Raw genomic sequence first — 56,097 nt, 5'->3', positions numbered from 1 at the left:
GCATGCAAGGCGTTCGCCCAGGACGCGGGCAACAAATACTCGAACACGACACGTTCCAATCAAACGAGATACAGTCATCGAAAGCGGATGACGGCGCTCAGGCACCGACAGCGATTATGGTCAATGAAGGGTTAAGAACCCGTTGATGGCAGTAGCCCATGCCCCAACCCTGCCCCGGGCTCCTGCCACGCAGCGCCCGGACTGGGCCCGAGCGGAGGCCGCCGGCGCGCGCAATGGCGCCGGCAACGCGGGGGCGCCGCCCTTGGCCGGAGAGGTTCCGCGGCCAGGCAGCACCTGTCGCCCCTAAGCAATCACCACGACCCGGGCTCCCACGGGAACCCGCTCGTAAAGGTCCTCGACGTGGTCGTTGACCATCCGGATGCAGCCATTCGAAACGGCCTTGCCGATGGTCCAGGGCTCGGTGGTGCCATGGATCCGGTAGAGCGTATCGCGCCCGTCGCGAAACAGGTAGAGGGCCCTGGAGCCGAGCGGGTTCTTCGGTCCGCCCGGAACGCCCCCGGCATAGCGGGCATATTTCTTCGGGTTGCGCCGGATCATGTTGTCGGTCGGGCGCCAGCTTGGCCACTTTGCCTTGCGGCCGACAGTCGCCGAACCGGAAAAGGCCAGCCCGGCGCGGCCGACGCCGACCCCATAGCGGCGTGCAAAGCCATCGTCTTCGATGAGGTAAAGGTAGCGGTCCTGCGGCACCACCACGATGGTGCCGGCGTCTTCCGGATAGGGAGAGCTCACCAGCTGCGGCAGGAACCGCGCGTCGATCTCGATCGCACGCTTCTTTCCCTCGGCAAGGGCAAGCGTTGGCGAGGCAAGCAGCGCGAGGGCGGCAAGGCTGAAGCTTCGCCGGTCAAGGCGCACCGCTAAGGGATCGATGTCGGAGGGGAAGAGACGTCTCATGGAAATCATCCTTGCTGCGGGAAGGACGCCTCTGGCGGCCATCTGTCGCCCGCGATCAAAAGGGGAAATACGGTGAAGCGGGACAGGCCCACCGGTCACCATGCGGCCGGCTCCGGAAAGCACGTCGTCCGCAATCGGCCGGCAAGGCGCTGTTGTATCAAGCCACGCGGGGAGGAGGCAGGATCAGCAGGACGGGACCCGGCACCCGCGGGTCGGAAGCCCGATCGGGCCGGAAGCGATAGACGGGAGCGGTTCCTGGCCAGTGCCATTCGACGAGCCAGCTGCAGGCTTCATGACAGCTGTCCGCCGGGGTCGGGTGATCGGGCAGGCCGTCCTCGAGATCTACCGTCGTCAGGCTCACCGCAAGTTGCAGCGGCTCGAACGACGGATGGCTGCGGACGGCGGCCGACGCGGTTGTGCTGATGCAGACGACCAGCGACATCAGCAGGATGACGATCAATCTCATAACTGCGCGGTGCGGCATGCCCGTAACGCCCGAATAGCTCCGACCTCGAAGGATAATGTCGCGGCATTATGCTTAACAAGCCGTTAGCAGGGGCAATTTCCATGCAGTTTCCAGCCTTTGCAGGATTCTCGAAAATGCGCGCTTTCGCGCACTTGCAGCTCAAGTAGCTAGAGGTTTTATGATCCGGCTCCCTTGATTTGGAGGCAACATGGACAGACGGCAATTTCTGGGATCGACCGTAGCAGGACTGGGCTTGCTGGCGGCAAGCCGCGTGATGGCACAGGGCACCGGCACGGCGGCGGTACCCGACCTCATGCAACCCGGCCCCTTGCCGGAGCGGATCCTCGGGCGCGACGATGCGCCCGTCACCGTCATTGAATATGCCTCGATGACCTGCGGTCACTGCGCCAACTTCCATCTCACAGTCTGGCCCGCCTTCAAGGCGGAGTTCGTCGATACCGGCAAGGTCCGGTTCATCCTGCGCGAGTTCCCCTTCGACCCGCGATCGACCGCCGCCTTCATGCTCGCCCGCTGCGTGGGCGACGACAAATGGTATCCGACGGTCGATCTGCTCTTCCGCAACCAACCGCGCTGGGCGCGGGCGGAGGACGGGAAAGCGGGCTTCCTCTCGGTGCTTTCGATGACGGGCCTGAAGGAAACCGACCTTGAGGCCTGTCTTGGCGACCAGGCGCTGCTCGACAAGGTGAACGCCGTTGCCGCGCGGGGCCAGGAACTCGGCGTGGATTCGACACCGACCTTCTTCATAAATGGCCAGAAATTTACCGGCGTCATGCCGATCGAGCAGATGCGCTCCATCATCGAGCCCCTCGTTGCGGGAGCAGGCAAATGACCATCAGACATATCAGGAATGCCCTTCTCGCAGGGCTCATTCTGGCTGCTGCCCCAGCCTTCGCCGAGGAACGGGCGGACCAGGTTGCGGCTCGCGTCGGAGATACGGAAATTCTGGAATCCGATGTCGCGTTCGCAACCTCGTTCCTCGGCGATCCCAACCCCGAGGCGACACCGGAGGCCAGGAAATCGGCTGTCGTCGATGCGCTGATCGACCTCAAGGTGGTTTCGGATGCCGCGCTGCGCGAGGGCATGGAGAACGACGAGACGTTCAAGCGCCAGATGGCGTTTCTCCGCCAGCAGGCCTTGAGGCAGGCCTATCTGACCAAGGCCGCCGCGGCCGCCGTGACGGAAGACGCGGTGCGCAAGGCCTATGACGAGCGTGTCGCCGCGATGCCGGTGGTCGAGGAGGTGCGCGTGCGGCACATCCTGACCAAGGATCAGGCCAGCGCGGACACGGCAATCCGGGAGATTGCCGGGGGAACGCCGTTCGAAGAGGTGGCAGGACGCGCCTCGCTGGACGACGCATCCAAAAGCAAGGGCGGGGACCTCGGTTTTCTGACGGCCGAGCAGCTTCCGCCGGAACTGGGGACCGCCATTGCGGCGATGAAGGCCGGCGAGACGTCCGCCAAACCCGTCGCAACGCCCTTCGGCCTTCACGTCCTGAAGCTGGAAGAGCGGCGCAAGCGCGAACCGCCTGCTTTCGAAACCGTGTCGGCGGAGCTGCGGCGCGGCATGGAGGCCCAGGCCGTGGGCAAGATCATCGCCGACCTGAAGGCCAGCGCGCGCATCGAGAAGCTCGTTCCCGACGTCGCCATGCCCCAAGCATCCGACGATGGGCACGACCATGGTGCCAACTGAGGCGGCGAACCGGACGACCGATGCTGCGCGCCAGCATAGGGTTCGGCGCCGGAACCGGATCATGCTGCTCATCCTGTCCAGTTTTGTCCTGGTCGTGACGGCTTACAGCGCGCTCCATATCCGCGGTGAAATCGAGATGTCGACGCCGGCAGGCGCTGCGAAACCATGATGCAAACGTCAACGGAACGGAAAGACATGAAAGATCGGGCTTCCACGCTATCCAGACGGGTTCTCCTCCTGGGTATGCTGTCATCGACCCTCACGGCCTGTTCCACCCTCTCTCCCGCCGGCATCACGAGCATCACGCCCAGCACCGCCCGGCGCCCCATGGGGCTGCCGAGCGAAGAGGAACTGGCGACACGCTATGCCGGCCTGGAGGATGGCGGCTACACGTTGCCCGCCGTTCCCTATCAACAGATCGACCCGAAATTCTATCGCCAGCGGGTAATGAACATAACGGGCGAGCCTGCAGGCACCGTCGTGGTCGATACCGGCTCGAAGTTTCTCTATGTCGTGGAGCCCGGCGGCACGGCCATGCGATACGGGGTGGGGCTCGGCCGGGCCGGCTTTGCCTGGGAAGGCGAAGGTGTCGTCCAGTGGCGCCAGAAGTGGCCACACTGGAAACCACCGGCCGAAATGATCGCGCGCCAGCCCGAGCTGGCAAAGTTCTCCGTCGAAAACGGCGGGCAACCGCCCGGACCGAACAACGCGCTCGGCGCCCGCGCCCTCTACATCTTCCAGAATGGCGAAGACACGCTCTACCGCCTGCACGGCACCCGCGAGTGGAGCTCCATCGGCAAGTCCGTCTCCTCCGGCTGCGTACGGCTGATCAACCAGGATGTCATCGACCTCTATACCCGGGTGCCCTCGAAGGCGCGCATCGTCGTGCGCTGAAGCCCGGTGACAGGGCAGAGCGCATACCCTTGCGAGCCCACCTCATTTATGCGAATGATTTGCAATAGCATTCGCAACTATTGGATCGGATCATGGATACCCGTCGGGAAGGTTGGCTGCATGCGGGCGGGGAGGTCTCCCTGTCCGACGTTCATCGCTCTATCCCGGTCAGAAAGGATGCATCGACGCTCCGGCGTGCGCTTGCGTTTTTCGGACCAGGGTATCTCGTCGCCGTCGGCTACATGGATCCGGGCAACTGGGCGACCTCGCTCGCCGGCGGATCGCGCTTCGGCTACACGCTGCTTGTCGTGGCCCTTGTGTCCAATATCATGGCGATCGTGCTGCAATCGCTGTGCGCGCGACTGGCGATCGCCTCGGGACGCGACCTGGCGCAGGCATGCCGCGACGCCTTTTCCCGCCCCGTGGCGATCGGCCTCTGGCTTCTGGCGGAAATCGCCATCATCGCCACCGATATTGCCGAGGTCATCGGCACGGCGATCGGCCTCAACCTGATCTTCGGCATCCCGCTGGAACTCGGCGTCGTCATCACCGCGCTGGACGTGTTCCTGATCCTCTACCTGCAGCGCCTCGGCTTCCGCTGGCTCGAAGCCTTCGTCATCGTCCTGCTCGGCGTCATCGCCGTGTGCTTCGCCATCCAGATCGGCCTTGCGGATCCCGACTGGGGCGAGGTCATCCGCGGCTTCGCGCCGACGACCGAGATCGTCACCAATCCCGACATGCTCTACCTCGCGCTGGGCATTCTGGGAGCGACCGTCATGCCGCACAATCTCTATCTGCATTCCGGGATCGTCCAGACGCGCGCCTATGGCGAGACGCTTGCCGAGCGGCGCGAGGCGCTGAAGTTCGCGACGATCGATTCCACCGTGGCGCTGATGTTTGCGCTCCTGGTGAATGCCTCCATCCTGATTCTTGCCGCCGCAGCCTTTCACGCGACAGGCCGGACGGACATCGCCGAACTCGGCGAGGCGCACAATCTTCTGGCACCGCTTCTCGGCATCGCCCTCGCCCCCACGCTCTTCGGCGTGGCACTTCTGTGCTGCGGCATCAACTCGACGGTGACCGCGACACTGGCGGGGCAGGTGGTCATGGAAGGGTTCCTGCGCATGCGCCTGGCCCCCTGGTTACGACGGTTGATCACGCGGGGGATCGCCATCATTCCGGCCGCCGGCGTGACCATTGCCTATGGCGACAGCGGGACGGCGCAGCTTCTCATCCTCACGCAGGTCGTCCTCAGCCTCCAGCTTTCCTTCGCCGTGTTTCCGCTCGTGATGTTCACCGCCGATCGCCGGAAAATGGGAGCGCTCGTCGCACCACGCTGGTTGACGGCGCTCGCGCTCCTGATCGCGGTTGTCATCGCCGGGTTGAACGTCAAAATGCTGGCCGATTTCGTCCTTTAGGGTGACGGCGACCATGCCTTGCGATGGGACTCACTTGACCTGACCCTTGATTTCGGTGCGCAGGTCGATGGCCTTGTAGAATGCCGGATTGATGCGAAGCGCCTGCTCCAGATCCGATAGCGCCTGGGCGAGATCGTTCTTCTTCACGAAGATTGCGGCGCGGCCGTAATAGGTCTCCTCGTCCGCCTGTTTCATCGTGATAGCCGTGTCGAAGTCGGTGATCGCCTCGTCATATCGGCCAAGATCGAAAAGCACGATGCCGCGATTGTGCCGGGCGTTTCTATGCTTCGGATCCAGTTTCAGCGCCGACTCGAGGTCGGCAAAGGCTTCCTTCAGCTTGCCGTCACGGCGATAAGCCTCTGCGCGGTTGTTGTAGGCGTCGGCATTGTCGGGATTGAGGGAAAGGGCTGCGTCGAGATCCGCATAGGCCCGTTCGAATTCGCCGAGGCGATGGAGGACGAAGCCGCGTGCCGACAGCGCCTTGTCGTCCTTCGGATTGACCGCCAGTACTTTGTCGAAACTCGCCACGGCCAGCTTAGCCTCGCCGGTCTCCGCCTGGGCGACACCGAGATTGCGCAGGGAATCGATACGAGTTGGATCGAGTTCGAGGGCGCGCTTGAAATCGGCGAGCGCCGATGCGTAATCCCGCTTCCGCAGATAGGCGACCCCGCGCATGTCGTAATAGGCCGGCTGCTTGTCATCGAAACGGATGGCCTCGCCGAGATCCGCAATGCCGGCATCGATCTCCCCCATCTCGATACGGGTAGAGCCACGGCTCTGGAAACTCTCGGCCCGCTTCGGTTCGATCAGGAGTGCCCGGTCGTAATCGGCGATGGCGCGCACAAAATCGCCCTTCATCGCATGGGCGGAACCACGGGAATTGTAGGAATTGGCCGTCGGCTTGCGCAGGATCGCCTCGTTGAAATCGGCAATAGCCTTGTCGAGCGCGCCGGTCCGCACATGGGCAACGCCGCGGTTCTGGTAAGTGTCCGCTCGGTTGGGGTCGATCCGCAACGCTTCATCGAAATCGGCGATCGCCTTCGGAAAGTCACCGAGAAACAGATAGGCCATGCCGCGATTGTGACGCGCAGTCTCGCTGGCGGGGAGCAGCGACACGACCGCGTCAAAATCGGCGACCGCCCGATCGGGCTGGCCCATCCTGAGATGCAGCTGGCCGCGCTCATTGAAGGCAACGGCGTTCTTTGGGTCGAGACGAATGGAGCGGTCGAGGTCCTCCAGCGACTGGCCGGAGGCCGTCGCACCGGCGTTCTGTTGCGCCTGCACGACCGTTGGCGAAAGAGCGATACAGATGGCGATCGCACCGACGAGAGCTTTCATGCCGACACCTCCGTTTACGGCAAGTCACGCGGATCACCAGCCGCCCCACCTGACGATCCGAACGGAAGGTAGGGCAGGGCATGCCGTTTCGCCATAGCAGGCGGGCAACGGTGCAGCAGTAAAATCCGGCAGGGACATTTGCGGTACAGGGATACATGGACGCAGAAAGAACGCCGCCTGTTTACAGGCGGCGCTAGGGTTCCGGACTGTACCAAAGGTGCCCTTCGACCCTCCGCAGTATCGGCCCCGGCCATCATGGGTTCCCCCTGTCCGGCTGGGGCGTTCGACCTCACATTTCGAAGTCGCCGCCATCCTCATCCTCGGCGGGCTCCTCCGCGGCAGCGGGTTGGGCTGCCTGTGCCTCATCGCCACCGAACATGCCCATGATGGCATTGCCGAGCAGGACGCCGCCGGCGACGCCCATGGCCGTCTGCGCGGCGCCGGCAAGAAAGCCGCCGCCGGCACGGCCCTGCATCGGCATTGCACCGGCATTCTGACCCCAGGGGGATTGCTGCGGCGCGGCGGGGCGTATGGCGGCCGGCTGCGGCCGCGCATTTCCGCCGAAGAGGCCAGACAGGAGCCCACCGCGCTGCGCCGGGCTGTTGACAGCCTGATATTCAAGCTCCTCGATCCGCCGCTGCGCGGCTTCCAGCGCCTGCTCCTGCACGACGATCGTCTGGGCCATGAAGTAGGGCGCGCCGGGCTGCTGGCCCACCCTGTCCTGAATGAAGCGATCGGCGTCGGCGTCGCGGGGGCCGGCCTGGCGTTCGACAGCGGCAAGTTTGCTGAACAGGCCTTCGATAGCCTGCTGGTCGTTGCGGTCCATTATGTGATCCTTTCGATGCGCATCTGTACTTGGTGGACAGAATGATGCCTGCCCGTCATGTCGCCATCGGCCGGAAGGCTTCAAACCTGCCCGGCACAAGGCTCCATGTGCGCGGTATACGAACGGACCCTGCCGGCGCTTCCGGACTTCACGAAAAGTTCAAGGGGTCAGGACGTGCCGGCGTCAAACCGGCACGCCTTTGGCAACCGGCCTTAGTGGCTCGCGCCGGATCCCCCGGCAGCGACGATCGCGAAGGGTTGTCCTTCGACGGCAATGGTGCGGGTCTCCTTCAGCGTCTCGGAATCGACAAGCCGCACAAGGCTCTTGCGTGGATCAGTGATGGCAATGTGGTCCCCGGCGACCGCAAGACGCGGTCGCGGATCACGCCAATGCCCATCCTTGCTGTAGGGCTCGGTGACGGTTTCGGACTTGGTGATCACGCCATCCACGACGTCAAGAAGGTGGAGCCTGCCGTCCTCGGTCAGGATGTAGCCGTTCCGCGGCTTGGCCGGATCAAGGGTGAAATCGACCCGCCGAAGCGGCAGCTCGACTAGACGGTAGGGCTGCTTGGCATCGGCGTCGATGAGGACAACCTTGTCGTCGCCGTAGTTGCCCAGGAAGAACTGCATGGACGTGCCGCCGAGCAGGGTCGAGACCTTGCCTTCCGGCAGCGTGTCGCCATAGGTGAGCATATCGAGTTTCGGGCCATCCATGCCACCCGGGCGGGCAACGAGCACGCCTTCCGCGCAGCCGAAAGCCACCAGGCGTGCCGAGGTCGCCTCACCGTGCAATCCCGTGCAGGTCGCGACGTCGCCCACCTGCTTGCCATCCCCGTCCAGCACGCGAAGGCCAAGGCGGGGCGGCAACTCCCCCTCCTTCACCGACGCTTCCATGTTCGGCACGGAAACGAGCAGGTGATTGCCCATCGGCACCGCAACACCATGGTGCGCTGCTGTCGTGTCGTAGGGCTTCAGGTCCGCCTTGCCCTCCAGCAGCGCACTTTCCCTGACGAAATCGAACTTGCCGCCGCGGTCGTAGAAGATCGCGAGATCGTCGCCATGCGCCACCACATGGCCGGGCTTCTCGCCGCTGATCGTCGTCGAAAGGAGTTTGGGCTCCTTGATCTCGATGTCCCGGTGTTCGCCATGGTCAGAAAGCGCAATGCCGGTGTCGATAACCTGAACCATGTTCTGATCGCCCTGTACGGCAAACACGGTGCGCCCTGTCGCACTTAGCGAAAGCGCCGCATAACCCTTGAGGTCAAAGCGGCCGATTTCCTTGTCGGAGCCCAGATCGATGGCGCGAACCACGGGCTGGGTATGATCGGCGACAAACAGCCGCCAGGTCTCGCGCTGCTCCTCATCCGCATGGGCGGCGTAGGGAAGGGCGAGGGTCGCAAGGATGGTGGTGGCGAGAAAGGCGCCGGAACTGGAGCGGGACATAGGGTCTCCTTTTAATGTAATAACGTAACGTAGTTTTGTTATAGCGTAACATCGCCTGTGTCCAGCGTTCCGTGGCTCTTCCTGTTGGAGAACGGCAGGGAAGCCCTTGCCTGTCCGATGGCTGCCTGAAAGCACTGGCAAGCGCTACGTGGTCGCCAGATGATCCAGCAGCTTTCGGGCGACGGGATCGAGCGGTCGGGACTGATGAACGCACAACAGCAGGCGACGCGTTGCCCAGGGTGCGCTCAGCCGGACGCAGCGGATCGGCAGGGTGCGCCGGTAGCGCCGGGCCGCAACGTCCGGAAGAATGCCGACCCCGGCGCCAGCGGCCACAAGGCGGCAGATCCCCTCGAAGGTTCGCAGACGGATGCGCATGCGGAGCTTCTGCCCGATCCGAAGGGCCTGCTGATCGATATGGTCCTGCAGTGCACCGGCAAAGCCGATATGGGTCTCGCCGAGCATGTCCGGAAAGGCGATCTGTTTGTGCGTTGCCAGCGGGTGGTCCTGCGGCAGCACCGCGACGAGGCGGTCCACGGCGAAAGGAAATGTCGAAAGCGGACCGGCATCGACGGCATCGGAGACGATGCCGATCTCGGCCAGCCCCCGTGCCACCGCAACCACGGTGTCCCGACTTGGCCGTTCGGAAAGGTCGATATCCACCCGGGGATGGGCCGCAAGCCACGGGGCGAGGCGTTCTGGCAGGAACTCCATCATCGCGGCCGTGTTGGCGAGAACCCGGATCGTCGCCCTCAGCCCGCGCGCATGCTCGGACATGTCCGCATGCATGGTGCCGACCTGGTGCAGCACGAGACGGGCGTGGTGCGCCAGCGTTTCCCCGGCACGGGTCGGCGTCACGCCGCGGCGGCCGCGTTCAAGAAGCAGCACCCCGCCCGAGGCTTCCATATCCCGCAGCCGCTCGCTTGCCGCCGCGACCGAAAGGTTTGCGGCAAGGGCGCCGTGCGTGATGCTGCCGGCCTCCACGATGGCCAGGAAGAGGCGAAGATCGGCTAGGTCAAAGCGCATGTCCGAAGCGTAACACGGATTGTACCTTCGGAAAAACCGGAGGCTGGCGCTGGACCTTCCGGCTTGCGCACCGGGCATGCCCGGACCTAGCTCTCCACATGGACAAGACCGAAATCATCATCGTCGCCGCAACCTTCTTCCTTGCCGGCATCGTCAAGGGCGTCACCGGCATGGGCCTGCCAACCGTCGCGATGGGCGTGCTTGGCGCCCTCATCTCGCCGTTGAGCGCCGCAGCCCTGCTGCTCGTCCCGTCCTTCGTCACCAATCTCTGGCAATTGCTCGCCGGCCCCGGTTTCACGGCCGTCCTTCGCTCCTTGTGGCCGATGATGGCGATGCTTGTCATCGGAACGTTCCTCGGCGCCGGCCTGCTTGCCGGCGGCGACACCAACCGGTCCACCGCAGTGCTCGGCCTCACCCTCGTGGCCTATGTCCTCTATTCCCTTTGCGCCGGGCCAAAACACGTGCCGCGGTCGTGGCAGGCCGTCGCCTCGCCGCTCGTCGGCCTTGCAACCGGCATCGTGACGGGCGCGACCGGCGTGTTCGTCATTCCGGCGGTGCCTTACCTCCAGTCCCTGGGCCTCGGCAGAGACGCGCTGATCCAGGCGCTCGGCCTTTCCTTCACCGTCTCGACGATTGCCCTTGCCCTCGCGCTCGGTCTGCACGGCGCGCTGCCAGCCGGTAGCCTGCTGCCTTCACTCCTCGCCGTCGCGCCCGCCCTGGCCGGCATGGGGATAGGACAGGGAATCCGGCGGCACATCCACCCGGCAACCTTCCGCCGGGGTTTCCTTGTCTGCCTGCTTTTGCTGGGTTGCGAGATGGCACTCCGGCCATTCCGGTGACGAAGCCTCTTTCTACCGCGCTTGTGGCGGCACGATGTGGCGACGGTTGATGCTTGCCGGGCGCCCCTTGATGGACAGGGTGGTGTCGCGCTTTTCGCGCTCGGCAACAACCTTGCCCTTCGAGACGACGCAGAGTCGCTCGGCACGCAGGCGCACTGCCTCGATGGGATTGCCCGCATCGAGCACGACAAGGCTTGCCGATTTGCCGACGGCGAGGCCGAGGTGATCGAGGCCCATGATCTCGGCATTGACCCGCGTCACCATGTCGAAGCAGGCGCGCATGTCCGCGGGCGACGACATCTGGGCGACGTGCAGTCCCATGAAGGCGACATCCAGCATGTCGGCAGTGCCGAGCGAATACCAGGGGTCGAGCACGCAGTCCTGGCCCCAGCCGACACGGATGCCGGCCTTCAACATCTCCGGCACGCGCGTCATGCCGCGACGCTTCGGGTAGGTGTCATGCCGGCCCTGCAACATGATGTTGATGAGCGGGTTGGGAATCGCCGACACACCCGCCTCGGCGATCAGCGGCAGCAGCTTCGAGACGTAGTAATTGTCCATCGAGTGCATCGAGGTGAGATGCGAGCCGGCCACCCGGCCCTGCAGGCCGAGGCGCTGGGTCTCGTAGGCGAGCTGCTCGATGTGGCGGGAGAGCGGATCGTCGGTCTCGTCACAATGCAGGTCGACCATCAGGCCGCGCTCGGCCGCGATCGCGCAGAGGTCGGTGACCGACCGCGTACCGTCCGCCATGGTGCGCTCGAAATGCGGGATTCCGCCGACGACATCGACGCCCATGTCGAGGGCGCGGATGGTGTTTTCACGCGCGTTGGGCGCGCGGTAGAGACCGTCCTGCGGGAAGGCGACGAGCTGGAGGTCGATATAGGGCGCTATCTCACGCTTGACCTCGAGCAGGGCTTCCACGGCCAGCAGACGGTCGTCGCAGGTATCGACATGGGTGCGGATGGCGAGCAGGCCCATGGACACCGCCCAGTCGCAATAGGCAAGCGCACGCTCCTTGACGGCCTCGTGGGTCAGCAGCGGCTTGAGCTCCCCCCAGAGCGCAATGCCTTCGAGCAGCGTGCCCGAGGCGTTGATGCGCGGCAGCCCGTAGGAGAGCGTCGCATCCATATGGAAATGCGGATCGACAAAGGGTTGGCTGACGAGATTGCCCGACGCATCAACGACACGGCCGGCTTCGGCGTCGATACGTGGCTCGATTGCGGCGATCACCTCGCCCTTGATGCCGATATCGGCGACGGTTCCGTCGGGCAGCGTGCCACCCTTGACGATCAGGTCGAAGCTCATCTTTCGCCTTTCTGGTATGGGATCATCAAAGCCTTGGGATAGGTGGCGCGCCGCGCCACCAGGATCAGCGCCAGGATCGACAGTGCATAGGGCATCATCAGGAAGACCTGGTAGGGCACGATGCCGCCCGATATCTGCTGCAGGCGGATCTGATAGGCGTCGAAGGCGGCAAACAGGATGGCGCCGACCAGCGCCTTGCCCGGCCGCCAGGAGCCGAAGACGACAAGCGCGATGCAGATCCAGCCGCGGCCGTTGATCATCTCGAAGAAGAACGAGTTGAACGCCGACATGGTCAGGAAGGCGCCGCCGACCGCCATCAGCGCGCTGCCGGCGACGACGGCCCCCATGCGGATGCCGGTGACCGAAATACCCTGCGCCTCCACGGCCGACGGGTTTTCTCCAGCCGCGCGCACGGCAAGGCCGACAGGCGTGCGATAGAGAACCCAGGTGACGAGCACGACCGCAAGGAAGGCGAGATAGGTCAGCGGTGTCTGCGTGAACAGCGCCTCGCCGAGCACGGGGATGTTCGACAGGCCGGGGATCGCCAGCGGCTGGAACGGCTCGATCTTCGGCGGCGAGGTCACCTCCGGCAATACGAGGCGATAGGTGAAATAGGTCAAGCTGGTCGCCAGCAGCGTGACGCCGATGCCGACGACATGCTGCGACAGACCGAGCGGCACGGTGAGCGTGGCATGCAGCAGACCGAACAGCGCGCCGGCAAGGGCCGCCACAAGCACGCCGGCCCACAGGTCGCCGCCGCTGTAGACCGTGAACCAGCCGGCGAAAGCGCCGACAGTCATGATGCCTTCGATACCGAGATTGAGCACGCCGGCGCGTTCGCAGATCAGTTCGCCCATGGTCGCGAAGATCAGCGGCGATGCGATGCGCACGACGGCGACCCAGAAGGAGGCGGTGAAGAGGATTTCAAGCGCGTCCATCATCACCTCCACCTGATCCTGTAGCGCGTCAGAAGGATCGCCACCACCATCGTCAAAAGCGAGGTGGCCACCATGACGTCGGCGATGTAGCTCGGCACCTTGGCGGCGCGGCTCATCGCATCGGCACCGACGAAGATGCCGGCGACGAAGATGGCCGAAGCGACGACGCCGAGCGGATTGAGCATCGCCAGCATGGCGACGACGATGCCGGTATAGCCGTAGCCAGCCGACAGATCGAGCGTCAGGTTGCCCTTGAGCCCGGACACTTCGGAAAAGCCCGCAAGTGCAGCCAGCCCGCCGGAGAGCAAGGCCGTCTTCATCAGCACAAGGTTGACCGGAATGCCGACGAAACGCGCGCCTTCGGGATTGTGGCCGACGGCGCGCATCTCGTAGCCGAGCTTGGTCTTCGTCGTGATGACCCACACCACGACGGCCGCGATGATTGCGATGACGAAGCCGAGATGCAGACGCTTGCCCTGGATGAGGCGCGGCAGCTGCGCCTCCGCGATGACCTTCTGGGACTGTGGCCAGCCCAGCCCCATCGGGTCTTTCAGCACGCCTTCCAGCAGCATCGACACGAAGAGCAGGACGATGAAGTTCAAAAGCAGCGTGGTGACCACCTCGTCGACGCCGAAGCGCGTCTTCAGCACGGCCGGGCCGAGCAGCAGCAGCGCACCGGCCGCCATCGCCGCCGCCATGAGCACCGGAATCAGGATGACCGACGGCAGGGGCAGGGCGCCGGTTCCCAGCACCACGGTGACCACGCCGCCAATATAGAGCTGCGCTTCAGCGCCGATGTTCCAGAGCTTGGCGCGGAAGGCGACGGCGACGGCAAGGCCTGTGAAGATCAGCGGCGTCGCGCGCGTCAGGGTTTCCAGCAGCGCAAATTGCGAGCCGGCTGCGCCCCGCGCGACCAGGTAGAAAACCGAGAGCGGCGACGCGCCGGCCGCCAGAACCAGAAGAGAGACCAGCAGCAGCGTGGCGAGGATGGCGGCCAGCGGGAACAGCAGGGTGACCGCCAGCGTCGGCGCGGGTTTCGGCTCAAGCCGCATCGCTGCGCTCCCCGCTGTGGCCGGCCATCAGCTCCCCGAGCTCGCGAATGCTGCGCTCGCCGCGGGCGGAGGGTGTCGACAGGCGCCCCTTGGACATGACGATGATGCGATCGGACAAGGCCAGGATTTCCTCGAGATCTTCCGAAATCAGCAGGACGGCCGCGCCGCGTTCCCGCGCCGCGAGCAGCATGCTGTGGACATAGGCGACGGCGCCGACATCAAGGCCGCGCGTCGGCTGGCTGGCCAGGATGACAGCGGGTTCCGGATCGAGCGCTCGGCCCAGGATGAGCTTCTGCATGTTGCCACCCGACAACAGGCGTATGCGCGCCTCAGGCGAGGGACACTTCACATCGTAGTCGGCGATGATCTTCTCGGCGAAGCGACGGGCGGCCTTCCAGTCGAGAAACCCCATGCGGCTGAAGCGCGCACTGCCGTAGCGCTCGGCGATCACATTCTCGGTGACGCTCATGTCGCCGATGGTGCCGACCGCATGGCGGTCTTCCGGGATACGCGCCACGCCATGGTCGAGCGCGACGCGCGGCGACCAGCCGGCCACGTCCTGCCCGGCGACGGAAATGCGGCCGCCGGTCGCGCGCTGGGTGCCGGCGATGAGCGCTGCAAGGGCCGCCTGGCCATTGCCGGAAACGCCGGCAAGGCCGGTGATCTCGCCGGCCCTCAGGGTAAGCGATATGTCGTCGAGCGCAGCCCCGTTGTAGGGCGTGGTGGAGACGCGTTCGAGCGCCAGCAGCGGCGCCCCGACATTGGCCGGGCTGACCTCCGTCGGCTTCACCTCCTGGCCGACCATGAGGGCCGCCAGCGCCTTGCGATCGGTCGATGCCGTTTCGCGTTCGCCGACAAGCTGGCCTGCGCGCAGCACCAGCACACGATCGCTGACGGCCATCACTTCATGCAGCTTGTGGGAGATGAAGATGATCGACAAGCCCCTGGCGACGAGCAGCTTCAAGGTTCGAAACAGCGCATCGGTTTCGGCCGGGGTCAAGACGGCGGTCGGCTCGTCGAGGATCAGGATACGGGCGTCGCGATAGAGCGCCTTGAGGATTTCGACACGCTGGCGCTCGCCAACCGAAAGCGTGGAGACGGTGGCTGCAGGATCGACGGCAAGGCCGAAATCGGCGGAGAGCTGCGCAATGCGTGTCCGCGCCAGCGCTCTGTCGAGCCGCGCCCGCCAGAGGCTTTGCGTGCCCAGCGCGATGTTCTCCTGCACCGTCATGTTGTCGGCAAGGGTGAAATGCTGGTGCACCATTCCGATGCCGGCATCCAGCGCAGCGCGCGGATCACCCGGCGGCAGCGGCCCGCCAAAGGCCTCGACGGTTCCAGCGTCGGCGACATAGTGGCCGAAGAGAATGTTCATCAGCGTCGTCTTGCCGGCACCGTTCTCGCCGAGCAGCGCGATGACCTCGCCACGCTTCAGATCGAAGGAAATGCCGTCATTGGCCCGGAGGGAACCGAAACGCTTGCTGATGCCGGAAAGACGGAGGACGGGTGTATCGGACACGTTGGTAACCGGGCGCGGGTTTTAAGGGCTGTTCTGCTCACAGGGAGGCGTGATGGCGGCAAGGGAAAACATCCTCTGCCGCCAGCCATGTCGCCCCGCGATCGTCAGAACGCGGAACGCTAGCTCGATTTCGGCTCTGCGTCGTTGATCTCGACCGTGAACGAACCGTCCTTGATCGCCTTTTCCTTCTCGGCGATCTTCGCCTTCACGTCGTCGGGAACCTTGGCATCGAAGGTGCCGAGCGGCGCGAGCGAACAGCCGCCGTTCTTCATGAAGGAGTAGACGCCGTAGTCGTCCGCCTTGAAGGCGCCGGCCTTCACTTCCGCGATCGCCTTGTCCAGCGTCGGTTCGAAATGCCACAGCGCGGAGGCGACCACGGTTTCCGGATAGTCCGCCTGGGTATCGATGACATTGCCGATGGCCAGGACCTCCTTTTCCTTGGCCGCGTCGGACACGCCGAAACGCTCCGCATAGAGCAGGTCCGCTCCGCCATCGATCTGGGCGAAGGCGGTCTCCTTGGCCTTGGGTGGATCGAACCACGAGCCGATGAACGCGATCTGGAACTTGGTATCCGGGGCCACCTCTTTCACGCCCGCCATGAAGGCGTTCATCAGGCGGTTGACCTCGGGGATCGGATAGCCGCCGACCATGCCGATGTTCTTCGACTTGGTCATCGCGCCGGCAACAAGACCGGAGAGGTAGGAAGCGTCCTGGATGTAGTTGTCGAAAACCGAGAAGTTCGGCACGGCGGCATCGGGCTTGAAGCTGGAGCCCATCAGGAAGGCGACGTCCGGATAATCCTTGGCGACGGCACGGGCGGCGTCCTCCACGCCGAAGACCTCTCCCAGGATCAGCTTGTGGCCGGCTTCGCAATATTCGCGCATGACGCGCTCATAATCGTTGTTGGCGGTATTCTCCGAATAGACATATTCGATGTCCCCGCGCTCCTTGGCGGCATTGGCCGCCTTGTGGATGCGGCTGACCCACTGCTGCTCGACCGGAACGGTATAGATGGCCGCGACCTTGAGCGGATCGGCGGCGAACACGCGGCCCGGCAGGCCTGCGGCCGCAACCGCCGCGGACGCACCGGCGACCTTGATCAGGGTTCGTCTGGAAATGCCGAAATTGAATGGATTGCGATGCATTCGATTCCCCTTTGGCTTATCGCGCAATTCATTGAAAAGCGTCTTTTTTTACCACTTGGTCAACATAGGTGAAATCTCTCGCTGCGGCAATTGGGCGCAGCTGAAAGTTCACGGCATGCGGCCTGGCGCACCCGTCACTGCCCCGGCACGACACCGGGTTTCGCTTCAGCGAGCTTGCCGCCTTGTCCGAACGGCACCACCAGCCCGGAGCGTTGCTCGCCGGACTGCCGAACATGCGGTAATGCTGATGATGGTGTGCTTACTTGCCGACGAAGGTCGGCCTGCGCTTCTCGACGAAGGCGGCCATGCCTTCCTTCTGGTCCGCCGTTGCGAACAGCGCATGGAAAAGCCGCCGCTCGAAGGCGATCCCGTCACGCAGGCCCGTTTCGAGCGCACGGTCCACCGCCTCGCGGGCGGCCATCGCCGCCGCCTTTCCATAGGTGGCGATCGTCTCGGCCGCGGCGAGCGTCTCCTCCATCAGCCTGTCAGACGCGATCACCCGGGAAACGAGGCCCGCCCGTTCCGCCTCCACCGCGTCCATCATCCGGCCGGTGAGGATGAGATCCATCGCCTTCGCCTTGCCGACGAGCCTCGTCAGCCGCTGTGTTCCGCCCATGCCGGGGATCACGCCAAGCTTGATCTCCGGCTGGCCGAACACGGCCGTATCGGCGGCAAAAATCATATCGCACATCATGGCCAGCTCGCAGCCACCGCCGAGCGCATAACCGGAGACCGCAGCAATTTTCGGCGTGCGCAGCGCAGCGAACCGTTCCCAGGCGGCAAAAAAGTCCTCGCTGTACATCTCGGCGAAGGACTTGTCGGCCATCTCCTTGATATCGGCACCCGCGGCAAAGGCCTTTTCCGAGCCGCGGATAACGAAACAGCCGACGCCGGGGTCGCGATCGAGCGCGGCAAGATCATCGGCAAGTGCAAGCATGATTTCGGAATTCAGCGCGTTGCGAGCCGCCGGCCGGTTCAGCGTTGCGATGACGACGCGGCCCTGCCGTTCGACGATAACAGGTTGCTCCACCCCAGCCACTCCCTCGATGATCGATGCCATGTCCGCTACCTTGTCTCCGTCTCGTCCCGCAACATGTTGATGATGGCGGAAAAATCCTTGCCGCCGAACCCTTCGTCGGCAAATCTCTGATAGAGCGCCGCCGCCGTGGCGCCGAGTGGTGTCATCGCGCCGGCATCTGTTGCTGCTGCCTGCGAGAGCTTCAGATCCTTCAGCATCAGCGCCGCGGCAAAGCCAGGTTCGTAGTCACGATTGGCCGGCGAGCCGGGGACGGGCCCGGGCACCGGGCAATAGGTCGTCAGCGACCAGCATTGGCCCGAGGAGACGGAGGCAACGTCGAACAGCGCCTGGTGCGTGAGACCCAGCTGCTCGCCGAGCACGAAGGCCTCGCCCACGGCGATCATGCTGATGCCGAGGATCATGTTGTTGCAGATTTTTGCCGCCTGGCCGGCGGAGGCGCCGCCGCAGTGGATGATCTTCTTGCCCATCGCCTCGAACACCGTTTTTGCGCCGGCAAAGACCGCCGCATCCCCGCCCACCATGAAGGTGAGCGTGCCGGCCGTGGCCCCGCCGGTGCCGCCGGAAACGGGTGCATCGAGCGCCGGGCAACCATGTGTCTCGGCGAGCGCGTGGGCCTTGCGGGCGCTGTCCATGTCGATGGTCGAGCAGTCGATGAGCAACGTGCCCGAGGGCACGATGGCAACCAGCTCCTGCCAGACGGAAAGCACATGCGCACCCGCCGGCAGCATGGTGATCACGATGCCGGCGCCGGAAACGGCCTCCGCGACCGAGGCGACGGTCGATATCCCATTTTCCCGGGCGAGCTCCAGCGAGGCGGCCGTCAGGTCGAAACCGCGCACATTGTGGCCGGCTTTCACGAGGTTTGCGGCCATCGGGCCGCCCATATGGCCAAGACCGATGAAGGCGATAGGGCTCATAGGCGTTCTCCTTTCCCTGCATCCACAACGAAGAGCGGCTTTGCCGACGGTTCGAAGAAGGCGGCGACATGCTCGGCAGTGACGTCATCCAATCGCGCCGGGCGCCACTGCGGATTGCGGTCCTTGTCAATGACGGCGGCCCGGACACCCTCGTAGAAATCATGACTGCGCAGAACGGCCGCCGTGGCGGCGAACTCCCGTTCGAGGCAGGCTTCAAGCGACGGCGCCTGCCTCGCGAGGCGGAGCAGGCGGAGCGTCACCTTCAGGCTGAGCGGTGATTTCGTCCGCAAAACGCCGAGCGTCTTTTCCGCAAAAGCCGATCCGTCCTGCGCCAGCGCCTTCAGGATGTCCTCAATCGTATCGAAGGTAAAAAGCCGATCGATCAGGGGTTGCTGCGCGGCGACGCTTGCGGGCGGCGGCGTTTGCGAGAAGGTGGCAATCGTTGCCGGCACATCGGGCTGGCGGGAGAGCGCTTCGGCCAGCTCCGGCAGGCGCTCTGAAGGAACGTAGCTGTCGGCGAGGCCGAAGGCGATGGCGTCGGCGGCGGCCAGCGGTTCGCCGGTCAATCCGGCATAGGTGCCGAGTTCGTTCTTCCCGCGTGTGAGGAACCACGACGCGCCAACGTCCGGGAAGAAGCCGATGCCCGTTTCGGGCATGGCGAAGCGGGTGCGCTCGGTGACGATGCGGTGGCTGGCATAGACGGAAACGCCGACCCCGCCGCCCATGACGATGCCGTCCATGAAGGCGACGAAGGGTTTTTGCAGCCGGTTCAGGCGGGCGTTCAGGCGATATTCCTCGCGCCAGAAATCGCCGGGCTCCGGGGAGCCGGTCTTGCCGCCCTCGTAGATCATGCGGATATCGCCGCCCGCGCACAGCCCGCGCTCGCCCTCGCCGGTGAGAAGCACGGCGGTGACGTCGGGATCGACCTCGAAGGCGTCCAGCGCCCTGTCGATGTCGCGGATCATCGGGAGAGTCAGGCTGTTGAGCGCCTTCGGCCGGTTGAGCCGGATGCGGCCGAGCGCGCCGGTGCGATCGACGAGGGTTTGCGGTTCAGATGTGGAGGGCATGGCCGAGGGCTTTCAATGCGGCTTCCTGCAAGCCTTCGCTGCGGGTCGGGTGGGCGTGGATCGTGCCGGCGACGTCCTCCAGCCGCGCGCCCATTTCGAGTGCCAGCGAGAAGGCGCTGGAAAGCTCCGAGACACCAGCGCCGACCGCCTGAAGACCGAGCAGCAGGTTGGTGTCCGCCCGCGCCACGGCGCGGACGAAACCGTCTTCCGATTGGGTGGTCATGGCGCGGCCGTTGGCGTTGAACGGGAAGAGGCCGACACGGATGTCGTAGCCCTGCGCGCGGGCCTCGTCGGGCGAAAGGCCGGCGGTGACGATTTCCGGATCGGTGAAGCAGACGGCAGGGATGGCGCGTTTGTCCCAGGCGCGCTTGCGGCCGGCGACGATCTCGGCGACCATCTCGCCCTGCGCCATGGCGCGGTGCGCCAGCATCGGCTCGCCGGTAACATCGCCGATCGCGTAGACGCCGCGCATCGAGGTGCGGCAGCGCTCATCGATGCGGATGAACCGGCGGGCGCGGTCGAGATCGAGGTCTTCGAGGCCCCAGCCCTCCGTGCGCGGTCGGCGGCCTACGGTGACCAGAACCTTGTCCGCTGCAATCTGTTTTTCCGCGCCGGATGCGGTTTCGATCACCAGCGCCTCGCCGGAAAAACCTTTCGCCTTGACGCCGGTCAGCACGCTGACGCCGAGATCGGCGAGGCGTTTTGCGACCGGCTTGACGAGTTCGGCGTCATACTGCGGCAGGATCTGCGGCATGGCCTCGACCACCGTCACCTCCGCGCCCAGCTTGGCGAAGGCCGTGCCGAGTTCGAGACCGATATAACCGCCGCCGACCACGGCGAGTTTTTGCGGCACGCTTTGCAGCGACAGCGCCTCGGTGGAGGAGAGGATCGCGCCGCCGAAGGGCAGCGCGGGCAGTTCGACCGGTTCGGAGCCGGTGGCGATGACCACCGTCTCGGCGCGGATGAGCTGGGTGCCGGTCTCCGTCTCCACCTCGACGGTCTTGCCGTCGCGGAACCGCGCCTCGCCATGCACGATCTTCACCTTGGCCTTGCGCAAGAGGCCGAGCACGCCGCTATTCAGCCGGCCGACGATGCCGTCTTTCCAGCGGACGGTCTGGGCAAGGTCCAGCTTCGGCGCTTCGACCGTGATACCGAGCGCGTTGGGGGCCGTCATATGGCGCACCTTGTCGAATTCCTCCGCCGCATGGATCAGCGCCTTGGAGGGGATGCAGCCGACATTGAGGCAGGTGCCGCCGGCCTTGGCCTTTTCGACGATGACCGTATCGAGGCCGAGCTGGCCGGCGCGGATGGCGCAGATATAGCCGCCGGGGCCTGCGCCGATGACAAGAAGCTTGCAGACGATCTCTTTCATGTCATCAGCCTTCGATGAAGATCAGTGCGGGGGTTTCGAGCAAAGCCTTGATGCGCTGGACGAACACCGCCGCATCCCAGCCGTCGACGATGCGGTGGTCGAAGCTCGACGACAGGTTCATCATCTTGCGCGGAATGAACTGCACGCCGTCCCAGACCGGCCGGGTCAGGATCTTGTTGACCCCGACGATCGCCACTTCCGGGTGGTTGATGATCGGCGTCGTGACGATGCCGCCGAGCGCGCCGAGCGAGGTGATGGTGATGGTGGAGCCGGAGAGTTCCTCGCGCGCGGCCGTGCCGTTGCGGGCGGCGTCGGCGAGGCGCGTCAATTCGGCGGCGCTGTCCCAGATCGTCCGCGCCTCGGCATGGCGCACGACCGGCACCGTCAGGCCGGCCGGCGTCTGCGTGGCGATGCCGATATGGACGGCGCTGTGGCGGGTGATGATGCCGGCATCGTCGTCGAAGGTAGCGTTGACGCCCGGCTGTTCGCCCAGCGTCTTGACCAGCGCCCGCATCAGGAAGGGCAGGATGGTCAGTTTTTGCTGGTCGGGCTTGCGGCCGGCGTTCATCGTCGCGCGCAGGTCTTCGAGGTCGGTGACATCCACCTCCTCGACATAGGTGATGTGGGGGATGCGGGCGCTGGCAAGCCGCATCTTTTCCGCGATGCGGCGGCGAAGGCCGGTGACCTTGATTTCCTCCGTCGCAGTCTTGCGGGCAAGGCCGGCCGGCGCGGCGACGGGCTGTGCGCCGCGCGCAACAAACTGGTCGAGGTCGTCATGGGTGATGCGGCCGGCCGGGCCGGTGGCCGATACCTGCCGCAGATCGACGCCGGCCTCCTGTGCGCGCAGCCGCACGGCGGGCGAGGCGAGCGGCCTTGTCTCCACCGTCGAGGTCTTCCCCTTCTCCCCGGCGGGGAGAAGGTGGCCCCCCCGGGTCTTGCCGGAGGCGAGCCCCAGGACAGGCTCCGGGCCGGATGAGGGGGGCGGCTGGCTCGGTGCGGGGGAAGATACCCCCTCATCCGCCCTTCGGGCACCTTCTCCCCGCTGGGGAGAAGGGAGAGGCTGCCGCGCCTCTTCCGTTACGCTCTCATTCTCGCTTTCACCACCGCTCTCGCCCTCCCCAGCCACAGCGATGCGCAGCAGCGGCGCTTTCACGGCCACCGTGTCGCCGATCTCTGCGCCGAGCCACAGCACCGTGCCATTGACCGGCGAGGGAATCTCCACCGTCGCCTTGTCGGTCATCACGGCGGCGAGCACCATGTCCTCGCGCACCGGATCGCCCGGCTTGACGTGCCATTCGACCAGCTCGGCCTCCGCCACGCCCTCGCCCACATCGGGCATCTTGATGACGAACTCGCCCATCCTCAGCCCTCCATCACTTCTTTGAGCGCCCGGCCGACGCGGGCAGGCCCCGGAAAATAGTCCCATTCCTGCGCATGCGGATAGGGCGTGTCCCAGCCCGTCACGCGCACCACCGGCGCTTCGAGGCTGTAGAAGCAATACTCTTGAACCAGCGACACGACCTCCGCGCCGAAGCCCGACGTGAGCGTCGCCTCGTGCACGACGACGCAGCGGCCGGTCTTCTTCACCGATTGCACGATGGTGTCGAGATCGAGCGGCAGCAGGCTGCGCAGGTCGATCACCTCGGCGTCGATCCCCGTCTCCTCGGCCGCGGCGAGCGCCACATGCACCATCGTGCCATAGGCGACGACGGTGACCGCGCCGCCCGGCCGGCGGATCTCCGCCTTGCCGATGGGGATGGTGTAGTGCCCCTCCGGCACCTCGCCGAGATCGTGCTTCGACCAGGGCGTGACCGGCTTTTCATGATGGCCGTCGAAGGGGCCGTTGTAGAGGCGTTTCGGTTCGAGGAACATCACCGGGTCCGGGTCCTCGATGGCGGCGATCAAGAGGCCCTTGGCGTCGTAGGGATTGGAGGGCACGACCACCTTCAGCCCGCAGACATGGGTGAAAAGCGCTTCCGGGCTCTGGCTGTGCGTCTGGCCGCCAAAAATGCCGCCGCCGGTCGGCATGCGCACCACGATGGGGCAGGTGAAATCGCCGTTGGAGCGATAGCGGATGCGCGCCGCCTCCTGCGTGATCTGATCATAGGCCGGATACATATAGTCGGCGAACTGGATCTCGACACAGGGTTTCAGCCCGTAGGCCGCCATGCCGATGGCCGTGCCGAGGATGCCGGATTCGTTGATCGGCGCGTCGAAGCAGCGTGTCTTGCCGTATTTCGCCTGCAAGCCCTGCGTCGCGCGAAAAACGCCGCCGAAATAGCCGACGTCCTCGCCGAAGACGACCACATCGTCGTCGCGTCCCATCGAGACGTCCATGGCGCTGCGCACGGCCTCGATCATCGTCATTCTTGCCATGTCAGTATCCTGCCTTCTGCCGCTGGCGGCGGATATGGGCGGGCATTTCCGCATAGACGCCCTCGAAAATATCGCGCACCGAGGGTTTTCCCCCGGCATGCAGCGTGCCGTGGCTTTCGGCCTGTTTCTGCGCCTGGATCACCTCGTCGAGGATTTCCGCCTCGGCCTGCGTGTGGCGCTCCTCCGACCAGACGCCGCGCACGATGAGGTGCTTCTTCAGCCGGAGGACGGGATCGCCGAGCGGCCACGCCTCGGATTCCGTCTTCGGGCGATAGGCGCTCGGATCGTCCGAGGTGGAATGCGCGCCGACGCGGTAGGTGACGTATTCGATCAGCGTGGGCCCAAGATTGCGCCGCGCCCGCTCGGCCGCCCACTTCGCGACGGCGTAGACGGCGAGATAATCGTTGCCGTCGACGCGCAGCGCCGGGATGCCAAAGCCGAGACCGCGGGCCGCAAACGTGCCGGAGCCGCCGCGGGCGATGCCCTGGAAGGTCGAGATGGCCCACTGGTTGTTGACGATGTTGAGGATGACCGGGGCCTTGTAGGTGGAGGCGAAGACGAGGGCGGAGTGGAAATCGGATTCGGCCGTCGAGCCGTCGCCGATCCACGCCGCCGCGATCTTGGTGTCCTTCTTGATCGCCGAGGCCATGGCCCAGCCGACGGCCTGCACATATTGCGTGGCGAGGTTGCCGGAGATGGTGAAGAAGCCGTGCGCCTTCGAGGAATACATGATCGGCAATTGCCGGCCGCGCAACGGGTCCGCCTCGTTCGAGTAGATCTGGTTCATCATCTCGACCATCGGATAGTCGTCGGCGATGAGCAGCCCCGCCTGCCGGTAGGTCGGGAAATTCATGTCGCCCTTCTCCAGCGCCTTGCGGAAGGCGGAAGCGACCGCCTCCTCGCCGAGATGCTGCATGTAGAAGGAGGTTTTCCCCTGCCGCTGCGCCATCACCATGCGGGCGTCGAAGGCGCGCAGCTTCATCATGTTGCGCAGGCCCGTCAGCAGCTCCTCGTCGGAGAGCAGCCCGGCCCAGGGGCCGACCGCCTCACCCTCGCGATTGAGCACGCGGATGATGGAATAGGCGAGATCGCGGATATCCTCCGGCGCGACATCGACCGCCGGCCGGGGCACCGAGCCCGCCTTGGCGATCTTGACGCTGGAGAAATCCGGCTGGCCGCCCGGCCGGACCGCCGGCTCGGGGACGTGCAGGCTCAGATGCGGAACCTCGGTCATGCCCTGTCGTACCTCCCTTGTCGGCTGTCGCCGTTATAGATTGCGCGCGATGACGATGCGCTGGACGTCGCTCGTTCCCTCGTAGATCTGGCAGATGCGCACGTCGCGATAGATGCGCTCAACCGGGTAATCCGCCATGTAGCCGTAGCCGCCATGGATCTGGATCGCATCGGAGCAGACCTTTTCCGCCATTTCCGACGCGAACAGCTTTGCCATCGAGGCTTCGGTGAGGCAGGGCAGCCCCTCCTCCTTCAGCGCTGCGGCATGCAGCACCATCTGGCGCGCCACCTCGATCCGCGTCGCCATGTCGGCGAGCCGGAAGGCGACGGCCTGATGCTCGATGATCGGCGCACCGAAGGCCGTACGCTCGCGGGCGTAATCGCGCGCGGCCTCGAAGGCCGCCCGCGCCATGCCGACGGACTGCGATGCGATGCCGATGCGCCCGCCTTCGAGGTTCGACAGCGCGATGCGATACCCCTCCCCCTCCCCGCCGAGCCGGTTTTCGGCGGGAATGCGCATGCCGCTGAAGGCGATCTGGCAGGTGTCGGAAGAATGCAGGCCGAGCTTCTCCTCCACGCGCACGACCTCGTAGCCGGGCGTATCGGTCGGCACGAGGAAGGCGGAAATGCCCTTCTTGCCGGCATCGGGATCGGTGACGGCGAAGACGATGATGAGGTTGCCGTTCTTGCCCGAGGTGATGAACTGTTTCGCGCCGTCGATGACGTAGTGATCGCCGTCGCGGCGGGCGCGCGTCTTGAGGTTCGAGGCGTCGGAGCCGGCCTGCGGCTCGGTCAACGCAAAGCCGCCGATCCATTCGCCAGAGGCGAGCTTCGGCAGGAAGCGCTCTTTCTGCGCCTCCGTGCCGTATTTCAGGATCGGCACGCAGCCGACGGAACTGTGCACGCTCATGATGGTCGAGCAGGGGCCATCACCGGCGGCGATTTCTTCCAGCGCCACGGCATAGGCGACCGCGCCCGTCTCCGAGCCGCCATAGGCTTCCGGCACCAGCATGCCGAGGAAGCCGAGTTCGCCCATTTCCGCCAACGCCTCGCGCGGAAAACGGCTCTGCCTGTCGCGCTCCGCCGCGCCCGGAGCCAGCCGCTCGCGGGCAAAATCCCGCGCCATGTCGCGAATCTGGGCCTGCTGTTCCGTCAGGATCATGTCCGGTCTCCCCCCAAACCGTTCAGTGCCGTTCGATCGCCACCGCCGTCGCCTCGCCGCCGCCGATGCAGAGCGTCGCCATGCCGCGCTTCAGATCGTAGCGTTGCAGCGCGGCGAGCAGCGTGACGAGCACGCGCGCGCCGGATGCGCCGATCGGGTGGCCGAGCGCACACGCGCCGCCGTGCACGTTCACCTTCTCGTGCGGCAGGTCGAGATCGCGCATCGCCGCCATGGCGACGACGGCGAAAGCCTCGTTGATCTCGAACAGGTCGACATCGGCAAAATTCCAGCCGGTGCGCTCGCCGAGCTTTTTGAGCGCGCCAATCGGCGCGGTCGCGAAAAGATTGGGCGCTTGCGCATGCGTGGCATGGCCGACGATGGTGGCGAGCGGCGCAAATCCCTCGCGCTCGGCCTGCGAACGCCGCATCAGCACCAGCGCCGCCGCGCCGTCGGAAATCGAGGAGGCGTTGGCCGCCGTCACCGTGCCGCCTTCGCGGAAAGCCGGTTTCAGCGTCGGGATTTTTTCCAGTTTCGCCTTGCCGGGCTGCTCGTCACGGCTGACGACCGTTTCCGACCGTCCGGCCTTGACGGTGACCGGAACGATCTCGCCATCGAAAGCGCCGCTCTCGATGGCGTCGCGGGCGCGGCTGAGCGAGGTCACGGCATAATCGTCCTGCGCGGGGCGGGTGAACTGGTAGGCTTCGGCGCAGTCCTCCGCAAACGTGCCCATCAGGCGGCCCTTGTCATAGGCGTCCTCCAGCCCGTCGAGGAACATATGGTCGATGACGCGGCCATGGCCGAGCCGGTAGCCGCCGCGCGCCCGGTCGAGCAGATAGGGCGCATTCGTCATGCTCTCCATGCCGCCGGCGACGGCGACCGAGGCGCTGCCGGCCGCGATGAGATCGTGCGCCAGCATGACGGCCTTCATGCCCGAGCCGCACATCTTGTTGACGGTGGTGGCCCCGGCGGCGAAGGGCAGGCCCGCGCCGATGGCCGCCTGCCGGGCCGGCGCTTGCCCCTGACCGGCCGGCAGCACACAGCCGAACACCGTCTCCTCGACAGTCTCCGGGCTGACGCCGCTGCGCTCCAGCGCCGCGCGGATCGCGGCCGCGCCGAGTTCCGGCGCGGTGGCGTCCCGGAGATCGCCCTGAAAACCGCCCATCGGCGTGCGGGCCGAACCGACGATGACGATGGGATCCTGCAACATCATATCGAAACCTCCCGAATCCGATCTCAGCGCGGAGCCATGCGCAACGCGCCGTCAAGGCGGATGACCTCGCCATTCAGCATGACGTTCTCACAGATGTGGCGCACCAATGCGGCAAATTCCACCGGCTTGCCGAGGCGCGTCGGGAAGGGCACGCTGCGCCCCAGCGAATCCTGCACCTCCTGCGGCATGCCCGCCATCATCGGCGTTTCGAAAATGCCCGGCGCGATGGACACCACCCGGATGCCGGAGCGGGCAAGCTCCCGCGCAATCGGCAAGGTCATCGCCGCAACGCCGCCCTTGGAGGCCGCATAGGCCGCCTGGCCGACCTGCCCGTCGAAGGCGGCGACCGAGGCCGTGTTGACGATGACGCCGCGCTCGCCGTCCGCCCCCGGCTCCTGCCGGGCGATGGCGGCGGCGGCGAGCCGGATCATGTTGAAGGTGCCGATGAGATTGATGCCGACGGTGCGGGCAAAGCTATCGAGCCGGTGCGGCCCGTCGCGGCCGATCACCTTTTCGCCGGGCGCGACGCCCGCGCAATTGACCAGCCCATGCAGATGGCCGAACCGTTCGAGCGCAAGATCGACGGCGGCCTGGCCATCCCTCTCCTGCGTCACGTCCGTCTGGATGAAGGCAGCACTGCCTCCAAGTTCGCCGACGATGGCCGAACCGGCCTCCGCATTGACATCGGCGATCACGACATTGGCGCCCTCGCCCGCCAGCATGCGGGCCACGGCAGCACCGAGGCCCGAACCGCCTCCGGTGACGACAAAGGTCTTTGCGCGGATCAACATGGCTGCTCTCCCTCAGCACAGTTCTTGTCCGTTGGGCCAGCGTGAAGTGTCGTGAACCGCGAATGGGTCGCACGCCCTCGACGGGCCTGCCCATCCGTCTTGCATCACTCTACGATGGCGCGGTATTGCATGCGATGACCAAAGCGTCTCGATTTTTCGGCCAGTTTTACCATATCCTGCAGGGCATGACGATGACGGAAACCGGACGGCGGATGATATCACCCTTCTTTGTGGAAGAGGCGATCGATTGTCTGAAACGACAGGGAAAAGCACCTGAAAAGGTGCTTGCCTCCGTCGGCCTACCCGCCCGGATCACAGCGCCGATCTCCGCGGAAAGCTACGGTGCCCTCTGGCTGGCAATCGCGGCCGAGATGGACGACGAGTTCTTCGGCATGGGCGGCCGGCCGATGCCCAGCGGCAGCTTCACCCTGCTCTGCCACTGCATCCTGCACGCCAAGACCCTTGACCAGGCGCTGCGGCGCGCGCTGCGTTTTCTGAACGCAATGCTGGAGGATCCGCAAGGCCATCTCGACATTTCCGACGGGCTTGCCCAGATCGTGCTCAAGGACGCCATCGGCCCGCGCACCGCCTTCGCCTACCGGACCTACTGGATCCTGCTGCATGGCATCACCTGCTGGCTCGTCGGTCGGCGCATTCCGCTGCGCATGGTCGACTTCCGCTGCGCCGAGCCGGAGCACGGCGCGGACTACCGGCTGTTCTTCGGCGCTCCCGCGCGTTTTTCGCAGCCGGTCAGCCGTCTCGCCTTCGATGCCTCCGTGCTGAAACTGCCGATTGCCCGTAGCGAGCAGGCATTGAAACAGTTCCTGCGCAACGCGCCCGCCAACATCCTTGTCCGTTATCGCTACGATGCCGGCCTTGCGGCGAGCGTACGCAAGCGCCTGCGGCAGGTGCCACCCACCGCCTGGAGCGCCTTCGACGATCTCGCCGCGCAATTGCGCATGTCCCCCTCGACCCTCCGGCATCGCCTTCATGCGGAAGGCCAGAACTACGCGACGATCCGCGATGAAATCCGCCGGGACCTCGCCATCGAGATGCTGCAGACGACGGCGCTCGGCGTCGGGGAGATCGCCACCCGGCTCGGCTTCTCCGAACCCAGCGCCTTCCACCGCGCCTTCCGCAAGTGGACGGCGACGAGCCCGGCCGGTTTTCGCCGGGAGACGCTGGCATAGGCGCTGTCCGTCCGGGCATGCGTGCGAGAGGCGCAGGGCGATCCCGTCACCAAGCGCAGCCCGGCCTCGTCCTTTAGCTTGCGCCTTCCTGCCCTGTGCCGAGATGCAGACCAACAATGGCGATCACGATAATCGCCACATAGGCTATGCGCTGGGCGCCCAGCGGTTCGCCGAACACGACGGCACCGACGAGAACCGAGCCGACCGCTCCGATGCCCGTCCAGACCGCATAGGCCATACCGAGGGGCAGGACGGACAGAGCTCTGGCGAGCGAAAACACGAAAGCCGCCAGAAGGAGGATGGAAAGAAAGCCCCAGCCCCAATGGGTCATGCCGTTCGATTTCTTGGTCGCCAGCGCCCAGAGCACGTCCAGCACGCCGGACAGAACCAGCAAGGTCCACCCCGCCGCGGCACTCATGCATCCGCCCCCGCGAAGCGCTCTGCAAGGGCCGCCAGTTGCACCTGCGCCTTTCCTGCCGCAGCGAGCACGCCCTCCGGCTTGCCAGCCGTCGGGCCGACGGGAACGATGTCCGCGTCACCCAGACCGATGAACGCCAGCGCCTGCCGCAGATAGGGCGTCGCAAGATCGGGCCGGCCCCAGGACGGGCCCTCGGAGAAATCGCCGGAGCTTGCGAGAATCGCGACAACGGGGCGCGGCCGCAGAAGCGGCGTGTAGCCGGTTTGCGGATCAAAGCGGAAGCTGAGGCCCGGCTGGGTCACGAGGTCGATATAGTGCTTGAGCCGGTAGGGGATTGAGAGGTTCCACATCGGCGTGGAAATGAGGACCGCATCCGCTGCATCGAGCCTTTGCACCAGATCCTCGATCGCCGCCCAGCTCTCGGCCTCCTGCGGCGTGAAGGAGCGGCCCGCTAGACGCGCATACTTCGCAGCAAGCAGAGGCCCGTCGAAGGCCGGCAGGTCGGCCTGCCAGACGTCGATCTCTCGGACCTGAAGGCCCGGGCGATGCGTTTCAAGCGCCTTTATGAAACCCGCCGCCGCCTTGCCGGAATGGGAGAGGTCCGCACGGGGTGACGCCTTGATATGCAGCAGTTCGGTCATGTCGATCTCCTTTGCTGGATCGACATATAAATTTGCGTCTGCGCGAATTCTTCTGCATGAATTACGAAACCAGTTCGCTTTGGCGCGAAAATGCTCTCGACCGACGACCTTCTTCTGATCGCGGCCCTCGCACGCAGCGGAAAGCCCGCCGCGGCGTCCACCAGTCTCAATGTGCATCTTGCAACGGTCTATCGCCGGCTGAAGGAACTGGAGCAGGAGGCCGGCGCACCGCTGTTCCAGCGCCTCGGCGGGCAATATATCCCGACCCCGCTCGGCAGCGAGCTGGTCCGCGCCGCGACGGTCGTCGCGGCAAGCCTTGCCGAGGCCCGACGGCAGCTTGCGGGCGGCGAACAGCGTCTTGAGGGCCGCATCACCCTCACGACGCCCGATTCCCTGGTGCCTCTGGTCACCGCGCTGCTCCCGCTGGTCCGCCGGAAACATGCCGGCATCCGCTTCGACCTTGTGGTCTCCAACGCCTTTGCCGACATGGCGCGCTACGAGGCGGAAGTCGCAATCCGCCCCACACGGTCCCCGCCGGAGACATTGGTCGGCCAGCGGGCGGGCGCGTTCCGCTACGCAATCTACGCGAAAACCGGCAGCGCGACGGATCTGCCGTGGATCGCACTCGACGACAGTCTTTCGGCCATTCCCGCCGCCCGCTGGCTGGCCGTCCATGTAGCGGAAGAGGAGACCGTACTGCGAGTGAACAGCATGTGGGCCGCCGCCCAGGCCGCGGCAGCCGGCCTCGGACAGGCACTGCTGCCGGACTATCTGCACCGGTCGTTCGATCTTGAACGGCGGGGCGGCTTCATCGACACATTGGAATCGGAAGTCTGGCTCCTCGTCCATCCGGACCTGCGCCGCACACCACGAATCCAGGCCTTCATGGATCTGGCCGCCGGAAAACTCCGGGCGCAGTTGAAGGCAGGGTAAGAGCGTCAGCCGCGGCTCGATGGTGACATGCGGTACGTCCGGGCGCTCATCGTGCGGATCGAGGATGGGGCGGCCGGAGCGCACGCCGATGCGCCTCGGCCTTCGGGATCGCCTCGGGCAAGGGCCAGTCGATGAAGATCATATTCAGCTAGGAAAGAGCCATGAGCACGCAACTCTTCGACCTCACGGGCAAACGCGCCCTCGTCACCGGATCCTCGCAGGGCATCGGCCTTGCGCTGGCCAAGGGCCTTGCCGATGCCGGCGCCGACATCGTCCTCAACGGCCGCGACACCGCCAAGTTGCGGGCGGCAGCGGAAGTGCTCGGGGCCAGGTATACGCTCGCCTTTGACGCCACCGACCACGCGGCCGTGCGTGAGGCCATAGACGCCTTCGAAGCAGAAGTCGGCGCTGTCGACATCCTCGTCAACAATGCCGGCATGCAGCACCGCTCGCCGCTGGAGGACTTTCCCGCCGACGCCTTCGAACAGCTCCTGAAGACCAACATCTCCACCGTCTTCAATGTCGGTCAGGCCGTCGCCCGCCACATGATCGGCCGCGGCAAAGGCAAGATCATCAACATCGCGAGCGTCCAGACCGCACTCGCCCGCCCCGGCATCGCCCCCTACACCGCCACCAAGGGTGCGGTCGGCAATCTCACCAAGGGCATGGCGACGGACTGGGCGAAACATGGCCTGCAATGCAACGCCATCGCCCCCGGCTATTTCGACACGCCGCTCAACGCAACCCTCGTCGCCGATCCCGCCTTTTCCGCCTGGCTGGAAAAGCGTACGCCGGCGGGCCGCTGGGGCAAGGTGGAGGAGCTTGTCGGCGCGTGCATCTTCCTTGCCTCCGATGCTTCCTCCTTCGTGAACGGACACACGCTCTATGTCGACGGCGGCATCACGGCCTCCCTGTGAGGAAAACAGGCGCACCGTCCTGATGAGCGTCTCCGGCTGCGGCACGTCCGCCGTCCGCGCGGCACATCGCTCCGTTACCTTCGTGCACTTTTACGGCAGCAAGGAGCTGACTACCGCCGGCATGACCGGGCGGGCGGGGCATTTCATGCCGCTGCCGCCAGCGACTACGTGATCCCCAGCCTCAACTCCCCAGCATTGTACGCTGCGCCATCTTCCGCGATGCCGACACGGGCCCTTCTCGTCGCTCGGTTCCCCGGCCTCCCCTTCGTTGAGTACGACGCCCCTCAGGCCCTGCCAAAGACGGCTTTCAGCTCCGCGACATTCTCCGGCGACAACATGCGCCGGGGGGCACCGCGCAGGAGAACCAAGAGCTTGGCGGTTTCCTCCAGCTCCTCGGCGGCATAGACGGCGGAGACGATGTCCGTTCCGGTGACAACCGGCCCATGATTGGCGAGCAGCACGGCAGCATAACGCCCGCCGAGATCGCAGATCATCTCCCCCATCCGCGCGTCACCCGGCTTCACATAGGGCAGCAGCTTCACCGCGCCGACGCGCATGACGACATAGGGGGTGAGCGGCGGGATGCAGTCGTCGGGGTCCGTATCGGCAAGACAGGACAGCGCGGTGGCGAAGGTCGAATGGAGATGCACCACCGCGCCCGTCCCTTCCCGCGTTTCGTAGAACGCCCTGTGCAGGAACACTTCCTTCGACGGCTTATCACCGGAAACGTGGTTGCCGTCGCGATCGAGCTTCGAAAGCCGTGCCGGATCCAGGAATCCCAGACAGGAATTGGTCGGTGTCATCAGGATCCCATCCTCGACGGCAGCACTGATGTTGCCCGCCGATCCGACCGAGTAACCACGATCGAACAGTGATTTCGACAGGCGGACGATTTCTTCGCGCACCCTGTTTTCAGCTTTCATCGTCCGGCAAGCCTTTCCAGTGCCTTGTTGAAGAAGTCGGGCGCACCAAAATTGCCGGACTTCAGCGCCAGCGCTACGGGCCGCTCCCCGCCGGAGACGAGCACAGGCACGCCCGGGTCGATCTCTGCGCCGATCGTCAGCGCGCCGAGATCCAGCGCCGAGACGACCGCACCGGAAGTTTCCCCCCCGGCGACCACCAGCCGGCGAATGCCCGCCGAAACCAAGCTCCGCGCCGTCTCGGCAAAGAGCGCATCGATCGCAGCAGCGACCCGATCACGCCCGAAGCGGGCCTGCATCATCGTCACCGCCTCGGGTGTACCCGAAGAGTAAACCAGCGGCGCCTGGCCGGCATGGACGAGAAGGAAGGAGGTGAGGTCCGCCGTCGTGACCGTGCCGTCCAGAACGCCGGCGACATCCACGGCCAGCGTCGGATGGTTGCGGCTATGCACCGCAACCTGTTCGCGCGTTGCGCCGGAGCAGCTGCCGGCAAGGATCGCCTCCGGCCCCGCAATACCGACCGTGTCGGCCCCTGTACCGCGTGCAAGGCCTTTCTCGATGAAATTCGCGGCAAGACCAATCGCAATGCCCGAGCCACCGGTGATCAACCGGTGTTCGGCGGCAGCGCGGCCGATGGCGACAAGATCGTCATCGGTGATCGCATCGACGATGACGAGGGTGCGGTCGTCCCTCCCATGCGCCTCCAACGTCGCAGCGATCGCCGCGGGGCCGGTCCGCACCGCGGCGATATCGACATGTCCGACGTCCTTTGTCGTCTGGAGCCTCAGCCACCGACGGATATCCGCATCCGTCATGGGGTTGAGCGGATGGTTCTGGAGGCCGGATTCATGCAGGAGCTGGTCCCTGACGAAGAGATGCCCTTGATAGACGGTCCGTCCTGCCCCCGGAAAGGCCGGGCAGGCGATTACGCCCTTGACGCCCAGCGCATCGGCAAGCGCCTCGGCGACTGGGCCGATGTTGCCTCCCGGCGTGGAATCGAAGGTCGAGCAGTATTTGAAAACGATCTGCCGGCAGCCCTGGGCGAGCAGCCAGGAAAGGGCGGCAAGCGACTGCTCGACCGCCGCCGCGGCTGCGATCGACCGGCTTTTCAGCGCGATCACACCCGCCTCGACGGCAGGGTCGGCCTTTTCTTCGGGGATGCCGAGATACTGCACCGTGCGCAGGCCGCCCTCCCCCGGCAGTCCCTTGGCGAGGGTGTTGGCGATATCGCTCGCCCCCGTGAAATCATCGGCAATGACGCCCAGCAGCATGAATGATCCTTCCGCGAAATATCAAGCCGCGCCGAGAAGGCGCTTCAACTTGTCGATGGCGGCATCCGGGCTGGACAGGATCGGGATGTCCGTCACCGCCCGAACCGCCGGCACGGCCCGCGCCGTGGAGAAATGCGCAAGAACGATGCTCTCGAACCCCTCCAGCCCGGCAGCGGCCGACGCGACAAGCCGGTTGTGGGTTTCAACGTCGCCGGCCCGCACCGCTTCGATAGCGCCGTCCACAAGGAAACTCTCCAGCATCGCTCCGGGGGCCATCCGCGCGGCCTCCTCCCGGAATTCCGCCTCCATGCCCGCACGGGCCGGCGGGAAGGTGTAGAGCATGGCGGTTCTGCCACCGTGCCGGATCGCCGCCTCGAACATCGCCTCGTTCGGCTTGAGTACAGGAATGTCCACCGTTGTCGCCGCCTGCTCGATCGCCCGCCCGAAAGCCGAGCAGGTGAAGAGCACCGCATCGCTACCGATCTGCCGGGCATAAGCGGTCAGTGCAGCGATCCGCGCCATCAGTACATCCGTGATCTCCTCCTGCCGCGCCCGGTCGGGGGAAAGGCTGTCCTCCAGCAGGTTGACGACATCGGCCTCGGGCCAGGCGGACGAAAAGGCCAGCCTGATCGGATCCATGGCGATCGGCGTCGCGTGGATGAGGGTGATCCGGGGCGGTTTCGACATGACTTTCCCTTCGACTGCAGCGGCCACCGGCCTGATGCTCCGCTACCGCTGGCCCGCCGAAAACACCCAGACACTTTCCGGGGGGACACGCGCCCAGACCCTGCCCGAGGACAGCTGGCGGGCACCGTGCGCCTTGGCGACAAAATCGCCCCGGCGCAGGCGGTACTCCCAGCGGTCTCCGAGATAGATGCTGTCATCAAGCGTCATCTCCAGACTGCCCGCCTCGGGTTGGTCGCTGACACGGATCTGTTCGACGCGGATGACAGCACGGGCATCTTCCGCAGCCGCAAGGCCGCCCGCCTCGCGCACCGTGCCGTCGAGGCTCCAGTCGTCTCCGCCGATAATGGCCGCCTTGCCGTCGATGGTCTTCACCTTCGCCTTGACGATATTGTTCGCGCCGAGGAAATCGGCGGAATAGAAGCTGTTGGGGTTGGAATAGATCTCCTGCGGTCCACCCTGCTGGACGATCCGGCCATCCTGCAACAGCAGAATGTTGTCGGCAGCAGCGAGCGCTTCGCTCTGATCGTGCGTCACGAGGATGGCGCAGATTTCGAGGTCGAGGATCAGTTTGCGGATCCAGTAGCGGGCCTCCTCGCGCAGTTTCGCATCAAGGTTGGACAGCGGCTCGTCGAGCAGCAGCACACGCGGTTCATAGACCAGCGCCCGGCAGATCGCGACGCGCTGCTGCTGGCCACCAGAGAGCTGCGAGGGAAAGCGGTCGGCAAGATGGCCGAGGCCCATGCGCTCCAGGATCGCCTGGACACGCTTTTCGATATCGGCCTGCGTGACGCCACGCAGCTTCAGGCCGTAACCGACATTCTCCCTCACCGTGCGGTGCGGCCAGAGCGCGTAGGACTGGAAGACGAGGCCGATATTGCGCTGCTCGGGAGGCAGCGCGAGCTTCCTTTCACCATCGAGCACGGTCTTTCCACCGATGACGATCTGGCCGATTTCCGGCTGTTCGAGGCCGGCGACACAGCGCAGAAGCGTTGTCTTGCCACTGCCGGAGGCGCCAAGCAGGGCGACGATGGAACCGCGTTGCGCGGTGAACGATGCCCCTTTCAGGATCTGCAAACCGCCCAGCCATTTCTGGACATTGCTGACGACGAGTTCAGTCATGGATTTTTGCTCCCAGACGAAGGGCGAGGGCAAGGCCGGCGCCGGTCAAGACGATGCTGATGAGGGAAAGGGCGGCAATGGTGTTCATGGCGCCGGTCTGGAGAAGCGAGACCATCAGCGAGCCGATGACCTCCGTGCCGGCACCCATGAGATAGACGCCCGTCGCATATTCGCGCAGGAAGATGATCATGATCAGCGCCCAGGCGCCGGCAAGGCCCGGCCGAACGATCGGGATCACCACGTCCTTCCAGGTGCGGCCGATCGTGGCACCGGTGGTGCGGGCGGATTCCTCCAGCTCCGGCGCAACCTGGATGAGTGTGCCTTGCAGCAGACGCAGGCCATAGGACAGACCGACGACGACATAGGCGATGAAGAGGCTGACGAGTGTTGGGCGAAGCGGCGTCAGGAGTGGCACGAAGAGGAACACCCAGAAGAAGGCAAGGCCGATGACGAGACCCGGCAGGGCGCGCGGCAGGAGCACGATATAGTCGAGCACGGTGTTCGACAGGCCCCAGTTGCGATGCCCCGCAAGGCCGACCATCAGGTAGATGCCAACCGCCGCCGCACCGCCGACGACGGAGAGCAGAACGGTATTGATGATGCCACGCACCAGGCTTGGAACTTCCAGCATGCGGTCGAAATTCGAAAAGGTCAGCTGGTCCCAGAGATTGACGCCCTCACCCCAGGCATCGACGAAGGCGCGCACCGCAATGCCGCCGATCGGCAGGACGACGGAAACGAACAGCCAGAAACCGATGATGGAGAGCGCGATGACCTGGCCGCTGGTGCCGAGTTTCAGCGTGGCGACGCGTGCGCCCTTGCCGCCCATCGCGGCATATTTGCGCGTATTGCGCAGAAGCTTGCGCTGCATCCAGACGAGCGGCAGCGTGATGAGGATGAGAACGACGGCGACGACGGCCATCAGCTGGTAGGTGGGCGTGCCGAACAGCGTCGTGAGCTTGTAGATATAGGTGGTGAGCACCATGATGCCATTGGGATCACCGAGGACCAGAGGAATGCCGAAGGTCTCGAAGCCGAGCAGGATGTTGAGCGCAGCGGCGAAGATCAGCGCCGGCAGCACCATCGGCAGCGTGACATCGCGGGAGACCTGCCAGATGGACGCGCCGGTGGTACGGGCTGCCTCCTCGAGATCCGATGGCAGATTGCGCATGGCCGAGGAGACGTAGAGATAGACATGCGGCACATGGCTGAGACCGGCGATCAGGATCATGCCCGGCAGACTGTAGATGTTCCACGGCACGAAGCCGAGAATGCCGCGAATGAAGAGCGAGACGAAACCGGTCGGCCCGACGGACACCGTGTAGCCGAAGGCCAGCACGATGGACGAGATGAACATCGGCACCAGAACCAGGATTTCGAGAAGACGCTTGCCCTTGATGTCCGTTCGCGTGATCAGGAAGGCCAGCAGGCCGCCGAGCGGCACGGCGATGGCCACCATACCGAAGGAGAAGATCGCGGTGGTGGCGAGCGCCTTGTAGAAGTTCCGGTCGGTGAAGACGTATTTGTAGGCATCGAGGCCGAACTGCGCCCGCGGGCTGAAGAAGGCCGCCGTCAGGAAGCTCTGGTAGACGATCAGGCCGACCGGCGCCAGGACGGCGAGGGCAAGGAGCCCGATGACGATGCGCCGGTACAGGCCGGCATTGCCGTGGCGCGGCATCCTGGCCGGATATTTCTTTTCAGCCGCGGCCTTGGACAGGTCGAGCGCAGCTGGCGCTTGAGCATGGGTAGACATTCCTAGCCTCTCGCAAATGGTGGCGGGGCCGGCCGCGGCGCGCGCTGCGGCCGGCAGAGCATCAGCGGCCGAGGGCTGCCTTCCAGTCGTTAAGGAACTGGACGCGCTTGGTCGGCTCCATATACTCGAGCACGCCCTCATCGACCGCGATCGGCTTGAGGCCACCGCCGACACGCTCGTTCAGCGTCTTGATGTTGAGACCGGCCGTCACGTCCTCGCGCACGGAAGGCAGGCCACCTTCGGCGAGCAGCGACTGACCTTCGCTGGACAGCATGAAATCAATGAACAGCTTGGCCGCATTCGGGTGCGGCGCATCCTTGGTCACCAGCGCAAGGCGCGAGAAGGCCGGCGTATAGTCGGTCGCAAAATGCACGCCGAGGTTAGGACTCTCCTTCACCCAGTCCAGCGCATAGGAACCGATGATGTTGATGGCGATGGCGTTCTCGCCCGAGACCACCGTCTCCTTCATCCCGCCGGAGCTGGAATAGATTTTTGCGCCGTTCTCGCCCATGGCCTTGGCGAGATCCCAGAAATCCGGGCGGTTGCGCGCGTCATTGGAGTGGTGGAGGAAACCGGAACCGCTCTTTTCCGGATCAAAGGTTGCAACCTTGCCCTGAAGCTCCGTCTTGTTGTCCTTGAGGAAGACGATCAGGTCTGCATAGGTCTTCGGCAACTTGTCTTCCGAAAGCGCCTTGGTGTTGTAGATCAGGCCGACCGGTTCGACGGTCGTGCCGTAGAGCGTGTTCTTGTAGTTCGCCCAGGCGGGAATGTTGCCGGCTTCCGGCGAGGCATAGTCCCCGGCATAGCCGTCCTGCACCAGCGTCATCTGGAGGTCCATCGCCGAGCTCCAGACGATGTCGGCAGTCGTCTGGCCCGCGGCAGCCTCGGAGATCACCTGGTTGTAGGCGCCGTTCGTGCCGAGATCGTTATAGGCGATCTTGATGCCGTATTTCTTGGTGAAGCCGTCCTGCAGCTTCTGCGACTGGGCGGCGTCGGTCGAGGTATAGATCGAGACCGTGCCCTCCTCCTTCGCAGCGGCCACGATGGCCGCATAGTCGGCCGGATATCCGGCAGGAAGCTCCTCGGCGAATGCACCGAATGTGGTCATGAACGCAGTGCCGAACACAAGAGCAGCCGCGCGGGCGGATAGGATCCTGTTCATCATCTCATCTCCCAAAGATTGAACCCGCGTCGCGAAAACAGCCGCGGGCAATGCGCGAGGGCCACTCCCTGCCCTCGCATCCTCCCCGTTTGCGCTTTGGTTTTTAAGAAATCAAAACACAAACAATACCATCAGGCGCGCTTACGCTCGCCACCACCGTTCCGAATCGCACCCGCCACGCGAGAGCCGAAAACGTCTGTGTTGGCGGCACCACCGAGATCACGCGTGCGCGAACCCGGATCAGCCAGGGTCTCGTCGACGGCGCGCTCAATTTCCGCACCCGCCGCCTCGAACTGCGGCAGGTCGCGTTGCTCGCCGAGCCAGCTCAGCATCATCGCTGCCGACAGGATGAGCGAGGTGGGGTTGGCAATATTCCGGCCCTGGATGTCCGGCGCCGAACCGTGCTGGGCCTGAGCGCAGACGAGGCCGGTCTCGGCATTGGCATTGATCGAGCCGGCAAGGCCAAGGCTGCCGGAAAGCTCGCTTGCAAGGTCCGAGAGGATGTCCGAATAGAAGTTGGTCGCCACGATCACGTCGAAGCGCGAGGGATCGCGCACCAGATGGGCCGCCATCGCATCGATGATGACGTCGTTGAGCGTCACCTCCGGAAACTCGGCGGCAACCTTGTGGACCTGCTGCAGAAAGAGGCCGTCGGTCAGGATGAAGTTGTTCGCCTTGTGGACCGCAGTCACCTTCCTGCCCCGCTTCATGGCGAGCAGGAATGCCTGGCGCGCAATGCGTTCGCAGGCCGAAGCCGTGATCTTGCGGACCGACAGCGCCACGTCCGGTGTTGGCATGAACTCGCCCGTGCCGGCGAACATGTTGCGGTCGGGGTAAAACCCTTCCGTCGCCTCGCGCATGATGACGAGATCCATCGTCTTGGCGTTGTTGAGGAAGGGACGCGAACGGGCCGGGCGCACATTCGCATAGAGGTCGAGCTTGACGCGGAAACCGGCAGAGACGTTCGCACCCCCCTTGTCGCGGGGCGGGTAGTCCATGTGCGACTGCGGGCCGAGGACGATGCCGTCGAAGGTACGCGCCCGTTCGATCGTCTCGTCCCGCAGCGTCGTGCCGAACTTTTCCAGGCTGGTGAAGCCGGTGTCTTCGAAGTGGTATTCGAGGCCGAGACCAAAGGCCGCATCCGCAGCCTTCAGGACCTCCATGGTTGCCGCGGTGATCTCGGGGCCAATCCCGTCACACGGCGTCACGAACAGTTTCATCAGATCCATCTCCCATAAGGCGACGAGCGATAGCGCCGCGCAATGTCACGGGAGTGAGTATTGGCTTTTTTAATTCATAAATGCAATCTCTATTTTTCGGGACCTTCTTTTTCATGCGCCTGGTGCGACCAGGACCATGCAACGGGCGACTTCTTGGAGAGTGCACCGCCGAGATGCCGGCGCATCGTGTAGGACGCCTCGACGATCTCGCCGCGCTCGAGAAGATCGAGAATTTCGAGGTGTTCCTGGCATTGCCGCACAGTGCGGCTGCGGTCGACGCGCGAGCGGTATTCGAGCAGACGGCGCATGCGGTTCACGCGCACGAGCGAGAGATGGAAGAACGGGTTGTTCGACATCTTGATCAGCTCCTCATGGAAGGACGCACCATTGTGCAGCAGCCGCTCGGCCGGTAGGCGCTCGATGTCGGTGTCCAGCATCCGCTGCTGGATCCGCCGCTGCTCCTCGATGATCTTCCGGTCGAGGCGGAACTCCGGTTCCAGCATGGCGGCCGGCTCGATCAGCATGCGGAACCGATAGATCTGCTCGAAGGCCTCCGGCGTCTTCGCCACCGGCAGGAAGCGCCAACCGTATCCCTGCTTGCGCTCCGCCCAGCCCTCGCGGGTAGCACGCATCAGGACATCGTTGAGCTGCGATTTGGTCAGTTCATAGCGCTCGCGCAACATCTGCTCGGTCACCTCGGCGGGGATGCGGTCCGTCAGCCAGTCCTCTGCCAGCCGCTGGTAGTCATTCGCGATCTCGAATGGCTCGGCATCGTCGCGCACCCGCTCGACAATGCCTCCGGCCGTCTCCCGCACGAAGAAGCCACGGTTTTCCTTCTGCTCCAGCAATCCCTGACTTGCCAGCATGTCCATCGCCTCACGCACAGGCGAACGGGAGACGCCGAAGCGGTCCGCCAGCTGCTGGGTCTTCACATGGTCGCCCACCGTCAACTCCCCGGAGGTGACGAGAAGGGTGATTTCGTTGGCGATGGTCTGGGCCAGCTGGCTGGAGCGCATATCTTCGGTGTCCCTGGTCTTCCGGAGGGGCGTGTCGGGCAGAGGTTATTCCACGGGTGGAGCAAAAGAAACAATAGCCCAAATTTTTTGCATATCCTGCGGGATAAAAGCCAATGAGAGGCCAGATTCCGATTGACACACCTATATAATTGGCTTTTTAAGTTCTAAAAATCACTTTCTTGGAGCTTTCGGCGATGCGGCAGATCGAAACGGCGCAGGGAACCGCCCGGCTCGTCCCGTTGAACGAGGTCTTCGAAGGTCGGCTCGAACGCCTGCCCGTCGTCCTGCGCATCCTGCTCGAGAACGTGGCGCGGCGCGACCCTGGCCGGCTGGCGGCCTTCGTCGCCGCGCTCGACCGCTGGATCGACGACGGCACGAGCGAGGGGGACGTCGATTTCCATCCGTCCCGCGTGCTGATGCACGACACGACCTGCGTGCCCGCACTGGTGGATATCGCCGCCATGCGCGACGCCATCGCCGAGGCCGGCGGCGACCCTTCGTCCCTGACCCCCGCGCTGCCCGTCGACGTTTCGGTCGACCACAGCGTGGCCGTCGACTGGTATGGTCGCCCGGGCGCGCGCGAACACAACATGCGCCGCGAGATGGACCGCAACAACGAGCGCTACCGTCTGATGAAGTGGGCGACCACCGCGCTGCCCGGCATCCGGGTCCATCCACCCGGCACCGGCATCATGCACACGCTGAATCTCGAACAGCTCGCCACGGTCATCCGGATCGAGGAGCGCGACGGTGAGCGTTGGGTTGCGCCCGACACGCTCGTCGGCACGGACAGCCACACGCCGATGATCAACGGCATCGGTGTTCTGGCCTGGGGTGTCGGCGGGCTCGAGGCTGAGAGCGTGCTTTTCGGCATGCCGGTGACGCTGCGCATTCCTGACGTGGTCGGTGTCCACCTCACCGGGCGACTGAGGCCCGGCGTGCTGTCGACGGACCTCGCGCTCGAGGTCACCCACCTGCTGCGCCGGCACGGCATCGCCGGCGAGTTCGTCGAATTCTTCGGCGCGGGCGTCTCCACGCTGACCGGCGGCGACCGGGCGGTCGTCGCCAACATGGCACCGGAATACGGCGCCTCGACCGGCTTCTTTCCGATCGATACACAAACGATCGCCTATCTTCGTGAAACGGGGCGCTCGGCCGATCATTGCGCGCTGGTGGAGACGGCGGCAAGAGCGCTCGGCCTCTGGTTCGATCCCGCCGCGGAACCGCGCTACACCCGCGTCGTCGAGCTCGATCTTGCAAACGTTGCGCCGCTTCTCGCCGGCCCGTGTCGGCCGCAGGACAAGCTGCCACTTGACGAGGCGGCACGGGCACTGGAGGCGGCGAGCGGCCAACCGTTCCGACAGGGAACACAGGACATACCGGATGGCGCGATCGCCATCGCCGCCATTACGAGCTGTACGAACACCTCCGACCGTCGGCTGCTTGCCGCCGCAGGCCTTGTCGCACGCAGGGCCCGCTGCCTCGGCCTTCGCCCGCCCGCCTGGGTCAAGACCTCCCTTGCGCCCGGCTCACCCTCCGCCGAGCAGTTTCTCTCGGCCAGCGGACTGCTTGCCGATCTGGAAGCGCTGGGCTTCGGCATCGTCGGCCATGGCTGTACGACCTGCATCGGCAATTCCGGGCCGCTGCAGCCGGACATGGCAGAGGCGATTGCCGGTGGAACGGTGGCAACGGCGCTGCTTTCAGGCAACCGCAACTTTCCGGGGCGTGTGCATCCGGCCCTGCAGTTCGGCTTTCTTGCGTCTCCGCCACTCGTCGTCGCCCTGTCGCTTGTCGGCAGGATCGTGCCCGATCCCATGAATGTCGAGATCGCCCGCGGGGCCGGCGGCACCCCGATCCGCCTTGGCGAACTGCTCGCGTCAGACGCGGAAATCGATGCTGTGGTGCGACAGTTTTCCGAGCCGCAGGCCTTCAGGGAAGCCTTTGCGCAGGCCGGGCAATACGAACCCTGGCAAAAGCTCGATGCGCCGCGATCCGTGCGCTTTCCGTGGTCCGAGACCTCCACCTATCTCCGCCGGCCGCCCTTTGCCGCCGCGGGACAGGAAAACCGGCTGGGCGCCTATACGGCCCATCCCCTGCTCGCCCTCGGCGACGACATGACGACCGACCACATCTCACCGGCCGGCCAGATCGCGGCCGGCAGTCTTGCCGGGCAACACCTCATCGAACGCGGAGCCCCCCCGGCCGACCTCAACGTCTACGCCGCCCGGCGCGGCAACTGGCAGGCCATGGTGCGCGGCCTTTTCGACAACCGGACTGCCGCGAACGCCCTGATCGGCGGCCGGCCGGCCTCGCGGACCATCCATGCGCCGACGCTGGAGGAAGGCCCGCTCTGGAACGTCGCCGAACGATACCGGGCGGAGGGCCGTTCCGTCGTCCTCGTCGCCGGCGAGCGCTACGGCACCGGCTCGTCACGCGACTGGGCCGCCAAGGGCGTGGCGCTGCTCGGCGTGCGCGCGGTGCTCGCCCGCAGCTTCGAGCGCATCCACCGCACCAATCTCGTCGGCATGGGCGTGCTTCCCATCGTGATCGACCGCGCGACGCCCTTTTCCCCGGGGCCAACGGACCGTATCGAGATCGACGCCACGCAGGTGGTACCGCGTGGCCCGATCAGCGTGACCCTGCTGCGGCCCGACGGCACCCGCCAGCAATTGCAGGCCCGCGCCGCAGTGGAAACGGACCGGGAGGCCGCCATTCTGGTTTCCGGCGGCATGATCCCGGCGATCCTCTCCGCGAGACTTCGCCGACAGGCCTGAAGCATTCGTCGCGGGGATGCGGCAACACCCCCCAGGACGATAGTGGCCTATTTCGACGGGTCCTCGTTTCCTCTCCCGCCGCGCCCGCCTGCAAGGGCAAGCATGTCGGAGAACAGGGCCGTCCATTGGGCCTCTGTGATATCGATAAGGCCGAAGGCCTTCAGCAGGAAGGCGCCCTCACCGGCGAGGAAGGCGAGTGCCGCCTGCCTGTCCTCCGCCTTGTCCATATCCAGCCCCGCCAGGCGATGCGTGTACCAGACCCGGCTCGACGCCACCTGCTCCGGGCTTTGCAAGAGGGCCGTCATCATCACGGCGGAACGAGAGTACTCCGCCTCGTCGCTGTCGCGGGTCGCGAGCAGATGTCCGCGGATGACGGACTGCGGCGAGCGGTCATCGCCCGCATGCGCCATCACCTCCCCCTCGAACGTGCTGCCCCAGCGCTCGATCATCGAGCGGATCAAATTCTCCTTCGTGCCGAAGCAATATTGCACGCCGCCCTTCGTGATGCCCGCGGCGCGCGCGACGGCATCGAAGGTCAGGCCCGCCGCACCGTCCAAGGCCACGATCGCCTCCGCGGCGTCCAGAACACGGTCGCGATCTATACTGCGCGGTCGTCCTGCCATTTCATCTCTTCCATTTCAATACGAACGTATTTATATAGCGCCCCACGCGCATGCAACCTCTAAACACCATGCCCAAGGATCATACCCATGTCTCGTGGTAAACGCTGGCTCGTTCTTGCCGTCGTCTCCAGTGCCCTCTTCCTGATCGTCATCGACATGACGGTGCTCTACACGGCCCTGCCCAAACTGACGCACGCACTGTCAGCGACAGCCGCCGAAAAGCTCTGGATCGTCAACGCCTATCCACTTGTTGTCGCCGGCCTGCTGCCCGGTCTCGGCACGCTGGGCGATCGGCTGGGCCACAAGCAGATGTTCATGGCCGGCCTCGTCGTGTTCGGTCTCGCCTCGCTCGGCGCGGCCTTCGCCCCCTCCTCCGCCCTCCTGATTGCCGCACGCGTCGTCCTGGCCGCCGGGGCCGCGATGATGATGCCCGCCACGCTGTCGCTCATCCGCCTCACCTTCACCGACGAGAAGGAGCGCGCCTTCGCCATCGGCATCTGGGCTGCGGTCGCCTCGGGCGGGGCAGCGCTCGGCCCCGTCGTCGGCGGGCTGCTGCTCGAATATTTCTGGTGGGGCTCCGTCTTCCTGATCAACGTTCCGGTCGTGCTCGTCGCGCTCGCGGCAAGCGCCGTCCTGCTCGCCCGCCGCGCGGGAGACCGCACCCGGCCCTGGGATCTCCTCGGCTCCGTGCAGGTGATGTTCGGCCTCGTCGGCCTCACCTATGCCGTCAAGGAAGCGGGCAAACGCGATCCTTCCTGGGAAAGCGCAGCCATCGCGCTCGCCATCGGCCTTGCGGCGATGACGGTATTCATCCGCCGCCAGCGCCGCAGCGCGGCACCGCTGATCGATTTCGCGCTCTTCGCCAATCCGCGTTTTACCGCGGGCGTCGTCACCGCACTCGTCGCCTCCGCCGCCCTCATCGGCGTGGAGCTGGTCTTCAGCCAGCGGCTTCAGCTCGTGCTCGGCTATTCCCCGCTTGAGGCCGGCCTGCTCATTCTGCCGATCCCCGCAGCCGCCTTCTTCGCCGGGCCGCTTACCGGGCTCGCCTTGCCGCGCCTCGGTGGCGAACGGGTACTCTGGGCCGCACTGCTGCTGTCCGGGCTTGCGCTTGCCGCCTTCCTCGCCACGCACCAGGGACCGACGGGTTACTGGATCGCGGCCCTCGCCGCGATGGGCTTCGGTGTCGGCGCCTCCATGACGGCGGCATCGGCCGTGATCATGCTCTCGGCACCGGAGGAGCAGGCCGGCATGGCCGCCTCCGTGGAGGAGGTTTCGTTCGAACTGGGCGGCGCGCTCGGCATTGCACTGCTCGGAAGCCTGATGTCCGCCCTCTACTCGAAGGCGATGGTGGTGCCGCAGGGCATAGCGCTTGCCGACGAGGCCCGCGACAGCCTCGACGAGGCGCTGGTTCTTGCCGACGGCCTCAAACCGGACCAGGCACAACAGGTCATCACCCTTGCCCAGTCCGCCTTCGACTATGCCTTTGTCGGCGTTGTCGGCGTCGCCGTGGCGATGCTGATTGCAGTCGCTTTCACGCTCTACTGGAAACTGAGCCCGCGCTGATCATCGCACGAGTGCCGCGCTACGCGCGGCCTCACTCCACCCAGGCACCGTTGCGCGCGACGATACGGCCGCGCTTGACCACCAGGCTGCGCTTCGGCCGGTCGACGAGGATCTGCGCCCGGTTTTCGCCCTCGATCAGCACAAGGCTGCCCTCGCGACCGACATCGAGGCCGTAACCTTCAAGATCGAGCAGGGCGGCGCCGCGCGCCGTGCCCATGTCGAGCGCAGCGACCAGCTCGTCATCGGTGCGGCAATAGGAGCGGTAGGACAGCAGCCAGCAGCGCTCCAGCATGTCGCCGTTGCCGTGCGGGTTCCAGGTGTCACGCAGGGAATCCGAGGCGACAGCGCATCTGACGCCGCGTCGAGCCAGCTCGAACATCGGCGGAAAATCGATCTCGCCCGGAACGGCAGAAATGATGCCGATATCGTTTTCCGCAAGGACGTCGATCATCCTGTCCACCGCATCGGCCGCCCCGTCGCCAAGACAGAAGGCATGGCTGACAACGACGCGGCCCTGCATGCCGTTCGCCCTGGTGCGCTCGGCGATCATCTTCAAGGTGGCCAGGCCGAGTTCGCTCGCCTCGTGCAGGTGGATGTCGATCTTCGCCCCCTTGCGGCTGGCGATGTCGAAGACCGTGTCGAGATGCCCTTTCGGATCACCGTCGATATCGGTCGGATCGATGCCGCCGATGATGGATGCCCCCTCGTCGAGCGCCGCTTCCATCAGATCCGCCGTACCGGGGTCGATCATCATGCCGAGCTGCGGAAACGCGACGAGTTCGAGACCCACGGCGTGGCGCGTCCTTTCATGGGCGCGCAGCACCGCATGCAGGTTGTCGAGCTTGTAGCCGCTGGAAATGTCGACATGGCTGCGGATATGGGTCGAGCCCATGGCCACGCACTGCCGCATGAGGTTGCCGGCGCGCTCCTCCGTGCTCCAGGGCAGATTCTGGCGGATCTCGACCTCGTTGTCGATCATCGCACGCAGCGAGGGCGGCACATTGATGCTGTGCCATGGCAGGCCCCAGAGGATCTTGTCGAGATGCACATGCGGCTCGACGAAGGGAGCGATGGCGACTGCATTGCCGCCATCATGCGCGGGAACGCCCGGCTCGCGCGGCAGGTTCGCGCCGATGGCGACGATCCTGCCGCCCTTGATCAGGATGTCGGCAGTCTCACCGCCATCGGGCCGGACATTGGTTACAAGCAGGTCGGTCATTTCGGAGAACCCTGAAATCAGCACGGATGCGGGTGGAGAACGTCATTCTTTTCCCGCTTTGCCAATCTCCGCTCTCCACCGTCCACTTGGCAACCGTTGAGGATGCAAGCCTCAATCGACCTGGGCGACGAGGCCCACGGACTTGATACCGGCAACCGCGCAGATCTCGTCATTGTCGGAGGTATCTCCGGTGATACCGACCGCACCAAGCAGCGCCCCGGCGGCATCGCGGATCAGCACGCCGCCGGGAACGGCGACGATCTTGCCACCCGAGACGGCGGTCAGGCCTTCAATGAAGTGCGGGCGCTCCTTCGCGTTCTTGTCCAGCCAGCGTGAGCCCATGCCCACGGCGAGCGAACCATAGGCTTTGCCGAAAGCGATCTCATAGCGCAGCATGGAGGCACCGTCCTGCTTCTGGAAGGCCTTCAGGTGCCCTCCGGCATCGAGCACCGCCACGGTGAGCGGCTTGAGGCCAGCCTGAGCGCCCGCCTCCAGGGCGGCGGCGATGATGCTGTTGGCGACGGCAAGGGTAAGTTCGGCCATGTCTGTCCTCGTAGGGTCCTGTTTTCCGAAAGGTCCCGGCGAAGGATCGCCGGAACCCGAACTGTCGAAAGCTTCGCTGCCCTTCTATCAGGCGGCGATGGCGCGGTCTGCTGCCATTTCGCCGGCAATCGTATCCGTCACCATCTGCGCGGTCGCTGCCGAAAGTGTCCAGCCGAGGTGGCCGTGGCCGGTGTTGTAGAACACACCCGGCTGACGCCCCTTGCCGACCCGCGGCATCATGTTGGGCATCATCGGGCGGAGGCCCGCCCAGGGCACGACACGATTGGTATCAGCCTCGGGAAACAGCATGCGCGTCCAGTCGACGAGCGGCTTGACGCGGTCGTGGCGGATGTCGCGGTTCATGCCGTTGAATTCAGCCGTGCCGGCAACGCGGAAACGGTCGGGGCCAAGACGGCTGGTCACGATCTTCGCCCGGTCGTCGAGCAGGCTCACCCAGGGGGCTGCCGCCTGGCTGCGCTCGTCATCGAGATGCACGGTGATCGAGTAGCCCTTGACGGGATAGATATTGACCCGGTCGCCGAGCATGGCGGCAATCTGGCGGCTGGCCGTGCCGGCGCAGACGACGACGCCATCCGCCTCGACCTGGCGCTCCGCGCCCTCACCCGTCGCATAGCTGATGCGGAATGCACCGTTTCTGCCGATCGCCGTAACGCGGGCATCGAAAAGGAACCGGGCGCCACGGCGCTGGCAGGCCTTCGCAAGGCCCGAGGTGAACTTGTGGATGTCGCCGGTCGAATCCGACGGCGTGTAGAAGCCGCCGTGGAAGGCCCCGTGCAGGGTCGGCTCGATCGACTTGACCTCTTCGGCCGTCACCGCCCGGCGGTCGAGCCCGCCCTCGGTCAGCATGGCGTTGACCTTCGCGGCGTGGTCGAAGCTCGCCTTGTCCCAGTAGATGTGCAGGATACCGCGGCGCACATGGTCGAAATCGATGTTTTCGCGCTCGGCGATGGAGAAGAGGTGCTGCCGGGCGGCGATCGCCAGACGGGTCGTTTCCACCGTGTTGTCGCGATAGCGCATGATGTTCGAGACGAACTCGGCAAGCCAGGAATATTTGTGCCATGTCGGCCGCGGGTTCATCAGCAGCGGCGCGTCGTTCCGCATCATCCATTTGACACCCTTGAACAGGGTGGACCAATGGTTCCAGACCTCGGCATTGCTGGCGGAAAGCTGACCGCCATTGGCAAAGGAGGTTTCCATGGCAGCGTAGCGCTGGCTTTCGAGCACGGTGACGTCGAAGCCACGTTCCAGAAGGGCATAGGCAGTGGTGACGCCGGTAATACCGGCGCCGATAACGGCGATATGGGGCATATAGGTCTCTCGCTCCGTATGACATCAGGGTACGGGCCGGAGCCCGCGTTTTCCCCAATCTGTCACGGTACCTGAGAGTTTACCCGCACGGCATGGCCGCGACGGCTTTCCCCTTCGGTGGACGCTCACAGCGTCTCTCTCCAGATCGTTCAACTGCACGGTCACTTGTGCCTGAGAGTTTCCTGGGGGGTTGCTCCGTCGGCGCCGGCCTTGCAGCCGGTCTCTCCCATGCAGTCTTGTCGAACCCGCTCAGGCTACCGCAATCTTGAGGAGAATCAAGAGGGGCGATGACGATGTCCCGAAACTTCTGCCCCGGCACCGGCAGGCAGCGCGAGGAAACGCAGGGCCGAGACCAGCCCGATGGCGGCGATGCACAGGAAGGCGGCACGGATATCCACCAGCATGCCACCGCCAGCGGCCTCGGGGAAAAGGGCGGCCGAAAGGCGGATGACGGCGGCGGCAACGGCGACGCCGAGAAGCTGCGCAAGCTGCTGCAGCATGGCGGAGATGGTGGTCGCCGCGCTGCGCTGGGCGGGTGTGACATCGGCAAAGGCGATCGTCGTCAGCGCGGTGAACTGCATAGAGCGGGACAGTCCGCAGGCGATCAGCAGCCCGAAGAGCAGCAGCCTCGGCGTGTTACCGTCGACGAAGGCGAAGGCGCCGATCGTCAGCGCAGCGACAAGGCCGTTGACGACGAGCAGCGTACGGAAGCCGAAAAGGCGCAGCGCCGGCGTCGTCACGCTCTTCATCAGGAGGTTGCCAAGGAAATAGACGAGCACGAGCGAGCCGGTCTCGACGGCGTCCATACCGAGGCCGACCTGGAACAGGAGCGGCAGCAGGAAGGGCGTGGCATTGACCGCAAGCCGCCCGGCAGTACCGGCCGAGAGCGTCGCGAAGGCAAAAGTCGGAACCTTGAGCACGGCCATGTCGAGCAGCGCATGCGGCGCGCACCGGAGATGGCGGATGGCAGCCCAGCCGGCGGCAAGGCCGAGGGCGAGAACGGCAAGCGTGCCGGCGCCGCCCGTCGGCGCGCTGGAGAGCTCCAGGCCGGCAAGCGTGAGGGCGAGCGCGCTTCCCGTCAGCACGAAGCCCTTCAGGTCAAAGGGGCGTGCGCCCTCGGCCGGCGCCTGCGGCACGAAGAACAGCACGAGCACCACGCCGAGCAGGCCGAGCGGCAGGTTGATGAAGAAATTCCACTCCCAACCGGCATGGGTTGTAACCCAGGCGCCGATCAGTGGCCCGACCACCGGCGCGATCAGCGCCGGCCAGGTGATGGTGGCGATCGCTCGCACCAACTCCGCCTTCGGTGCGCCGCGCAGCACGAGCTGGCGCCCGACGGGCGTCATCAGTGCGGCGGATGCGCCTTGGAAGAGCCGCGCCGCGGTGAACTCGCCAAGCGAACCGGAAAAGCCGCAGGCGACGGAAGAAAGCGTGAAAAGTGCGATCGCCGTCACGAAAACTTCGCGGGCGCCGAACCGGTCGGCAAGCCAGCCGGCCGGCGGAATGAACACGGCCATGGCAAGCAGATAGGCCGTGAAGCCGATGTTGAGCGCCACGACATCTGTCGAGAAGGCCTTCGCCATCGCCGGCAGCGACGTCGCGATGATCGTGCTGTCGAGCATCTGCATGAAGAACGCCACGGCGACGACGGCCGGGACGATGCGGGTGCGGTGGAGCGGTATGGGCTGTGAGGGAATGGAAGACATCGCAATCACAAAAAAGCGACGGCGTTCAAGACGCCGCCGTCCGATCCTATAGAGCAATTCCAGCGAGAGCGCGAAGCGGATTTGCCGGACGTGCAAGGAGACAAACGAAGAGAGCGTTTCCGCAATCCGGAGACAAGCGGAAGCGCCCGGAGATCAGTTGCTGGCATCCAGCTTTTTGACGGCAGCATCGTAGAAGGAGCGATCGATCCAGGTGTCGTAATTGACCTTGCCCTTCAAAAGCTCGGCATCGGCCATGAACACCTCCTCACCCTGAAGCGCGCGCACGGCCTCCTCGGTCACCTGCGGATCCTGGAAGAACTTGCCGTCCGGATAGGTCGCGCGCACGGCCTTGTCGCTGTTGCCGGTCTCCTTGACGAAGATCGCGATCGTCTCTTCCGGATTGGCGTCGGCCCAGCGCGCCGCCGCGATATCGACGGCCAAAAGGCGCGTCACGATGTCGGGGTACTTGCGGGCGAAATCGCCGTTGACGCTGAGGAGATGCGGCACGGCCCATTCCGGGCTGCCGGAAACGCCGGCATCGAAGATCACCCGTGCTTCGCCTTCCTCGACCAGCTTCTGCACGGGACCGGTGCTCTCCACGAGGGCATCGACGTCACCACGCGACAGGGCCGGACCGGAGCTCTCGATGCCGAGATTGAGGCTCTCGACGTCGCCCAGCGAAAGGCCCACGGTCTTCAGCGCCTTGGCGAAAGTCGAATGGCGCACCGTGCCGGCGAGATAGGCGACCTTCTTGCCCTTGAGGTCCTCGATTTTCTGGATCGGCGAATCCGGCTTCACGACGATTTGCGTCTCGTTGGAGCGGTTCCAGCTCGATAGGCCGATCAACTTCACGTCGGCGCCGGTGGCCGCAAGGCGCAGCGAGGGGTTGTTGCCGATATAGGTGAAGTCGATTGCGCCGGAACCGAGGGCGACGGTCGCCGCCGAGCCACCGTCGAAGGTGGTCAGCTCAACCTTGATGCCGTCCTTGGCGAACTCGTCCTCCAAGAGCTTCTTGTTGCGGTAGAGGATGAACTTCAGGTGGCCAGGCGCCGTGGAGCCGATGCGGATGACATCGGGCTTCGCCTCGTCGGCGGAGGCCGTCGCAAGGCCAGCACCAGGCAGGATCGACAGCGCGAGCGCGATTTTCAGGAGTGTCCGGCGCAGCGGAAGGAGCGGAAACGATGTCATGGGCGGGTCCTTTCGAGATGGGTCGTTGATTGAGAAAGCGATGCGATCGGGATCAGTTCGGGCCGCTTTCGCCGCTGCCGCGCCAGTGCGTCGCACGCCGTTCACCAGCAACGAGCAGGTAGTTGAGCAGGAGGCCGATGATCGTCAGCGTCAGGATGCCCGCATACATGCGATCGGTTTCCAGCATCAGCGACGAATTCTGGATGAGGTAACCAATGCCGGACTGGGCCGCGAGCATCTCGGCCGCGATCACCGAGAAGAGCGAGGTCTTCACGCCGAGCCGGGCACCGGCGACGATCGAGGGAATGGCGGAAGGGAAGATCACCTTCTTGAAGAGGTCCCAGTCCGAGGTGCCCATGGAGCGTGCCGCCTTGATGAGCAGCGGATCGACGGACTTCACGCCGACGATCGTGTTGATCAGAAGAAAGAACACTGCGGCATAGAAGGTGATGGCGATCTTCGAGGCTTCGCCGATACCGAGAACGAGGATGAAGACCGGCAGCAGCGCGAATTGCGAGGTGTTGCGCAGCGTCTGGACGAGAAAGTCGGAGGCTTTCTCGAACAGCGAATAGCGCCCCATCAGGAAGCCGAGCGGCACGGCGGTGACGACGGCCAGCGCAAAACCGATCGCCGCCCGTTGCAGGCTGATGCCGATGTGGTCGGCAAGCTGGCCGGAGACGATCATCTCCCAGAGCACCGCAAGCACCTGGCTCAGCGGCGGGAAGAACAGGGCATTGATCCAGCCGATACGCGGTGCGACCTCCCAGAGCAGCGCGAAGGCGACGAGTGCCGGCAGGCCGAGCGTGATGGTGGAGACGGTCTCGCCGAAAGTACTCGGCGCCTTGGAAGGGATACGCTTGCGGCGCAAGGAAAAGGCGATGCGCAGTGGCAGGTTGCGGTCGACGATGAGGCTCATCGGATCCTCCCTCAATTGGTGTAGGTGGAAGCAAGGGTCCAGTCGCGCTGGGCCTTGCCGACTTCGTCGCGCAGGCTTTCCCAGACGCGGCCGCGATAGGCGTTGAAGGCTTCGCTGTTGCGGATATCGAGATCACGCGGGCGCGGCAGGTCGATTTCGACGATCTCCTTCACGCTCGCCGGCCGGGCGGTCATCACCACGACGCGGTCGGCAAGATAGATCGCTTCGTCGATGGAATGGGTGACGAAAACCACCGTCGTCTTGATCTGCTCCCAGATTCGAAGGAGCTCGCTCTGCAGGATATCGCGGGTCTGCGCATCGAGCGCGGCGAAGGGCTCGTCCATCAAGAGGACCTGCGGATCCGTCGAAAGCGCCCGGGCGATCGCCACGCGCTGCTGCATGCCGCCGGAAAGCTGCGAGGGGAAACGGTCCTCGAAGCCCTTGAGACCGAAGAGATGCAGGAAGTCCTTCGCCCGCTCGCGCCGCTCGGCTGCGGGAACACCACGCACTTCCAGCGCATATTCGACATTCTGCAAGGCCGTGCGCCAGGGAAAGAGCGCATATTGCTGGAAGACATAGGCCGTACGGGCATGGGGTTTGGTGACCTCGATGCCATCGATGCGGGCGACGCCCGAGGTCGCCTCGGTCAGTCCGGCGATCACGTCGAGGAGCACCGACTTGCCGCTGCCGGAGGGCCCGACGAGCGTGATGAACTCGCCGCTGTGAATGGTGAGGTCCACGCCATCCAGCACCGCGATACGACTGGACGTGACACCGTCGACGGTCACGGTCTGGCCGGGCTTCAGGTTGAACGACTTGCGCACAGCGCTGACGGCGATGCGTTCCATGGGTATCTCCTTTTCAGACCTGCGCCACGCGGATGTGGCGGGTCGGATCATTCCTTGTTCCCCCGGCGCGGCCGCGGTTCCAGCCGAGCGCGCGGGCATAGGCGCCGAAGAGGTCGCGCTCGAGGACGTCGGGCTCGGTGATGCCGGTTGGGCCATCTGCCTGCTCGGCGACGTAGAGCGCATCGGTCGGGCAGTAGATTTCGCAGAGGAAACAGGTCTGGCAGTCGTCCTGTCGGGCGATGACGGGAAGCCCCGTCTCGTCCCGATCGAAGACGAAGGCCGGACAGATGCGCTCGCAGATATCGCAGCGGATGCAGCGATCGGCGGAGACGACTTCGATCATCCTCAGCCCTCCTGCGCCGTTTCGAGGGAAAGGGTCTCCCGCACCGCCGTCACGCGATCGAGGCCTGAGACGATGATGCGGCTTGCCTGCGCCTCGCTCTCGCCCGGAAAATCGCGCCGGCGGTGCACGCCGCGGCTTTCCGTGCGCAGCGCGGCCGCGGCAACCGTCCAGCGGGCGCTGGCGGTAACGGCCGCGACCTCGCGGGTCTGCAGGCGGTCAAGGCCCGCGGCAGGCGAGACCCCGTTCAGCCGGGACCAGAGGTCCTCCAACACCCTGCCACTCGCTTCAAGCGTCGCAGCCGTGCGCCAGTAACTCTTGTCGAGTGGGGCGATCTCGTCGTGCAGCGTACGGGCGGCGGCGGCAAGATCGATGGCCTCCCCGGCCGAGCCGCGAAGGCCTGTCCTGCCGAGCGGGCGCAGGCGGTTTCCATCACGTCCCTGCCAACGGCGGGCATGCCGGGCCGCGCCATGGCCGGCCCACCAGCCACTGGCGATCGCCCAGGAGGCATTGATTGCGCCGCCGCCGGAAATGCCGCCCGTCACGTTCTCGCGGCTCGCTGCGTCGCCGGCGGCATAGAGGCCGGAAATACCCGTGCCGCAATCGGAGGAGACGATGCGGATGCCACCGGTGCCGCGCACCGTGCCCTCGTATTTGAGATCGACACGGAAGAGATCCTCGAACGGATTGATGCCCATGCGCTCATAGGGCTGGAAGCAGTTCGGCTGGCCGCGCCGCAGCCAGTCCTGCATGGCGGGTTCGGCAAGATCGAGCCGGGCGTAGACCGGACCCGACAGAAGCGCTTCTGCCACCAGCCGCTCCCCGCCGCCGATACCGTTCGTCACCGGCTCGCCGCGGGCGTCGCGCAGCACCTGACCGTCCGCGCCGTAGAAGGTGGCCCAGCGGAAAGGCAGGCCCTTGTTCAGCGACGTGCCATGCGGGGCGAGCGTGTATTTGCCGGTGAACTCCATGCCGGACAGCGATGCACCGGCCTCCGCGGCGAAGAGATAGCCGTCGCCGGTCAGCCCTGTACCGCCAAGGATGCGTTCGAAAAAGGCGCAACCGCCCGTGGCCAGTATCACGGCCCCCGCCCGGACCTGGAAACTTGCCCCGGTGCGGCGCGCAAGCCCTGCGGCGCCAGCGACATGATTGTCGTCGCCAAGCAATTCGAGGACCGGGTGATGATCGAGGATCGTCACGCCGGCCTTCTGCACGCGCTGGCGCAGGAAGCGCATGTAATCCGGCCCGCGCAGATTGGCGATGTAGAGGCTGCCGTCCTCCTCGCTCGGGAACGGATACCCCCATTCCACCAGCTTCTGGAGGTTCTCGTAGGCCTGGTCGGCGGCGCGCAGCATCCAGCGGCGGTCGGCAAGGCCGACCGTGCGCTTGAAACGCTGCTCGACGGAGGACGCCCGCCCTTCGCCCGGCGGCACGCACCAGGTCCCCGTGTTCGACGGCGCGGTGGAGCCACTTGTGCCATGGTAGCCCTTGTCGGCCAGGACGACGCGGGCGCCGGCCTCGGCCGCCGACAGCGCCGCCCAGCCGGCGGCCGGCCCGCCGCCGACGACGAGCACGTCCGTTTCGATGAGGCGCCCCTCCAGGGTGGGCTGTTCCTTGCGACGCGATGCCATGATGTTCCGGCCTGGTACGAGGAGAATGACGGCCGGTTCAGGCGGCGGTGGGAAACCAGGAGGGCTCGTTGCCGGCCGTCCACTTGATGTTGCAGCCGATGGAGGGAACCTGTGCCGCTGCTGCTGCACCCCCGATCAGCACAGCTTCCACGGCCGCGCGTAGATCCGCGCCGGTGACA

General features: G+C 65.3%; 53 protein-coding genes and 1 riboswitch (2 of these 54 only partly in view). Of the genes, 10 read left to right on the top strand and 43 right to left on the bottom strand.

What is annotated here, in order from left to right; translation table 11 throughout:
- From K0P03_RS32465 to K0P03_RS32455, 3 genes are all read right to left on the bottom strand, one after another.
- Positions 1-8: the beginning of a DUF882 domain-containing protein gene (locus K0P03_RS32465; RefSeq protein ID WP_443020635.1), read on the bottom strand. Its footprint begins 1,243 nt before the window's first position; only the first 8 of its 1,251 coding nucleotides appear in the window; the start codon lies at positions 6-8; its stop codon lies beyond the left edge, outside the window.
- A 295-nt stretch (positions 9-303) separates the two neighbouring features.
- Entirely contained in the window at positions 304-912 is a 609-nt protein-coding gene (locus K0P03_RS32460; protein ID WP_130518304.1) for a L,D-transpeptidase, read from the bottom strand.
- 157 nt (positions 913-1,069) lie between these two features.
- The gene (locus K0P03_RS32455) at positions 1,070-1,372 is read right to left on the bottom strand and encodes a hypothetical protein (RefSeq protein WP_272791835.1); all 303 of its coding nucleotides are present in this window, start codon (positions 1,370-1,372) and stop codon (positions 1,070-1,072) included.
- Positions 1,373-1,586: 214 nt separating this feature from the next.
- On the opposite strand from K0P03_RS32455, the gene K0P03_RS32450 reads away from it, so the two are divergent.
- The 4 genes from K0P03_RS32450 to K0P03_RS32435 all read left to right on the top strand — a co-directional run bounded on the left by K0P03_RS32450 (position 1,587) and on the right by K0P03_RS32435 (position 5,400).
- The gene (locus K0P03_RS32450; RefSeq protein ID WP_023514025.1) at positions 1,587-2,228 is read left to right on the top strand and encodes a DsbA family protein; all 642 of its coding nucleotides are present in this window, start codon (positions 1,587-1,589) and stop codon (positions 2,226-2,228) included.
- A complete protein-coding gene (locus K0P03_RS32445; protein WP_272791834.1) occupies positions 2,225-3,088 on the top strand; it encodes a peptidyl-prolyl cis-trans isomerase in 864 nt (287 codons plus the stop codon). Before K0P03_RS32450 ends, K0P03_RS32445 begins: the two co-directional genes overlap by 4 nt.
- Positions 3,089-3,283: 195 nt before the next feature.
- Positions 3,284-3,982, top strand: a complete 699-nt coding sequence (locus K0P03_RS32440; protein ID WP_272791833.1) for a L,D-transpeptidase — start codon at positions 3,284-3,286, stop codon at positions 3,980-3,982.
- Between the two features lie 92 nt (positions 3,983-4,074).
- Positions 4,075-5,400, top strand: coding sequence for an Nramp family divalent metal transporter (locus tag K0P03_RS32435; RefSeq protein ID WP_272791832.1), 1,326 nt, complete (start codon positions 4,075-4,077; stop codon positions 5,398-5,400).
- 30 nt (positions 5,401-5,430) lie between these two features.
- Here K0P03_RS32435 and K0P03_RS32430 read toward each other — a convergent pair whose 3' ends face one another.
- The 4 genes from K0P03_RS32430 to K0P03_RS32415 all read right to left on the bottom strand — a co-directional run bounded on the left by K0P03_RS32430 (position 5,431) and on the right by K0P03_RS32415 (position 10,029).
- Positions 5,431-6,738, bottom strand: coding sequence for a tetratricopeptide repeat protein (locus tag K0P03_RS32430; RefSeq protein ID WP_272791831.1), 1,308 nt, complete (start codon positions 6,736-6,738; stop codon positions 5,431-5,433).
- A gap of 289 nt (positions 6,739-7,027) precedes the next feature.
- Positions 7,028-7,564, bottom strand: coding sequence for a DUF2076 domain-containing protein (locus K0P03_RS32425; protein WP_023514031.1), 537 nt, complete (start codon positions 7,562-7,564; stop codon positions 7,028-7,030).
- Between the two features lie 212 nt (positions 7,565-7,776).
- A complete protein-coding gene (gene aztD / locus K0P03_RS32420) occupies positions 7,777-9,006 on the bottom strand; it encodes a zinc metallochaperone AztD (protein ID WP_272791830.1) in 1,230 nt (409 codons plus the stop codon).
- A gap of 144 nt (positions 9,007-9,150) precedes the next feature.
- A complete protein-coding gene (locus K0P03_RS32415; protein ID WP_272791829.1) occupies positions 9,151-10,029 on the bottom strand; it encodes a LysR family transcriptional regulator in 879 nt (292 codons plus the stop codon).
- A 98-nt stretch (positions 10,030-10,127) separates the two neighbouring features.
- On the opposite strand from K0P03_RS32415, the gene K0P03_RS32410 reads away from it, so the two are divergent.
- A complete protein-coding gene (locus tag K0P03_RS32410) occupies positions 10,128-10,868 on the top strand; it encodes a sulfite exporter TauE/SafE family protein (protein WP_272791828.1) in 741 nt (246 codons plus the stop codon).
- 12 nt (positions 10,869-10,880) lie between these two features.
- Here the strand turns inward: K0P03_RS32410 and K0P03_RS32405 are convergent, their stop codons facing one another.
- From K0P03_RS32405 to K0P03_RS32335, 15 genes are all read right to left on the bottom strand, one after another.
- Positions 10,881-12,173 carry an amidohydrolase family protein gene (locus K0P03_RS32405; RefSeq protein WP_272791827.1) on the bottom strand — a complete coding sequence of 431 codons (1,293 nt, stop codon included), beginning with the start codon at positions 12,171-12,173 and terminating at the stop codon, positions 10,881-10,883.
- A complete protein-coding gene (locus K0P03_RS32400; protein WP_024270625.1) occupies positions 12,170-13,111 on the bottom strand; it encodes an ABC transporter permease in 942 nt (313 codons plus the stop codon). The genes K0P03_RS32405 and K0P03_RS32400 overlap by 4 nt, the downstream gene beginning before the upstream one ends.
- 2 nt (positions 13,112-13,113) lie before the next feature.
- Complete coding sequence (locus tag K0P03_RS32395; protein ID WP_272791826.1) at positions 13,114-14,163, bottom strand: ABC transporter permease; 1,050 nt, start codon at positions 14,161-14,163, stop codon at positions 13,114-13,116.
- Positions 14,153-15,679 carry an ABC transporter ATP-binding protein gene (locus K0P03_RS32390; RefSeq protein ID WP_272791825.1) on the bottom strand — a complete coding sequence of 509 codons (1,527 nt, stop codon included), beginning with the start codon at positions 15,677-15,679 and terminating at the stop codon, positions 14,153-14,155. The genes K0P03_RS32395 and K0P03_RS32390 overlap by 11 nt, the downstream gene beginning before the upstream one ends.
- A 119-nt stretch (positions 15,680-15,798) precedes the next feature.
- Positions 15,799-16,824 (bottom strand): BMP family protein, encoded by a 1,026-nt coding sequence (locus K0P03_RS32385; protein WP_272791824.1) that lies wholly within the window; start codon positions 16,822-16,824, stop codon positions 15,799-15,801.
- 259 nt (positions 16,825-17,083) lie between these two features.
- Positions 17,084-17,884: an enoyl-CoA hydratase gene (locus K0P03_RS32380; protein WP_272791823.1), complete on the bottom strand. Its 801-nt coding sequence runs from the start codon at positions 17,882-17,884 to the stop codon at positions 17,084-17,086.
- A 5-nt stretch (positions 17,885-17,889) separates the two neighbouring features.
- Positions 17,890-18,780 (bottom strand): 3-hydroxyisobutyrate dehydrogenase, encoded by an 891-nt coding sequence (gene mmsB, locus K0P03_RS32375; protein ID WP_272791822.1) that lies wholly within the window; start codon positions 18,778-18,780, stop codon positions 17,890-17,892.
- A complete protein-coding gene (locus tag K0P03_RS32370) occupies positions 18,777-19,847 on the bottom strand; it encodes an enoyl-CoA hydratase/isomerase family protein (RefSeq protein ID WP_272791821.1) in 1,071 nt (356 codons plus the stop codon). Before K0P03_RS32370 ends, mmsB begins: the two co-directional genes overlap by 4 nt.
- Positions 19,831-21,219, bottom strand: a complete 1,389-nt coding sequence (lpdA, locus tag K0P03_RS32365; RefSeq protein ID WP_272791820.1) for a dihydrolipoyl dehydrogenase — start codon at positions 21,217-21,219, stop codon at positions 19,831-19,833. Before lpdA ends, K0P03_RS32370 begins: the two co-directional genes overlap by 17 nt.
- A 4-nt stretch (positions 21,220-21,223) precedes the next feature.
- Positions 21,224-22,579, bottom strand: a complete 1,356-nt coding sequence (locus tag K0P03_RS32360; protein WP_050745062.1) for a dihydrolipoamide acetyltransferase family protein — start codon at positions 22,577-22,579, stop codon at positions 21,224-21,226.
- Positions 22,580-22,581: 2 nt separating this feature from the next.
- On the bottom strand, positions 22,582-23,595 hold the full coding sequence (locus tag K0P03_RS32355; RefSeq protein ID WP_050745061.1) for an alpha-ketoacid dehydrogenase subunit beta: 1,014 nt from the start codon (positions 23,593-23,595) through the stop codon (positions 22,582-22,584).
- 1 nt (position 23,596) lies between these two features.
- A complete protein-coding gene (locus K0P03_RS32350) occupies positions 23,597-24,829 on the bottom strand; it encodes a 3-methyl-2-oxobutanoate dehydrogenase (2-methylpropanoyl-transferring) subunit alpha (protein ID WP_272791819.1) in 1,233 nt (410 codons plus the stop codon).
- Between the two features lie 33 nt (positions 24,830-24,862).
- Positions 24,863-25,990, bottom strand: coding sequence for an acyl-CoA dehydrogenase family protein (locus K0P03_RS32345; RefSeq protein WP_272791818.1), 1,128 nt, complete (start codon positions 25,988-25,990; stop codon positions 24,863-24,865).
- Positions 25,991-26,012: 22 nt separating this feature from the next.
- Positions 26,013-27,200: an acetyl-CoA C-acyltransferase gene (locus K0P03_RS32340; protein WP_050745058.1), complete on the bottom strand. Its 1,188-nt coding sequence runs from the start codon at positions 27,198-27,200 to the stop codon at positions 26,013-26,015.
- A gap of 23 nt (positions 27,201-27,223) precedes the next feature.
- Positions 27,224-27,991 carry a 3-hydroxyacyl-CoA dehydrogenase gene (locus tag K0P03_RS32335; RefSeq protein WP_050745057.1) on the bottom strand — a complete coding sequence of 256 codons (768 nt, stop codon included), beginning with the start codon at positions 27,989-27,991 and terminating at the stop codon, positions 27,224-27,226.
- 191 nt (positions 27,992-28,182) lie between these two features.
- On the opposite strand from K0P03_RS32335, the gene K0P03_RS32330 reads away from it, so the two are divergent.
- Positions 28,183-29,181, top strand: coding sequence for an AraC family transcriptional regulator (locus K0P03_RS32330; RefSeq protein ID WP_082342538.1), 999 nt, complete (start codon positions 28,183-28,185; stop codon positions 29,179-29,181).
- 73 nt (positions 29,182-29,254) lie between these two features.
- Here the strand turns inward: K0P03_RS32330 and K0P03_RS32325 are convergent, their stop codons facing one another.
- Positions 29,255-29,575 carry a DMT family transporter gene (locus tag K0P03_RS32325; protein ID WP_336314310.1) on the bottom strand — a complete coding sequence of 107 codons (321 nt, stop codon included), beginning with the start codon at positions 29,573-29,575 and terminating at the stop codon, positions 29,255-29,257.
- Between the two features lie 20 nt (positions 29,576-29,595).
- Positions 29,596-30,240 carry an FMN-dependent NADH-azoreductase gene (locus K0P03_RS32320; protein WP_272791817.1) on the bottom strand — a complete coding sequence of 215 codons (645 nt, stop codon included), beginning with the start codon at positions 30,238-30,240 and terminating at the stop codon, positions 29,596-29,598.
- Positions 30,241-30,330: 90 nt separating this feature from the next.
- On the opposite strand from K0P03_RS32320, the gene K0P03_RS32315 reads away from it, so the two are divergent.
- Positions 30,331-31,173 (top strand): LysR family transcriptional regulator, encoded by an 843-nt coding sequence (locus tag K0P03_RS32315; RefSeq protein WP_023517031.1) that lies wholly within the window; start codon positions 30,331-30,333, stop codon positions 31,171-31,173.
- Positions 31,174-31,334: 161 nt separating this feature from the next.
- Complete coding sequence (locus tag K0P03_RS32310; RefSeq protein ID WP_272791816.1) at positions 31,335-32,090, top strand: SDR family oxidoreductase; 756 nt, start codon at positions 31,335-31,337, stop codon at positions 32,088-32,090.
- Between the two features lie 284 nt (positions 32,091-32,374).
- Here K0P03_RS32310 and otnC read toward each other — a convergent pair whose 3' ends face one another.
- From otnC to K0P03_RS32270, 8 genes are all read right to left on the bottom strand, one after another.
- Positions 32,375-33,013, bottom strand: a complete 639-nt coding sequence (gene otnC / locus K0P03_RS32305; RefSeq protein WP_023517034.1) for a 3-oxo-tetronate 4-phosphate decarboxylase — start codon at positions 33,011-33,013, stop codon at positions 32,375-32,377.
- Positions 33,010-34,281, bottom strand: a complete 1,272-nt coding sequence (gene otnK, locus K0P03_RS32300) for a 3-oxo-tetronate kinase (RefSeq protein WP_024270093.1) — start codon at positions 34,279-34,281, stop codon at positions 33,010-33,012. The genes otnC and otnK overlap by 4 nt, the downstream gene beginning before the upstream one ends.
- A gap of 21 nt (positions 34,282-34,302) precedes the next feature.
- Positions 34,303-34,968, bottom strand: a complete 666-nt coding sequence (locus K0P03_RS32295) for an arylsulfatase (RefSeq protein WP_272791815.1) — start codon at positions 34,966-34,968, stop codon at positions 34,303-34,305.
- 42 nt (positions 34,969-35,010) lie between these two features.
- Positions 35,011-36,087 carry an ABC transporter ATP-binding protein gene (locus K0P03_RS32290; RefSeq protein ID WP_023517443.1) on the bottom strand — a complete coding sequence of 359 codons (1,077 nt, stop codon included), beginning with the start codon at positions 36,085-36,087 and terminating at the stop codon, positions 35,011-35,013.
- Entirely contained in the window at positions 36,080-37,840 is a 1,761-nt protein-coding gene (locus tag K0P03_RS32285; RefSeq protein WP_023517444.1) for an ABC transporter permease, read from the bottom strand. Before K0P03_RS32285 ends, K0P03_RS32290 begins: the two co-directional genes overlap by 8 nt.
- Before the next feature lie 61 nt (positions 37,841-37,901).
- Complete coding sequence (locus K0P03_RS32280) at positions 37,902-39,005, bottom strand: ABC transporter substrate-binding protein (RefSeq protein WP_272791814.1); 1,104 nt, start codon at positions 39,003-39,005, stop codon at positions 37,902-37,904.
- Positions 39,006-39,133: 128 nt separating this feature from the next.
- Positions 39,134-40,222: an isocitrate/isopropylmalate dehydrogenase family protein gene (locus K0P03_RS32275; RefSeq protein ID WP_272791813.1), complete on the bottom strand. Its 1,089-nt coding sequence runs from the start codon at positions 40,220-40,222 to the stop codon at positions 39,134-39,136.
- 89 nt (positions 40,223-40,311) lie between these two features.
- A complete protein-coding gene (locus K0P03_RS32270; protein WP_023516908.1) occupies positions 40,312-41,238 on the bottom strand; it encodes a GntR family transcriptional regulator in 927 nt (308 codons plus the stop codon).
- A 194-nt stretch (positions 41,239-41,432) separates the two neighbouring features.
- Between K0P03_RS32270 and acnA the strand changes: the two genes are divergently transcribed.
- Positions 41,433-44,012: an aconitate hydratase AcnA gene (gene acnA / locus K0P03_RS32265; protein ID WP_272791811.1), complete on the top strand. Its 2,580-nt coding sequence runs from the start codon at positions 41,433-41,435 to the stop codon at positions 44,010-44,012.
- A gap of 47 nt (positions 44,013-44,059) precedes the next feature.
- On the opposite strand, the gene K0P03_RS32260 is transcribed toward acnA, so the two are convergent.
- Positions 44,060-44,635, bottom strand: coding sequence for a TetR/AcrR family transcriptional regulator (locus tag K0P03_RS32260; protein ID WP_272791810.1), 576 nt, complete (start codon positions 44,633-44,635; stop codon positions 44,060-44,062).
- 87 nt (positions 44,636-44,722) lie between these two features.
- On the opposite strand from K0P03_RS32260, the gene K0P03_RS32255 reads away from it, so the two are divergent.
- A complete protein-coding gene (locus K0P03_RS32255) occupies positions 44,723-46,198 on the top strand; it encodes an MFS transporter (protein WP_272791809.1) in 1,476 nt (491 codons plus the stop codon).
- 31 nt (positions 46,199-46,229) lie between these two features.
- On the opposite strand, the gene K0P03_RS32250 is transcribed toward K0P03_RS32255, so the two are convergent.
- From K0P03_RS32250 to K0P03_RS32205, 10 genes are all read right to left on the bottom strand, one after another.
- Positions 46,230-47,417: an amidohydrolase family protein gene (locus K0P03_RS32250; protein WP_130518358.1), complete on the bottom strand. Its 1,188-nt coding sequence runs from the start codon at positions 47,415-47,417 to the stop codon at positions 46,230-46,232.
- 111 nt (positions 47,418-47,528) lie between these two features.
- Positions 47,529-47,960: a GlcG/HbpS family heme-binding protein gene (locus tag K0P03_RS32245; protein WP_023516811.1), complete on the bottom strand. Its 432-nt coding sequence runs from the start codon at positions 47,958-47,960 to the stop codon at positions 47,529-47,531.
- A gap of 87 nt (positions 47,961-48,047) precedes the next feature.
- Entirely contained in the window at positions 48,048-49,289 is a 1,242-nt protein-coding gene (locus K0P03_RS32240; protein ID WP_050745048.1) for a D-amino acid dehydrogenase, read from the bottom strand.
- Between the two features lie 148 nt (positions 49,290-49,437).
- Positions 49,438-49,528, bottom strand: a riboswitch (glycine riboswitch).
- A 36-nt stretch (positions 49,529-49,564) separates the two neighbouring features.
- Positions 49,565-50,995: an MFS transporter gene (locus K0P03_RS32235; RefSeq protein WP_272791808.1), complete on the bottom strand. Its 1,431-nt coding sequence runs from the start codon at positions 50,993-50,995 to the stop codon at positions 49,565-49,567.
- Positions 50,996-51,148: 153 nt separating this feature from the next.
- Positions 51,149-52,183, bottom strand: a complete 1,035-nt coding sequence (locus tag K0P03_RS32230; protein ID WP_023516980.1) for an aliphatic sulfonate ABC transporter substrate-binding protein — start codon at positions 52,181-52,183, stop codon at positions 51,149-51,151.
- A gap of 52 nt (positions 52,184-52,235) precedes the next feature.
- Entirely contained in the window at positions 52,236-53,099 is an 864-nt protein-coding gene (locus tag K0P03_RS32225; RefSeq protein WP_272791807.1) for an ABC transporter permease, read from the bottom strand.
- An 11-nt stretch (positions 53,100-53,110) separates the two neighbouring features.
- Positions 53,111-53,947 carry an ABC transporter ATP-binding protein gene (locus K0P03_RS32220; RefSeq protein WP_272791806.1) on the bottom strand — a complete coding sequence of 279 codons (837 nt, stop codon included), beginning with the start codon at positions 53,945-53,947 and terminating at the stop codon, positions 53,111-53,113.
- A 13-nt stretch (positions 53,948-53,960) separates the two neighbouring features.
- A complete protein-coding gene (locus K0P03_RS32215; RefSeq protein WP_023516983.1) occupies positions 53,961-54,290 on the bottom strand; it encodes a 4Fe-4S dicluster domain-containing protein in 330 nt (109 codons plus the stop codon).
- Positions 54,291-54,292: 2 nt separating this feature from the next.
- Positions 54,293-55,918, bottom strand: coding sequence for an FAD-dependent oxidoreductase (locus K0P03_RS32210; RefSeq protein ID WP_272791805.1), 1,626 nt, complete (start codon positions 55,916-55,918; stop codon positions 54,293-54,295).
- Between the two features lie 37 nt (positions 55,919-55,955).
- On the bottom strand, positions 55,956-56,097 hold the 3' portion of the coding sequence (locus tag K0P03_RS32205) for a thioredoxin family protein (RefSeq protein WP_050745044.1). It continues 446 nt past the right edge of the window; the window shows 142 of its 588 coding nt (coding positions 447-588); the start codon falls outside the window, past its right edge; the stop codon is at positions 55,956-55,958.

It is taken from the genome of Shinella sp. HY16, assembly GCF_028534175.1.
In the GTDB taxonomy this organism is placed as follows: Bacteria; Pseudomonadota; Alphaproteobacteria; order Rhizobiales; family Rhizobiaceae; genus Shinella.
The sequence above is the reverse complement of the archived record's forward strand: the minus strand, read 5'-3'. Positions and strand labels throughout refer to the sequence as shown.

Bases quoted from the DNA above. Each gene is read 5' to 3' on its own strand.
- K0P03_RS32240 (WP_050745048.1), bottom strand. From the start codon at position 49,289: ATGCCCCATATCGCCGTTATCGGCGCCGGTATTACCGGCGTCACCACT.
- K0P03_RS32440 (WP_272791833.1), top strand. From the start codon at position 3,284: ATGAAAGATCGGGCTTCCACGCTATCCAGACGGGTTCTCCTCCTGGGT.
- K0P03_RS32225 (WP_272791807.1), bottom strand. From the start codon at position 53,099: ATGAGCCTCATCGTCGACCGCAACCTGCCACTGCGCATCGCCTTTTCC.
- K0P03_RS32255 (WP_272791809.1), top strand. From the start codon at position 44,723: ATGTCTCGTGGTAAACGCTGGCTCGTTCTTGCCGTCGTCTCCAGTGCC.
- K0P03_RS32260 (WP_272791810.1), bottom strand. From the start codon at position 44,635: ATGGCAGGACGACCGCGCAGTATAGATCGCGACCGTGTTCTGGACGCC.
- K0P03_RS32270 (WP_023516908.1), bottom strand. From the start codon at position 41,238: ATGCGCTCCAGCCAGCTGGCCCAGACCATCGCCAACGAAATCACCCTT.
- K0P03_RS32380 (WP_272791823.1), bottom strand. From the start codon at position 17,884: ATGGCATCGATCATCGAGGGAGTGGCTGGGGTGGAGCAACCTGTTATC.
- K0P03_RS32450 (WP_023514025.1), top strand. From the start codon at position 1,587: ATGGACAGACGGCAATTTCTGGGATCGACCGTAGCAGGACTGGGCTTG.
- lpdA (WP_272791820.1), bottom strand. From the start codon at position 21,219: ATGAAAGAGATCGTCTGCAAGCTTCTTGTCATCGGCGCAGGCCCCGGC.
- K0P03_RS32330 (WP_082342538.1), top strand. From the start codon at position 28,183: ATGACGGAAACCGGACGGCGGATGATATCACCCTTCTTTGTGGAAGAG.
- K0P03_RS32435 (WP_272791832.1), top strand. From the start codon at position 4,075: ATGGATACCCGTCGGGAAGGTTGGCTGCATGCGGGCGGGGAGGTCTCC.
- otnC (WP_023517034.1), bottom strand. From the start codon at position 33,013: ATGAAAGCTGAAAACAGGGTGCGCGAAGAAATCGTCCGCCTGTCGAAA.
- K0P03_RS32235 (WP_272791808.1), bottom strand. From the start codon at position 50,995: ATGTCTTCCATTCCCTCACAGCCCATACCGCTCCACCGCACCCGCATC.
- K0P03_RS32410 (WP_272791828.1), top strand. From the start codon at position 10,128: ATGGACAAGACCGAAATCATCATCGTCGCCGCAACCTTCTTCCTTGCC.
- K0P03_RS32320 (WP_272791817.1), bottom strand. From the start codon at position 30,240: ATGACCGAACTGCTGCATATCAAGGCGTCACCCCGTGCGGACCTCTCC.
- K0P03_RS32220 (WP_272791806.1), bottom strand. From the start codon at position 53,947: ATGGAACGCATCGCCGTCAGCGCTGTGCGCAAGTCGTTCAACCTGAAG.
- K0P03_RS32345 (WP_272791818.1), bottom strand. From the start codon at position 25,990: ATGATCCTGACGGAACAGCAGGCCCAGATTCGCGACATGGCGCGGGAT.
- K0P03_RS32275 (WP_272791813.1), bottom strand. From the start codon at position 40,222: ATGAAACTGTTCGTGACGCCGTGTGACGGGATTGGCCCCGAGATCACC.
- K0P03_RS32295 (WP_272791815.1), bottom strand. From the start codon at position 34,968: ATGTCGAAACCGCCCCGGATCACCCTCATCCACGCGACGCCGATCGCC.
- acnA (WP_272791811.1), top strand. From the start codon at position 41,433: ATGCGGCAGATCGAAACGGCGCAGGGAACCGCCCGGCTCGTCCCGTTG.
- K0P03_RS32340 (WP_050745058.1), bottom strand. From the start codon at position 27,200: ATGATGTTGCAGGATCCCATCGTCATCGTCGGTTCGGCCCGCACGCCG.
- K0P03_RS32285 (WP_023517444.1), bottom strand. From the start codon at position 37,840: ATGTCTACCCATGCTCAAGCGCCAGCTGCGCTCGACCTGTCCAAGGCC.
- K0P03_RS32425 (WP_023514031.1), bottom strand. From the start codon at position 7,564: ATGGACCGCAACGACCAGCAGGCTATCGAAGGCCTGTTCAGCAAACTT.
- K0P03_RS32405 (WP_272791827.1), bottom strand. From the start codon at position 12,173: ATGAGCTTCGACCTGATCGTCAAGGGTGGCACGCTGCCCGACGGAACC.
- K0P03_RS32210 (WP_272791805.1), bottom strand. From the start codon at position 55,918: ATGGCATCGCGTCGCAAGGAACAGCCCACCCTGGAGGGGCGCCTCATC.
- K0P03_RS32350 (WP_272791819.1), bottom strand. From the start codon at position 24,829: ATGACCGAGGTTCCGCATCTGAGCCTGCACGTCCCCGAGCCGGCGGTC.
- K0P03_RS32460 (WP_130518304.1), bottom strand. From the start codon at position 912: ATGAGACGTCTCTTCCCCTCCGACATCGATCCCTTAGCGGTGCGCCTT.
- K0P03_RS32360 (WP_050745062.1), bottom strand. From the start codon at position 22,579: ATGGGCGAGTTCGTCATCAAGATGCCCGATGTGGGCGAGGGCGTGGCG.
- K0P03_RS32215 (WP_023516983.1), bottom strand. From the start codon at position 54,290: ATGATCGAAGTCGTCTCCGCCGATCGCTGCATCCGCTGCGATATCTGC.
- otnK (WP_024270093.1), bottom strand. From the start codon at position 34,281: ATGCTGCTGGGCGTCATTGCCGATGATTTCACGGGGGCGAGCGATATC.
- K0P03_RS32415 (WP_272791829.1), bottom strand. From the start codon at position 10,029: ATGCGCTTTGACCTAGCCGATCTTCGCCTCTTCCTGGCCATCGTGGAG.
- mmsB (WP_272791822.1), bottom strand. From the start codon at position 18,780: ATGAGCCCTATCGCCTTCATCGGTCTTGGCCATATGGGCGGCCCGATG.
- K0P03_RS32355 (WP_050745061.1), bottom strand. From the start codon at position 23,595: ATGGCAAGAATGACGATGATCGAGGCCGTGCGCAGCGCCATGGACGTC.
- K0P03_RS32370 (WP_272791821.1), bottom strand. From the start codon at position 19,847: ATGCCCTCCACATCTGAACCGCAAACCCTCGTCGATCGCACCGGCGCG.
- K0P03_RS32280 (WP_272791814.1), bottom strand. From the start codon at position 39,005: ATGATGAACAGGATCCTATCCGCCCGCGCGGCTGCTCTTGTGTTCGGC.
- K0P03_RS32315 (WP_023517031.1), top strand. From the start codon at position 30,331: ATGCTCTCGACCGACGACCTTCTTCTGATCGCGGCCCTCGCACGCAGC.
- K0P03_RS32445 (WP_272791834.1), top strand. From the start codon at position 2,225: ATGACCATCAGACATATCAGGAATGCCCTTCTCGCAGGGCTCATTCTG.
- K0P03_RS32385 (WP_272791824.1), bottom strand. From the start codon at position 16,824: ATGCATCGCAATCCATTCAATTTCGGCATTTCCAGACGAACCCTGATC.
- K0P03_RS32250 (WP_130518358.1), bottom strand. From the start codon at position 47,417: ATGACCGACCTGCTTGTAACCAATGTCCGGCCCGATGGCGGTGAGACT.
- K0P03_RS32245 (WP_023516811.1), bottom strand. From the start codon at position 47,960: ATGGCCGAACTTACCCTTGCCGTCGCCAACAGCATCATCGCCGCCGCC.
- K0P03_RS32335 (WP_050745057.1), bottom strand. From the start codon at position 27,991: ATGTTGATCCGCGCAAAGACCTTTGTCGTCACCGGAGGCGGTTCGGGC.
- K0P03_RS32400 (WP_024270625.1), bottom strand. From the start codon at position 13,111: ATGGACGCGCTTGAAATCCTCTTCACCGCCTCCTTCTGGGTCGCCGTC.
- aztD (WP_272791830.1), bottom strand. From the start codon at position 9,006: ATGTCCCGCTCCAGTTCCGGCGCCTTTCTCGCCACCACCATCCTTGCG.
- K0P03_RS32395 (WP_272791826.1), bottom strand. From the start codon at position 14,163: ATGCGGCTTGAGCCGAAACCCGCGCCGACGCTGGCGGTCACCCTGCTG.
- K0P03_RS32430 (WP_272791831.1), bottom strand. From the start codon at position 6,738: ATGAAAGCTCTCGTCGGTGCGATCGCCATCTGTATCGCTCTTTCGCCA.
- K0P03_RS32230 (WP_023516980.1), bottom strand. From the start codon at position 52,183: ATGACATCGTTTCCGCTCCTTCCGCTGCGCCGGACACTCCTGAAAATC.
- K0P03_RS32290 (WP_023517443.1), bottom strand. From the start codon at position 36,087: ATGACTGAACTCGTCGTCAGCAATGTCCAGAAATGGCTGGGCGGTTTG.
- K0P03_RS32310 (WP_272791816.1), top strand. From the start codon at position 31,335: ATGAGCACGCAACTCTTCGACCTCACGGGCAAACGCGCCCTCGTCACC.